The 56,299-nt window shown below is 67.0% G+C and carries 51 protein-coding genes and 1 pseudogene (1 of these 52 running past the window's edge); 25 read left to right on the plus strand and 27 right to left on the minus strand.

Annotation, left to right across the window (positions count from 1 at the left end; genetic code table 11):
- Positions 1-233 precede the first annotated feature (233 nt).
- Complete coding sequence (locus tag MasN3_RS19745; RefSeq protein ID WP_281909526.1) at positions 234-506, plus strand: hypothetical protein; 273 nt, start codon at positions 234-236, stop codon at positions 504-506.
- 131 nt (positions 507-637) lie between these two features.
- Here the strand turns inward: MasN3_RS19745 and bamC are convergent, their stop codons facing one another.
- From bamC to MasN3_RS19795, 10 genes are all read right to left on the minus strand, one after another.
- A complete protein-coding gene (gene bamC, locus MasN3_RS19750; protein ID WP_281909527.1) occupies positions 638-1,768 on the minus strand; it encodes an outer membrane protein assembly factor BamC in 1,131 nt (376 codons plus the stop codon).
- 42 nt (positions 1,769-1,810) lie between these two features.
- Entirely contained in the window at positions 1,811-2,692 is an 882-nt protein-coding gene (gene dapA, locus MasN3_RS19755; RefSeq protein WP_281909529.1) for a 4-hydroxy-tetrahydrodipicolinate synthase, read from the minus strand.
- Between the two features lie 57 nt (positions 2,693-2,749).
- Complete coding sequence (locus MasN3_RS19760; RefSeq protein WP_370662307.1) at positions 2,750-3,325, minus strand: class I SAM-dependent methyltransferase; 576 nt, start codon at positions 3,323-3,325, stop codon at positions 2,750-2,752.
- Positions 3,322-3,978: a site-2 protease family protein gene (locus MasN3_RS19765; protein ID WP_281909530.1), complete on the minus strand. Its 657-nt coding sequence runs from the start codon at positions 3,976-3,978 to the stop codon at positions 3,322-3,324. The genes MasN3_RS19760 and MasN3_RS19765 overlap by 4 nt, the downstream gene beginning before the upstream one ends.
- Positions 3,979-4,032: 54 nt before the next feature.
- The gene (locus tag MasN3_RS19770; protein WP_281909532.1) at positions 4,033-4,656 is read right to left on the minus strand and encodes an L-threonylcarbamoyladenylate synthase; all 624 of its coding nucleotides are present in this window, start codon (positions 4,654-4,656) and stop codon (positions 4,033-4,035) included.
- Between the two features lie 24 nt (positions 4,657-4,680).
- Entirely contained in the window at positions 4,681-5,556 is an 876-nt protein-coding gene (gene htpX, locus MasN3_RS19775; RefSeq protein ID WP_281909535.1) for a protease HtpX, read from the minus strand.
- Between the two features lie 189 nt (positions 5,557-5,745).
- Complete coding sequence (locus tag MasN3_RS19780; protein ID WP_281909536.1) at positions 5,746-6,576, minus strand: 3',5'-nucleoside bisphosphate phosphatase; 831 nt, start codon at positions 6,574-6,576, stop codon at positions 5,746-5,748.
- A 77-nt stretch (positions 6,577-6,653) separates the two neighbouring features.
- Positions 6,654-7,202: a FlgO family outer membrane protein gene (locus MasN3_RS19785; RefSeq protein WP_281909538.1), complete on the minus strand. Its 549-nt coding sequence runs from the start codon at positions 7,200-7,202 to the stop codon at positions 6,654-6,656.
- Positions 7,203-7,206: 4 nt separating this feature from the next.
- Positions 7,207-7,890 carry a hypothetical protein gene (locus MasN3_RS19790; RefSeq protein ID WP_281909541.1) on the minus strand — a complete coding sequence of 228 codons (684 nt, stop codon included), beginning with the start codon at positions 7,888-7,890 and terminating at the stop codon, positions 7,207-7,209.
- A gap of 114 nt (positions 7,891-8,004) precedes the next feature.
- Positions 8,005-8,898, minus strand: a complete 894-nt coding sequence (locus MasN3_RS19795; protein ID WP_281909544.1) for an alpha/beta fold hydrolase — start codon at positions 8,896-8,898, stop codon at positions 8,005-8,007.
- A 165-nt stretch (positions 8,899-9,063) separates the two neighbouring features.
- Between MasN3_RS19795 and MasN3_RS19800 the strand changes: the two genes are divergently transcribed.
- Both MasN3_RS19800 and hslO read left to right on the plus strand, forming a co-directional pair.
- On the plus strand, positions 9,064-9,588 hold the full coding sequence (locus MasN3_RS19800) for a gamma carbonic anhydrase family protein (RefSeq protein ID WP_281909545.1): 525 nt from the start codon (positions 9,064-9,066) through the stop codon (positions 9,586-9,588).
- Positions 9,589-9,591: 3 nt separating this feature from the next.
- Positions 9,592-10,545, plus strand: coding sequence for an Hsp33 family molecular chaperone HslO (gene hslO / locus MasN3_RS19805; RefSeq protein ID WP_281909547.1), 954 nt, complete (start codon positions 9,592-9,594; stop codon positions 10,543-10,545).
- Positions 10,546-10,596: 51 nt separating this feature from the next.
- Here hslO and MasN3_RS19810 read toward each other — a convergent pair whose 3' ends face one another.
- The gene (locus MasN3_RS19810) at positions 10,597-11,343 is read right to left on the minus strand and encodes a hypothetical protein (protein WP_281909549.1); all 747 of its coding nucleotides are present in this window, start codon (positions 11,341-11,343) and stop codon (positions 10,597-10,599) included.
- 193 nt (positions 11,344-11,536) lie between these two features.
- Here MasN3_RS19810 and MasN3_RS19815 point away from each other — a divergent pair, with 193 nt between their 5' ends.
- On the plus strand, positions 11,537-12,043 hold the full coding sequence (locus MasN3_RS19815; RefSeq protein WP_036214244.1) for a Dps family protein: 507 nt from the start codon (positions 11,537-11,539) through the stop codon (positions 12,041-12,043).
- Between the two features lie 49 nt (positions 12,044-12,092).
- Here MasN3_RS19815 and MasN3_RS19820 read toward each other — a convergent pair whose 3' ends face one another.
- Entirely contained in the window at positions 12,093-12,368 is a 276-nt protein-coding gene (locus MasN3_RS19820; RefSeq protein WP_281909551.1) for a hypothetical protein, read from the minus strand.
- 253 nt (positions 12,369-12,621) lie between these two features.
- Here MasN3_RS19820 and MasN3_RS19825 point away from each other — a divergent pair, with 253 nt between their 5' ends.
- Positions 12,622-13,032: a PAAR domain-containing protein gene (locus MasN3_RS19825; RefSeq protein WP_281909554.1), complete on the plus strand. Its 411-nt coding sequence runs from the start codon at positions 12,622-12,624 to the stop codon at positions 13,030-13,032.
- A gap of 37 nt (positions 13,033-13,069) precedes the next feature.
- Here the strand turns inward: MasN3_RS19825 and ftsB are convergent, their stop codons facing one another.
- From ftsB to MasN3_RS19845, 4 genes are all read right to left on the minus strand, one after another.
- On the minus strand, positions 13,070-13,414 hold the full coding sequence (gene ftsB, locus MasN3_RS19830) for a cell division protein FtsB (RefSeq protein WP_281909555.1): 345 nt from the start codon (positions 13,412-13,414) through the stop codon (positions 13,070-13,072).
- A 67-nt stretch (positions 13,415-13,481) separates the two neighbouring features.
- Positions 13,482-14,768, minus strand: a complete 1,287-nt coding sequence (eno, locus tag MasN3_RS19835) for a phosphopyruvate hydratase (RefSeq protein ID WP_281909557.1) — start codon at positions 14,766-14,768, stop codon at positions 13,482-13,484.
- Between the two features lie 127 nt (positions 14,769-14,895).
- Positions 14,896-15,750 carry a 3-deoxy-8-phosphooctulonate synthase gene (gene kdsA, locus MasN3_RS19840; RefSeq protein ID WP_281909559.1) on the minus strand — a complete coding sequence of 285 codons (855 nt, stop codon included), beginning with the start codon at positions 15,748-15,750 and terminating at the stop codon, positions 14,896-14,898.
- Positions 15,747-17,435, minus strand: coding sequence for a CTP synthase (locus tag MasN3_RS19845; protein WP_281909562.1), 1,689 nt, complete (start codon positions 17,433-17,435; stop codon positions 15,747-15,749). Before MasN3_RS19845 ends, kdsA begins: the two co-directional genes overlap by 4 nt.
- Positions 17,436-17,664: 229 nt before the next feature.
- Here MasN3_RS19845 and MasN3_RS19850 point away from each other — a divergent pair, with 229 nt between their 5' ends.
- The 7 genes from MasN3_RS19850 to MasN3_RS19880 all read left to right on the plus strand — a co-directional run bounded on the left by MasN3_RS19850 (position 17,665) and on the right by MasN3_RS19880 (position 28,746).
- Positions 17,665-18,816: a YjgN family protein gene (locus MasN3_RS19850; RefSeq protein ID WP_281909564.1), complete on the plus strand. Its 1,152-nt coding sequence runs from the start codon at positions 17,665-17,667 to the stop codon at positions 18,814-18,816.
- 10 nt (positions 18,817-18,826) lie between these two features.
- Positions 18,827-19,873, plus strand: coding sequence for a M48 family metallopeptidase (locus MasN3_RS19855; protein WP_281909566.1), 1,047 nt, complete (start codon positions 18,827-18,829; stop codon positions 19,871-19,873).
- Between the two features lie 131 nt (positions 19,874-20,004).
- Entirely contained in the window at positions 20,005-21,702 is a 1,698-nt protein-coding gene (locus MasN3_RS19860; protein WP_281909567.1) for a methyl-accepting chemotaxis protein, read from the plus strand.
- A 217-nt stretch (positions 21,703-21,919) separates the two neighbouring features.
- On the plus strand, positions 21,920-23,080 hold the full coding sequence (locus MasN3_RS19865) for a YaiO family outer membrane beta-barrel protein (protein WP_281909569.1): 1,161 nt from the start codon (positions 21,920-21,922) through the stop codon (positions 23,078-23,080).
- A 3-nt stretch (positions 23,081-23,083) separates the two neighbouring features.
- Entirely contained in the window at positions 23,084-25,435 is a 2,352-nt protein-coding gene (locus MasN3_RS19870) for an LTA synthase family protein (RefSeq protein ID WP_281909570.1), read from the plus strand.
- Positions 25,432-26,364 carry a hypothetical protein gene (locus tag MasN3_RS19875; protein ID WP_281909571.1) on the plus strand — a complete coding sequence of 311 codons (933 nt, stop codon included), beginning with the start codon at positions 25,432-25,434 and terminating at the stop codon, positions 26,362-26,364. The genes MasN3_RS19870 and MasN3_RS19875 overlap by 4 nt, the downstream gene beginning before the upstream one ends.
- Before the next feature lie 117 nt (positions 26,365-26,481).
- Positions 26,482-28,746 (plus strand): penicillin-binding protein 1A, encoded by a 2,265-nt coding sequence (locus MasN3_RS19880; protein WP_281909573.1) that lies wholly within the window; start codon positions 26,482-26,484, stop codon positions 28,744-28,746.
- A 66-nt stretch (positions 28,747-28,812) separates the two neighbouring features.
- On the opposite strand, the gene MasN3_RS19885 is transcribed toward MasN3_RS19880, so the two are convergent.
- Both MasN3_RS19885 and MasN3_RS19890 read right to left on the minus strand, forming a co-directional pair.
- Positions 28,813-30,417: a mucoidy inhibitor MuiA family protein gene (locus tag MasN3_RS19885; protein WP_281909574.1), complete on the minus strand. Its 1,605-nt coding sequence runs from the start codon at positions 30,415-30,417 to the stop codon at positions 28,813-28,815.
- An 89-nt stretch (positions 30,418-30,506) separates the two neighbouring features.
- A complete protein-coding gene (locus MasN3_RS19890) occupies positions 30,507-32,159 on the minus strand; it encodes a methyl-accepting chemotaxis protein (RefSeq protein ID WP_281909576.1) in 1,653 nt (550 codons plus the stop codon).
- Between the two features lie 139 nt (positions 32,160-32,298).
- Between MasN3_RS19890 and MasN3_RS19895 the strand changes: the two genes are divergently transcribed.
- On the plus strand, positions 32,299-33,120 hold the full coding sequence (locus MasN3_RS19895) for an AraC family transcriptional regulator (RefSeq protein ID WP_281909577.1): 822 nt from the start codon (positions 32,299-32,301) through the stop codon (positions 33,118-33,120).
- 4 nt (positions 33,121-33,124) lie between these two features.
- Here MasN3_RS19895 and MasN3_RS19900 read toward each other — a convergent pair whose 3' ends face one another.
- From MasN3_RS19900 to MasN3_RS19910, 3 genes are all read right to left on the minus strand, one after another.
- Positions 33,125-33,640, minus strand: a complete 516-nt coding sequence (locus MasN3_RS19900; protein WP_281909579.1) for a gluconokinase — start codon at positions 33,638-33,640, stop codon at positions 33,125-33,127.
- Positions 33,641-33,659: 19 nt separating this feature from the next.
- Positions 33,660-34,052, minus strand: a complete 393-nt coding sequence (locus tag MasN3_RS19905) for a DUF3592 domain-containing protein (RefSeq protein ID WP_441904921.1) — start codon at positions 34,050-34,052, stop codon at positions 33,660-33,662.
- A gap of 213 nt (positions 34,053-34,265) precedes the next feature.
- Positions 34,266-37,448 carry an error-prone DNA polymerase gene (locus MasN3_RS19910; RefSeq protein ID WP_281909583.1) on the minus strand — a complete coding sequence of 1,061 codons (3,183 nt, stop codon included), beginning with the start codon at positions 37,446-37,448 and terminating at the stop codon, positions 34,266-34,268.
- A 100-nt stretch (positions 37,449-37,548) separates the two neighbouring features.
- Between MasN3_RS19910 and MasN3_RS19915 the strand changes: the two genes are divergently transcribed.
- Together MasN3_RS19915 and MasN3_RS19920 are read left to right on the plus strand one after the other, a co-directional pair.
- The gene (locus tag MasN3_RS19915; protein ID WP_281909585.1) at positions 37,549-38,340 is read left to right on the plus strand and encodes a PhzF family phenazine biosynthesis protein; all 792 of its coding nucleotides are present in this window, start codon (positions 37,549-37,551) and stop codon (positions 38,338-38,340) included.
- 102 nt (positions 38,341-38,442) lie between these two features.
- Complete coding sequence (locus tag MasN3_RS19920; protein WP_281909586.1) at positions 38,443-40,290, plus strand: M61 family metallopeptidase; 1,848 nt, start codon at positions 38,443-38,445, stop codon at positions 40,288-40,290.
- Positions 40,291-40,365: 75 nt separating this feature from the next.
- Here the strand turns inward: MasN3_RS19920 and MasN3_RS19925 are convergent, their stop codons facing one another.
- On the minus strand, positions 40,366-41,160 hold the full coding sequence (locus MasN3_RS19925) for a hypothetical protein (RefSeq protein WP_281909587.1): 795 nt from the start codon (positions 41,158-41,160) through the stop codon (positions 40,366-40,368).
- Between the two features lie 543 nt (positions 41,161-41,703).
- Positions 41,704-42,597: a LysR substrate-binding domain-containing protein gene (locus MasN3_RS19930; RefSeq protein ID WP_281909590.1), complete on the minus strand. Its 894-nt coding sequence runs from the start codon at positions 42,595-42,597 to the stop codon at positions 41,704-41,706.
- Between the two features lie 122 nt (positions 42,598-42,719).
- On the opposite strand from MasN3_RS19930, the gene MasN3_RS19935 reads away from it, so the two are divergent.
- The 5 genes from MasN3_RS19935 to MasN3_RS19955 all read left to right on the plus strand — a co-directional run bounded on the left by MasN3_RS19935 (position 42,720) and on the right by MasN3_RS19955 (position 49,123).
- Entirely contained in the window at positions 42,720-42,920 is a 201-nt protein-coding gene (locus MasN3_RS19935; protein ID WP_281909591.1) for a hypothetical protein, read from the plus strand.
- A 97-nt stretch (positions 42,921-43,017) separates the two neighbouring features.
- Positions 43,018-45,459 (plus strand): TonB-dependent receptor plug domain-containing protein, encoded by a 2,442-nt coding sequence (locus tag MasN3_RS19940; RefSeq protein ID WP_281909592.1) that lies wholly within the window; start codon positions 43,018-43,020, stop codon positions 45,457-45,459.
- A 139-nt stretch (positions 45,460-45,598) separates the two neighbouring features.
- A complete protein-coding gene (locus MasN3_RS19945) occupies positions 45,599-47,101 on the plus strand; it encodes an ATPase domain-containing protein (RefSeq protein WP_370662308.1) in 1,503 nt (500 codons plus the stop codon).
- Positions 47,088-48,812 carry a response regulator gene (locus MasN3_RS19950; RefSeq protein ID WP_281909593.1) on the plus strand — a complete coding sequence of 575 codons (1,725 nt, stop codon included), beginning with the start codon at positions 47,088-47,090 and terminating at the stop codon, positions 48,810-48,812. Before MasN3_RS19945 ends, MasN3_RS19950 begins: the two co-directional genes overlap by 14 nt.
- Before the next feature lie 86 nt (positions 48,813-48,898).
- The gene (locus MasN3_RS19955) at positions 48,899-49,123 is read left to right on the plus strand and encodes a hypothetical protein (RefSeq protein WP_281909595.1); all 225 of its coding nucleotides are present in this window, start codon (positions 48,899-48,901) and stop codon (positions 49,121-49,123) included.
- 107 nt (positions 49,124-49,230) lie between these two features.
- On the opposite strand, the gene MasN3_RS19960 is transcribed toward MasN3_RS19955, so the two are convergent.
- Both MasN3_RS19960 and MasN3_RS19965 read right to left on the minus strand, forming a co-directional pair.
- Positions 49,231-49,482, minus strand: coding sequence for an MbcA/ParS/Xre antitoxin family protein (locus MasN3_RS19960; RefSeq protein ID WP_281909597.1), 252 nt, complete (start codon positions 49,480-49,482; stop codon positions 49,231-49,233).
- 11 nt (positions 49,483-49,493) lie between these two features.
- Positions 49,494-50,621: a branched-chain amino acid ABC transporter substrate-binding protein gene (locus MasN3_RS19965; protein WP_281909599.1), complete on the minus strand. Its 1,128-nt coding sequence runs from the start codon at positions 50,619-50,621 to the stop codon at positions 49,494-49,496.
- Between the two features lie 209 nt (positions 50,622-50,830).
- On the opposite strand from MasN3_RS19965, the gene MasN3_RS19970 reads away from it, so the two are divergent.
- Positions 50,831-51,145 carry a hypothetical protein gene (locus MasN3_RS19970; RefSeq protein ID WP_281909600.1) on the plus strand — a complete coding sequence of 105 codons (315 nt, stop codon included), beginning with the start codon at positions 50,831-50,833 and terminating at the stop codon, positions 51,143-51,145.
- Here MasN3_RS19970 and MasN3_RS19975 read toward each other — a convergent pair.
- On the minus strand, positions 51,142-52,713 hold the full coding sequence (locus MasN3_RS19975; protein ID WP_281909602.1) for a TonB-dependent receptor plug domain-containing protein: 1,572 nt from the start codon (positions 52,711-52,713) through the stop codon (positions 51,142-51,144). The genes MasN3_RS19970 and MasN3_RS19975 overlap by 4 nt on opposite strands.
- A 30-nt stretch (positions 52,714-52,743) precedes the next feature.
- On the opposite strand from MasN3_RS19975, the gene MasN3_RS19980 reads away from it, so the two are divergent.
- From MasN3_RS19980 to MasN3_RS19990, 4 genes and pseudogenes are all read left to right on the plus strand, one after another.
- Positions 52,744-52,866: a hypothetical protein gene (locus tag MasN3_RS19980; protein WP_281909603.1), complete on the plus strand. Its 123-nt coding sequence runs from the start codon at positions 52,744-52,746 to the stop codon at positions 52,864-52,866.
- A 67-nt stretch (positions 52,867-52,933) separates the two neighbouring features.
- Positions 52,934-53,029, plus strand: a pseudogene (locus tag MasN3_RS25330) (DNA-binding response regulator); the annotation flags it as partial.
- 125 nt (positions 53,030-53,154) lie between these two features.
- Entirely contained in the window at positions 53,155-53,556 is a 402-nt protein-coding gene (locus MasN3_RS19985; protein WP_281909605.1) for a LytTR family DNA-binding domain-containing protein, read from the plus strand.
- Positions 53,557-53,638: 82 nt separating this feature from the next.
- A complete protein-coding gene (locus MasN3_RS19990; RefSeq protein WP_281909606.1) occupies positions 53,639-55,999 on the plus strand; it encodes a PAS domain-containing protein in 2,361 nt (786 codons plus the stop codon).
- Positions 56,000-56,015: 16 nt separating this feature from the next.
- On the opposite strand, the gene MasN3_RS19995 is transcribed toward MasN3_RS19990, so the two are convergent.
- Positions 56,016-56,299: the 3' end of an ATP-binding protein gene (locus MasN3_RS19995; protein ID WP_281909609.1), read on the minus strand. 1,105 nt of this gene lie beyond the right edge of the window; 284 of the gene's 1,389 nt are visible here — the last part of the coding sequence; its start codon lies off the right edge, out of view; its stop codon occupies positions 56,016-56,018.

Genomic DNA, 56,299 nt, shown 5'->3' on the forward strand with positions numbered 1-56,299 from the left:
ATCGTTTCATCTTGTAACAATATGAAGCTTATTAAACCGCAAAATACTTTCGCCAAGGAATGAGTTCGCTATTGCGATTCAGTAAATTTGGCTATAATATCGGGTCAGGAAGGTTCCGTTGCCTATTTGGCAGGTTTGCCTTTAACGAAAGCACGAAAATTCCTCTGAGCAATAATTACCGGTAATTATTATTCAAACAAGCAGTACTTACTTTTGAAATATTAAGGAAAATCATGAAAAAATCCCTGCTGATCGTTTCCCTGATGGCTGTTGCTCTGGCTGCTTGCAGCAAGAAAGAAGAAGCTGCTCCGGTCGCTCCGGCCGCTGTCGAAGCTCCTGCTGCTACCGATGCTGCTGCTACCCCGGCCGCTACCGACGCAACCACCGCTGCTCCGGCCGCTGACGCTGCTGCTGCCGCTTCGGAAGCCGCTTCGACCGCCGCTGACGCAGCTGCTGCTGCTTCGACCGCTGCTTCGCAAGCTGCTGACGCTGCTGCAACCAAGTAATCAGCGCGATCTGATTCAAGACCGGCCTGCGGGCCGGTTTTTTTTCGCCCCACGCTTTTCCTCGTCCAGGCGGCAGGCGTAAAAAAACCGGCCATCAAGGCCGGTTTCCGCACGGGGCTTGCACCCCTGAATTATTTCAGCTCATCCGCCAGCAGCTTCAGGATCTTGGCGCCGGTCTCGCCGGCATCCGGCTTGCCGTCGTTGGTCTGCACGCTCACCTGGCTGGTCGAGGCGCCCTGCTCCGCCTTGACGATTACGCGGTAACGCTGGGCTTCCTTGGCCTTGTCGTCCGCGCCGAAAGTGAACAGCTTCTTGAAGAAGCCATCCTTGTTGGCCGCATCCGGATCGACGTAGCGCACGAAGTACACGCCCTGCACGCGGTCGCGGTCTTCGACGGTGAAGCCGACGCGGTCGAGCGCCAGGCCGACGCGGCGCCATGCGCGGTCGAAGCCTTCGTTGACTTCCACGGCATTGCCGACCAGCGTGGCCTGCTGCGGCGCCACCGGCGCGTTCGCGACCATGGTCTCGGCCGGCTTGGTCTCCTTGACGCCGGTGAGCTGGGCCACCAGGCGGCCCAGGAACTGCGCTTCCAGGCCGGGATCGTTCGGGCGCACGGTCCAGATCGTGGTTTCCTTCTGGGCGCCCTGCAGCACTTCCTCGGCGCCGCGGTGGCTGATCCAGATCTCGGTCGAGCCGTCCGGCAGGCGCTCCAGGCGGGTGCGGAACTTGTCGCGCTCGCCGGTCGAGTAGGCTTTGTCGAACACCCGGCCGAGAGCGTTCCGGATGAAATCCTGTGGGATCTTGGAACGGTTCTCGACCCAGTTGGTTTCCATGGTGCCGGTCGTGGCCGACTCGGTCTCGATGGCGAAGCCCTGGTTTTCCCAGAACTCGCGCAGCTGCGGCCACAGTTGTTCCGGGGTCTGCTTGACCACCAGCCAGCGCTGGTCGCCGTTACGCTGCACGCTCACGGCATCGGTCGAGACCGGGCCGATCGGCTGCAGCGAAGCGCCTGCCATCGCACCCGGCACATTCTGTGCGCCCATCTGCTGCTGGAAACTGGATGCGGTCGCCACGCCCTTGCCGTCCGGGACGGCATAGCGGTTGTCGCGCTGCAGCGCGGTCAGGTCCGGCGGAACTTCCAGGTTGGCAGCCTTCTTGGCGCCACGGTAGTCGACCTTGTCCGATTCGAAGATGGTGGTGCAGCCGGCGAGGCTCAGCGCGATCGTGGTCAGCGCGAGGGTCTTCATAGTGCGATTTGTCATGTCGTTCGATATCAGTTACCAGGAACCGGAACCCTTGCGGGTTCAGGAAGAAAGAAGGCCCGCCTGGGCCAGTGCGCCACGGACGGTATCGTGGAAGGACGAGCCCAGCGGCGCCAGCGGCAGGCGCAGGCCCGACGGGATCCTGCCCATCTCGGCCAGGGCCCACTTGACCGGCACCGGGTTCGGCTCGACGAACAGCTTGGCGTGCAGGTCGAGCACGCGGTTGTTGATCTCGACCGCGCGCGCCACGTCACCGGCCATGGCGGCGACGCACAGTTCGTGCATCGCGCGCGGCGCCACGTTGGCGGTCACCGAGATGTTGCCGGCAGCGCCGCAGAACATCAGGGCCATCGCGGTCGGGTCGTCGCCCGAGTACACGCCAAAGGACTTGTCGACCATGCGCAGCAGCTCGATGCCGCGGCCGATGTTGCCGGTGGCGTCCTTGATGCCGACGATGTTGTCGATCGGCGCCAGGCGCGCCACGGTCTCGTTGCTCATGTCGGCAACGGTGCGGCCCGGGACGTTGTACAGGATGACCGGCAGGTCGACCGCTTCGGCGATGGCCTTGAAGTGGCGGTACATGCCTTCCTGGGTCGGACGGTTGTAGTACGGGACCACCTGCAGCGAGGCGTCGGCGCCGACGTCCTTCGCGTGCCGGGTCAGCGCGATGGCCTCCACGGTGGAGTTGCCGCCCGCGCCGGCGATCACCGGGATGCGGCCGGCGGTGTGGTCCACCGCGATCTTGATCAGTTCGGCATGCTCCTCGGGGGAGACGGTGGCCGATTCGCCCGTGGTGCCGACGATGACGATGCCGTCGGTACCTTCCGCGATGTGCCAGTCGATCAGCTTGCGCAGAGAGTCGCGGTCAAGACTGCCGTCCTCGAACATCGGGGTGACGATTGCTACGATGCTGCCCTTAATCATATGCGTTGGCCGTGCCGTAAAGTAAATAAAAGTTGGATTGTAGCGGATCGCCCGCCTCTATGGTTCATTCGAACCCACATTATGGTCGAGCTTTGCCTCGGTTTTGGCAAAGCCGTGGCCGGCCGCGCACAGGCGCTGCACCTGCGCTGGGTGGGGCCGGTCGAGGTGGCCGTCTTCGAAGGCCAGCACCTGCAGCCCGCCAGCGCGCGCCAGGCCCAGCAGTTCTTCCGGCGCCAGCAGGAAATCCGGATTCGACGGCTTGCCGTAGATCTGGTTACCCTGCGCAAACGTCTCGTAGATCAGGATGCCGTCCGGGCGCAGGCTGGCGGCCAACTGTGGGAACAGCGGGCGGTGCAGGTAGTTGGTGACGACGATCAGCGCGAAACGGCCCGGCTCGAAGGGCCAGACGGCATCCTCGGCCTCGAGGTCGTGCTGCAGCGTGGTCACGTTCGGGCCGGCAAGCGGGCCCAGCAGTTCCGGATTGCGGTCCAGCGCGGTCACCCGCATGCCGCGCGCCGCCAGCAGGCGCGTGTGGCGGCCGCTGCCGCAGGCCAGGTCGAGCGCTTCGCCGGCCTTTGCCAGCGGCGCGAAGCGTTCGACCCAGGGCGAGGCCGGCAGGTTCATCATGTTCATGTGAGCAGCAGGGTCAAGGGCGACGCGATCAGCTGCAGCAGGATGCGGCCCAGGTTCATCACCGGCATCACCCAGAAGGCCAGCAGGTTCATGAAGATCAGGCCCAGCACGATGAAGAAGCCGTAGGGCTCGATGCGCGCGAACTTGTAGGCCAGGGCGTTCGGCAGCAGGCTGGTGAGCACGCGGCCGCCGTCCAGGGGCGGAATCGGCAACAGGTTGAAGGCGAACATCAGGAGATTGGCGAACAGGCCGGCCTGCGCCACCTTGTGCGGGAACTCCTCGCTCACGCCGAAGGCGACCAGCAGCACCGCCAGCACCAGCCACAGGAAGGCCATGATGAAGTTGGCGCCGGGGCCGGCGAGGGCCACCCAGGCCATGTCGCGCTTCGGGTTGCGCAGGCGGTTGAAGTCGACCGGCACCGGCTTGGCATAGCCGAACACGAATCCGGTGGTGAGGTACAGGGCAATGGGAATCACGATGGTGCCGAAGATGTCGACGTGCACCAGCGGGTTGAGTGTCATGCGCCCGGCGGCATAGGCGGTGTTGTCGCCGAAATAGCGGGCGACGTAGGCGTGGGCGGCTTCATGCAGGGTAATCGCAAAGAGGACGGGCAGCGCGTAGACGGCAATGTTACGTATCAGTTCAGGATCCATGTGCGCGATTTTATCAGGTCCGCCGGACCCGCCTGTTAGGAGAAGCTGAAGACCTTACAGGCCGAATGCCGCCGGATCGCCCCTGCCCGCGCGCACCAGTTCCGGCACCGGCCCGGTCAGATCGATGACCGTGGTCGCCTCCAGCGTGCCGGCGCCGCCGTCGATCACCAGCTCGATCTGCTTGCCGAGGCGCGCCAAGACCTCGTCGGGATCGGACAGCATGTGGTCGTCGCCCGGCAGTTGCAGCGTGGTGCCGATCAGGGGCTCGCCCAGTTCCTCGATGAGGGCCAGCATGATCTGGTTTTCCGGCACGCGCACGCCGATGGTCTTGCGCGACGGATGCGACAGGCGGCGCGGCACTTCGCGCGTGGCCTCCAGGATCACGGTGTAGGGGCCCGGCATGGTCGCCTTGAGCAGCCGGTACTGGGTGTTGTCGACGCGCGCGAAGTGCGCGATCGCGGACAGGTCGCGCACCAGCAGGGTCAGGTGGTGCTTGTCGTCGACGCCGCGGATGCGGCGCAGCTTCTCGACCGCGGCCTTGTCGTCGAGGCGGCACACCAGCGCATAGGCCGAATCGGTCGGCGCGGCCACGATGCCGCCGGCGCTGATGATCTGGGCGGCCTGCTTCACCAGGCGCGGCTGCGGGTTGTCGGGATGGATCTGGAAGTGCTGGGCCATGGGTACCGCCTTTCTTCTTGATTGTTAGCGAAGCGCCTGCAGCGCCGCGATGCGTTGCTCCATCGGCGGGTGGGTCGAGAACAGCGCGCCCCAGCCGCCGCCGCTGCCCGAGATGCCGGAAGCGGCCATCGACGAGGGCAGCGCGCCCGGCGCCAGGCCGCCGAGACGGGCCAGCGCATGCTGCATCGGCACCGGACTGCCGAGCAGCTTGGCCGAGCCGGCGTCGGCGCGGAATTCGCGCTTGCGCGAGAACCAGGCGACGATGATCGAGGCCAGGATACCGAACACGATCTCGCACACGAACACGGTGACCATGTAGCCGATGCCGGGACCGCGGTCCTCGCTGCGCAGCAGCACCTTGTCGACGAAGTAGCCGACCACCCGCGCGAGGAACACGACGAAGGTGTTGACCACGCCCTGGATCAGGGTGAGCGTGACCATGTCGCCATTGGCGATGTGGGCCACCTCGTGGCCGATCACGGCCTCGACCTCGTCCTGGTTCATGCTGGCCAGCAGGCCGGTGGACACCGCCACCAGCGCGGAATTCTTGAACGCGCCGGTGGCGAAGGCGTTCGGCTCGCCATCGTAGACGGCCACTTCCGGCATGCCGATGCCGGCGCGCTCGGATAGCCGACGGACGGTGTCGACCAGCCAGCGTTCGGTGCCGTTGGCGGGGGTCTCGATGACGCGCGCGCCGGTCGACCATTTGGCCATCGGTTTGCTCATCAGGAGCGAAATGAAGGAGCCGGTGAAACCGATCACCAGCGAGAACACGGCCAGGTTGCCGATGTCGATCCCCTGCCCCGTGACGGCGCGCCCCACCCCAAGCAGGTTGAGCACGAGCGACACCACCAGCACGACGGCAAGGTTGGTGGCAAGGAACAGGACGATGCGTTTCATGAACAAGCCTCCTGGCAACGGGATGATGTCAGGCTGCCAAGATTGGGCTGTCCAGTCGAAAATTCAAGTAGGGGTGATCTGGTCCAGTGGACCAGATCACGCTCTGTCGTCAGCGCGTTCAAACTTCGGATGAGTTGCCACAGTGCTTGCACTAGCTGAACGCGCGGACGGCGAAGCCGTCCACCCTACCTAGAACCAGTCGTGCCAGACCGGCTTGAGGCCCGCCGGCAGCGGCGGCAGCTCGGCGAACTCCACCCTGGCCTCGCCCGGTGCATGGAAATCCGTCCCGCGCGAGGCCAGGAAGCCATAGCGCCGTGCCAGCTCGGCGTAGATCTGGTACTGGTCCGGCGTATGGCTGCCGGTCACCACCTCGATGGCATTGCCGCCCAGCTGGCGGAATTCGTCGAACAACGCCCCTTCGGCGGTGTCGCTGAACGGGTAGCGGCCCGGATGCGCGATTACCGGGATGCCGCCGGCGCCGCGGATCCAGCCGACCGCATCCGACAGCGTGGCCCAGCGGTGCGGCACGTAGCCGGGCCTGCCCTCGGTGAGATACTTGCGGAACACTTCGGAGGTCGAACCGCAGGCGCCGATCTCGACCAGGTAGCGGGCGAAATGGGTGCGCGAGATCAGGTCCGGGTTGCCGACGTAGCGCAGCGCGCCCTCGTAGGCACCCGGAATGCCGGCATTGTCCAGCTGGGCCCCGATTTCCCTGGCGCGTGCCTGGCGGCCGTTGCGGGTCGCGGCCAGGCCGTCGATCAGGGCCAGGTTGTCCTCGTCGATTTGCAGGCCGACGATGTGGACGGTCTCGCCCGCCCAGGTCACCGAGATCTCGACCCCGGCCACGAAACGCATGCCGAGCTCCCCGGCGGCCTTGCGCGCGGCCTTGATTCCGCCGATCTCGTCGTGGTCGGTCAGCGCCCACAGGTCGACGCCGCCCTGGCGCGCATAGGCGGCGACGGCGGCGGGTGCGAGCACGCCGTCGGAGACGTTGGAATGGCAGTGGAGATCGGCTTTCATGGCACGGCAATGTCATTGGCGATTGGAGCGAAACATTGTACGCGCCAATGCGCCTGCCGTGCTGCTACAACAACCGATCAGTTGGCTTGCAGCATCGAACGGACGGTGCCCTCTTTCGCCAGCACGTAGTCGTGGCCGGCCAGCACCAGGTTGGTGCTCGGCTGGATCACCTTGACGTTGATAAAGACCGCCTCGCGGGTCTCGGCGTACGAGCCCACCACCACCGCCTGGGCGTTGTGGGTGCTGGCCACCTCGCCGATCTCGCGCGTCAGCATCAGCTCGCCCTGTCCGCGCTTGAGGTAGACGCTGTTGCGCAGCTTCATCTCCAGCATCTTCATGCCGCCCTGCGCGAGGCGGGTCGAGAGCTGTTCCGACACCAGCCGGCCCAGCATCGAGGTCTGCTCGAGCGCGTCGATGTTGACGATGGTGGCCATGATCAGGGGCTTTTCGTCGCCCAGCTTGCCGCGCAGCTGCAGCGCCAGCGCATCGGCGGCGCGGTAGTTAGCGGCAACGAAGGCATTCGCCGACACCGAGGTGTAATTGGTGTCGTCCCTGGTCGTCGAGCAGGCGCCCAGCAACAGGGGCAGCGCGAGGACCGCGGCGCACAGGGTCGGGATTCGCTTCATGGCCTCAGTGCTCCGTGCTTAATGGTTGCGGACCGCGAAGGTCCTGGTAGGTTGCGCCGCCGCGTCGTACAGCGCGCGGTCGCTGTCGGTGGTGTAGTACACCGAGGTGGTACGCGCGTAGTAGCGCGCGTCGTCGGCCAGCGACAGGCTGACGACGATCTCGGTCTTCGGCGTGTCGCCGGTGGCACTGGGAACGGAACCAGGAATAGGCGTCCTCGGCGAAGATGGCGGCGGTCGCCAGCCACTCGACGGTGTGGTCGATGTCGGTCAGCACCCAGGCGCCCGCCACCAGCAGGCTGCGCTCGCCGGCGAACTCGTACTGCGGACGCTTGGCAGAAAATGCGACGACTTGCGTGTCGGGTTCGATGCGCAGGGTATTCGCATCCGGCACCTTGACCACGATGTAGCCCTCGTTGACCAGGGCCGTGACCAGGTGGCTGCTCACGCCCTGGGCAAAGGCGCTCGACTGCTGCGCACTGACGTACAGCGGGCGCTTGGCGTTCACTTTCAGCGAAGGCGCCAGCTGGCCGGCCATGTGGCGTGCGATGACGCCCCAGTGCGCGGCCGCCTGCAGCTTGGCCTGCTGGGTGCTGGGGAAATTGGTGGCAACCGGGGCCGGGCTGTAGGGAATGGCGCAGCCCGCCATCAGGAGGGCGCCGCAGAGCGCGAGGCCGGCTCGAAATCGCACGTGTGTCCTGTCAGTCTGAATCGACGGCGCAGGGGCGTCGGGTCGGTTGCGACTGTAGCGCAGGCGTTTCCGTGCGGCAATTATTGCCGCATTGCCTGAGGGCTGCTTACAACGCTAGGCCGGCACCTCGGCGCCGCTCAGGAAGGCCTCGATCATCCGCGCCAGCAGTTCCGGCTGGTCGTGGTGCAGCATGTGCCCGGCCTCCGGCATCATGCGCGCCGTGACCTGGGCCAGGTGCTCGCGGCGGCGGTCGATCTCCGCCCTGGCCTGCTCCTTCGGCCCCATCCAGCGCCACATCTCGGTGTCTTCCGCCTCGACCCACAGCACCGGCGCCGTGATCTGGGTCCAGCAGGCCAGCACCTCGTCGGCATGGTACAGCAGCGGTCCGGTCATCTTGTGCGCCGGGTCGCCCAGGATGCGCCACTGGCCGTCCGCGTCCCTGGCAGCCCAGTGCCCCGCCAGGAAGGCGGCCCGCTCTCCGGACAGGCGCGGATTGGTCTTCTGCAGCCGCGCCGCCACCTCGTCCAGGCTGGCGTAGCCGCGCATTTCCGGCTTGGCCTTCAACTCGTCGAGCCATTTGGCAAAACGGCCGGGCGCCTGCGCGGGGCGGGTCGCCGGCAGGCCGAAACCTTCCAGGTTGATGAGTTTAGCGATGCGCGCGGGGCGCACGCCCGCGTACAGGCTGGCGATGTTGCCGCCCATGCTGTGACCCAGCAGATTGACCGGCTCGCCCGGCGCATAGTGGTCGAGCACCGCTTCCAGGTCGGCCAGGTAGTCGGGGAACCAGTAGGTGTCCGAGTGCGAGCGCTCGCTCAGCCCGAAACCGCGCCAGTCGAAGGCGATCACGTGCCAGTCGCCCTCGAGTGCGTCGACCACGAACTGGAACGAGGCGGCGACGTCCATCCAGCCGTGCTGCATGAAAATCTTCGGAGCGCCCTCGCGGCCCCAGTGGCGCACGTGGGTGCGCAGGCCGCGGATGTTGAGGAATTCGGAACGGGAAGCTGGCATAGGTAAGTAAAAACGCGAGCGAAAAGGAGGTCAAAAAAGTACGACCGTTCGCATTATACCGCGACGACCTTGATTTCGTCTTGCCCGGCCCCATTTGGCATCGACCGGACGATCGCGGACAGGGCGTTTACAATAGCGGCATTTCCATCTTCCGCGAGCACATCCATGGCGATTTACCAGCTGGGCGAGCATGCGCCCGAGATCGATCCCTCGAGCTTTGTGGCCGATTCGGCAACCCTGATCGGCAAGGTCACGCTCGAGGCGAATGCTTCGGTGTGGTATGGCGCCACACTGCGCGGCGACAACGAGCGCATCACCATCGGCGAAAACAGCAACGTGCAGGAAGGCACGGTGATGCACACCGACATGGGATTCCCGCTCACGCTGGGCAAGAACGTGACGGTCGGCCACCAGGCCATGCTGCATGGCTGCACGGTCGGCGACGGTTCGCTGATCGGCATCCAGGCCGTCATCCTGAACGGCGCCCGGATCGGCAAGGGCTGCCTGGTGGGTGCCGGCGCGCTGGTCACCGAAGGCAAGGAGTTCCCGGACGGTTCGCTGATCCTCGGTTCGCCGGCCAAGGTGGTGCGCACCCTGACGGAAGAAGACATGCTGCGCCTTCAGGCCAGCGCCGCGAGCTACGTGGCGCGCGGCCAGCTGTTCGAGGCGCAGCTCAAGAAAATCGGATAAAGAATGACTACAGATACCCGTGACACCCTCCAGAAATTCATCTTCGATAACGCTGCCGTGCGCGGCGAGCTGATCGAGATTTCCGACACCTGGCGCGAGATCCAGGCCCGCCACGCCTATCCCAAGGCGGTGCGCGGCGCCCTCGGCGAAATGGTGGCCGCAAGCGCCTTGCTGTCGGCCAACCTGAAGTTCAACGGCGCCATCGTGATGCAGATCTTCGGCGACGGCCCGGTGCGCCTGCTGGTGGTCGAGTGCGACGCCCAGCTGCGCATCCGCGCCACCGCCAAGCTGGCGCCGGACGCCGAGCTGCCCGACGACGCGACCCTGGCCCAGATGTTCAACGTACACGGCAAGGGCCGCTTCGTGATCACGCTCGACCCGGTCGACAAGGTGCCGGGCCAGCAGCCCTACCAGGGCGTGGTTCCCCTGACGGGCGATGACATGGCGACCGTCATCGAGAACTACATGCTGCGTTCGGAACAGATGGATACCCGCCTGTGGCTGGCGGCCGACGACCAGGTCTCGCGCGGCCTGCTGCTGCAGAAGCTGCCGCGCCACAGCGGCAAGGACGACCAGCAGAAGCAGGCCTCGGAGGCGGAAGACCTGGAAACCTGGAACCGCGCGGTCATGCTGGGCCAGACCCTCAAGCGCGAGGAGCTCCTGAGCACGAACATCGAGACCCTGCTCAAGCGCCTGTTCTGGGAAGAGACCATCCGCGTATTCGATCCGCAGCATCCGCAGTTCCACTGCAGCTGTACGCGTGAGAAGGTCGGCAACATGCTCAAGATGCTGGGCCAGCCGGAAGTGGACTCGGCCCTGGCCGAACTGGGCGAACTGGGCATCAACTGCGACTTCTGCGGCAAGCACTACGCCTTCGACAAGGTCGATTGCGCCCAGCTGTTCGCCAGCGATACGCCGGTAGAGACCATGATGCCGGCGAGCGGCAGCATCAACTAAGCCGGCGCATTCGTTTCCCGCAGATGGGCGGCCTTGCCGCCCATCTGCCGTTTACGGCCCGGGCGCGACGGACGCCTCGGCGAACTCGTACACCACCAGCGCCTCGTCGTCCCAGCTCTTGTCGCGCAGCGGCGCATGATAGCCTTTTCCTTCGTCAACCAAGGGCAGCCTGGCCTTGCGCTCGCCCGACACCACGGTGGCCGACACCAGGCGCTTCGGCGCACGATAGATGTAGCCAGTCATCGGCAACCTGCACAGGCCGCCTGCCGCGACGGCCCCGGCGCGGTACAGCAGCGGTATTTCTTCCCTGCGTACGGCAACGCCGACTTCACATTCCAGCCGCAGGTCGCCCAGGCGCCGCGCATTCGACGGCACACCCGGGGTGCGTACGTGCGGGCGCCAGCGGATCTCGGCCTTCTTGCGGTTCGAGACGAGATCTGCCTGGTCGTCGAAGGCTTCCTGGCTGCGCGGCAGCACGAAGGTGCCGTTCGCATCAAGCGGCAGTGCGATATTGACCGTATCGCCGGCGATGCGCAGTTGCAGGCCTTCGGCTTGCGCCGGCTTGCCGTCCTTCGTCCACAGCTCAAAGCGCAGGTCGGCCTTGGGCGCCAGCGCACGTTTTTCTTCCCATGCATCGAGGCCGCGGACCATGCGGCGGTAGGGCATCAGTTCCGGATCCTTGATACTGCTGACTTCGACCCTTTCGGCGGTAGGCGGCGCTTGCGGCGGCGTACTGTCCTGGGCAAATGCGGGTGCGGCCATCGCCAGCAGCGTGGCGATGATGGCAAGTCGCTGCATGCACGATCCTCGTCGGTAATAATGCCATGCATTGTAAAGACAGTAGCGTTGCCAATACGCACACATTCTCACTGCCCCGCATTTGAACCGGGACACTCAAAATGCGCATTTTTTGCAGCGGTGCTAAGCTGACGCATCTTTGACAGTGTTGTCATTTCCTCACAAACACTGCACTAACCTCAGGAGAAAAACGATGCACATGGATACCGGAATCAGCACCGAAGACCGCGCCAAGATCGTCGACTCGCTCTCGACCGTCCTGGGCGACGCCTTCATGCTTTACCTGAAGACCCACAACTTCCACTGGAACGTCACCGGGCCGATGTTCTCGACCCTGCACGTGATGTTCGAAGAGCAGTACACCGAGCAATGGAATGCGCTGGACGAGATCGCCGAGCGCATCCGCGCCCTGGGCCATTTTGCCCCTGCCACCTCCAAGCGTTACGTCGAACTGTCGAGCATCAAGGAAGAGCCGGAAGTGCTGTCGGCCAAGGAGATGATCCGCCAACTGGTCGAAGGCAATGAAATCCTGGTGCGCACCATGCGCCAAGGCGTCAAGGTTGCCGACGACCTGGACGATTTCCCGACCGCCGACATGCTCACCACCCGCATGGAAGTGCACGAAAAGAATGCCTGGATGCTGCGCTCCTTCCTGGAGCAGGGCGCCGGCGCGAGCCAGGGTGACGCCTCGTCGGATTGATTCACATCGCCGCGGTCGCCGACCGCGGTTTGCAGGGAGTCCGGGGCGTTCAGCCCCGGCCTGACATGTGCAGGTCGACCACCTTCATGATCTCGAGCGTCAGGTCGAGGTTGAATTCCTCCGCCACCAGGGCGGCCTGCAGTTCGTCGCACGGCATGCTCACGGCGGCGGCCAGCGCCCCGAGGCCGGGCGCCTCGGCCACGGCCCGCATGGCCACGGTGATGACGGCGCCGTCGCCGTCCTCGAAGGCATCGGCCAGGCAGTCGGCGATGGCGTCGAGCGAATCGAGCGCCGCGGGATTCGGGGGAGTGTGTTCTTGGGTCATGCCTGCTTCCATATCGTTTTGCTGATCATACACTGCGGCGCTGCTGGCCATAGGCATTTCGCCGCCCTACTTCCGGTAAATTCATTGTAGTCCCATTCCTACATAATTATTGTTTTAAGGAAAGTCAAACATGGGCTGGCCTTGAGGGATTCCAATACGCTTCGCCATATCGAGAGTAAGACCACCGAGCACGCCTGACAAGCGTGGAAGGATCACTCGACGGTCCCACCCCATAGGAGCGTCAATGAAGTGTATGTCCGCAGCGGCAGCAGCCTCAGTCGATCAGGAATGCAATTCCGTACCGGCTCGCCGAAAAATCACGGCCCGTTATCCCATCGCGACGATCGGCTCGCGTACCGTCCAGGGCGGGGAAGTCGTCGTGGCCGATCACGTGGTGCACATGGATGGTTTCCGCATCGCCTGCGTCGGCGACCGGGTCCGCTATCCCGACGGCAGCGAAAGCCGCATCGTTTCCGGCGCGGGCAATGCGTCGACCTTCGGCGACCGGCCGGTTGCGCTGGTCGGCAGCCACGTCGAGAACGGCGACCGGATCGCCCTGAGCCGGCAGAACATGGGAGAGATCGTGCTGTTCGAAGGCGATGCGCCGATCACGGGCCTGCTGCAGCCCGGCTACCTGCTGCCGCGCGGAAGCAGCGAAGCCTGAACCTGTGCGGCGCTGCCGCTGACAGGAAGGGCGGACCTCAGCGGCCGCCCTTTTTTTCCTTCGGGGGCGGCGGGGGCGGCGGCACCGTCATCGAGACCGCGGGCTGTTCGTCCTTGCGCAGCACCTGCACGAAGATCTCGTTCTGCTTGATCATGCCCAGTTCGTAGCGGGCACGCTCCTCTACCGCGCCGGTGCCGTCGCGCAGGTCGCGCACCTCCGATTCGAGCTTGGCATTGCGCGCCTCCAGCAGTTCGGTCTTGTCGCGGGTCTTCTCGACCTGGTCGCGCATGTCGGCGACGTTCAGCCAGCCGCCCTTCCCCAGCCACAGCGGGTATTGGATCAGCAGCAGCAGAACGGCAAGGGCGATGGTGATGAGTCGCATGGGGAGCTAGCGAAATACGAAGCCGGACCACCCGCAAGGGCAGTCCGGCCGTGGACTTACTTCGAGATTACTTCAGATTATAGAACGCGTCGCGGCCCGGGTAGGAAGCGACATCGCCCAGGTCTTCCTCGATGCGCAGCAGCTGGTTGTACTTGGCCATGCGGTCCGAACGCGACATCGAGCCGGTCTTGATCTGCAGGGCGTTCAGGCCAACCGCGATGTCCGCGATGGTCGAGTCCTCGGTTTCGCCCGAACGGTGCGAGATCACGGCGGTGTAGCCGGCGCGCTTGGCCATCTCGATGGCGGCGAAGGTCTCGGTCAGGGTGCCGATCTGGTTGATCTTGATGAGGATCGAGTTGGCGATGCCCTTCTGGATGCCCTCTTTCAGGATCTTGGTGTTGGTGACGAACAGGTCGTCGCCCACCAGCTGCACCTTCTTGCCCAGCGCGGCGGTCAGGGTCGCCCAGCCTTCCCAGTCGCCTTCGGCCATGGCGTCCTCGATCGAGATGATCGGGTACTTGTCGCACCAGGTCGCCAGCATGTTGGTGAAGTCCTGGGCCGACAGGGCCAGGCCGCCCTCGCCTTCGAGCACGTACTTGCCGTCCTTGTGGAACTCGCTCGCGGCGCAGTCCAGGCCGAGGGCGATGTCCTGACCGGCCACGTAGCCCGCCTGCTCGATCGCCAGCATGATCAGCTTGATCGCTTCTTCATGGTTCGCCACCGACGGGGCGAAGCCGCCTTCGTCGCCGACCGCGGTGTTCAGGCCCTTGGAATGCAGGATCTTCTTGAGGGTGTGGAACACTTCGGCGCCCCAGCGGATCGCTTCCTTGAAGGATGGCGCGCCGACCGGGATGATCATGAATTCCTGGATGTCCAGGTTGTTGTCGGCGTGGGCGCCGCCGTTGATGACGTTCATCATCGGGACCGGCAGCTGCATCGCGCCCGAACCGCCGAAGTAGCGGTACAGCGGCAGGCCGGCTTCCTCGGCGGCTGCCTTGGCCACGGCCATCGACACCGCCAGCATGGCGTTCGCGCCCAGGCGGCTCTTGTTCTCGGTACCGTCGAGATCGATCAGGGTACGGTCCAGGAAAGCCTGCTCGTTGGCATCCAGGCCCATGATCGCTTCGGAGATCTCGGTGTTGATATTCTCGCAAGCCTGCAGCACGCCCTTGCCGAAATAACGCTTGGGGTCGCCGTCGCGCAGCTCGATCGCTTCGCGCGAACCGGTCGAGGCGCCCGAAGGAACGGCGGCGCGGCCCATCACGCCCGATTCCAGCAGGACGTCGCACTCGACGGTCGGATTGCCGCGCGAATCAATGATTTCGCGGCCGATGATATCAACGATAGCACTCATGTTTTACAGTCTCCGGAAGGTAAAAAAGCGGTGGCAGCTACTTCGTAGCCAAGGCGCTCAGCATTCTAGCAAATGCGCGCGTGCGCCCGGCCGCCGGACGCACGCAGATTGGCGCTGTCTTGATGGTTTACTTGAAGCTGGCTTCGAGGAAGCCGGCCTGCTTGACGATGCGGTCGATCTCGACCAGCGTGGTCAGCAGTTCCTTCATGCGGCCGAGCGGCACCGCGTTCGGGCCGTCCGACATGGCGTTGGCCGGGTCCGGATGGGTTTCCATGAACAGGCCCGCCACGCCCGCGGCCACGGCCGCGCGCGACAGCACCGGCACGTGCTCGCGCTGGCCGCCGGACGAGGTGCCCTGGCCGCCCGGCAGCTGCACCGAGTGGGTCGCGTCGAACACCACCGGGCAGTTCGATTCGCGCATGATGGCCAGCGAACGCATGTCCGAGACCAGGTTGTTGTAGCCGAAGGAGGCGCCGCGTTCGCAGGCCATGAAGTTATCTTCCGGCAGGCCCGCTTCGCGCGCGGCGGCGCGGGCCTTGTCGATCACGTTCTTCATGTCGCCCGGCGCCAGGAACTGGCCCTTCTTGATGTTGACCGGCTTGCCCGAACGCGCGCAGGCGTTGATGAAGTCGGTCTGGCGGCACAGGAAGGCCGGGGTCTGCAGCACGTCGACCACGCTGGCCACCTGCGGGATCATCTCTTCGTCGTGCACGTCGGTCAGGACCGGCACGCCGATCTCCTTGCGCACGTCGGCCAGGATCTCCAGGCCCTTGTCCATGCCCGGGCCGCGGAAGGACTTGCCGGACGAGCGGTTGGCCTTATCAAAAGAAGACTTGTAGATGAAGGGAATGCCCAGCGCGCTGGTGATTTCCTTCAAGGTACCGGCGGTGTCGAGCGCCATCTGGCGCGATTCGATCACGCAGGTACCGGCGATCAGGAAGATCGGATGGTCGAGGCCGACGTCGAATCCGGCGAGTTTCATGCTGTCTCTCCTTGCAGTGCCGGCGCGCTGTTCGCCGCCGCGTTGGTATTGCCCGCCTGGTGCTTCAGGGCAGCCTGGATGAACGCGGTAAACAGCGGGTGGCCGTTACGCGGGGTCGACTTGAACTCCGGGTGGAACTGCACGCCGATGTAGAACGGGTGCGCGTTGTCGCCGCTGCGCGGCAGTTCCATGATCTCGAGCAGGTCTTCGTTCGGGGTGCGCGCCGACACCACCAGGCCGGCCGCTTCGATCTTCGGCAGGTAGTAGTTGTTGCCTTCGTAGCGGTGGCGGTGGCGCTCGGTCACGACATTGCCGTAGATGTCGGCCGCCAGCGTGCCGGGTTTCACGGCGCAGGTCTGGGCGCCCAGGCGCATGGTGCCGCCCAGGTCGGAATTCACGTCGCGCTTCTCGACCTTGCCGTCATGGTTCTGCCATTCGGTGATCAGGGCGACCACCGGCTGGTCGGTTTCCGGATCGAACTCGGTCGAGTTGGCGTTCGGCAGGCCGGCGATGTTGCGCGCGTATTCGATCAGCGCGACCTGCATGCCCAGGCAGATGCCGAGGTAAGGGATCTTGTTTTCGCGGGCGTAGCGGGCCGCCAGGATCTTGCCTTCCACGCCGCGCTTGCCGAAGCCGCCCGGCACCAGGATGGCGTCGTACTTGGCCAGGTGCTCGCAGCCCTTGCTTTCGATCTCTTCCGAATCCAGGTATTCGATGTTGACGCGGCTCTCGGTATGGATGCCGGCGTGGCGCAGCGCCTCGGTCAGCGACTTGTACGATTCGATCAGGTCGACGTACTTGCCCACCATGCCGATGGTGATCTCGTGCTTCGGGTTTTCCATGGCGTGGATCAGGCGCGTCCACATCGACAGGTCGGCCTTCGGCGCTTCCAGTCCCAGGGCTTCGAGGATGATGTCGTCCAGGCCCTGGTCGTACAGCACCTGGGGCACCTTGTAGATGGTATCCACGTCCCACACCGAAATCACGGCCTGCTCTTCGACGTTGGCGAACAGCGAGATCTTGGCGCGCTCGTCGTCCGGGATGCGGCGGTCGGCGCGGCACAGCAGCGCGTTCGGCGAGATGCCGATCTCGCGCAGCTTCTGCACCGAATGCTGGGTTGGCTTGGTCTTGAGCTCGCCGGCCGAAGCGATGTAGGGCACCAGGGTCAGGTGGACGAAGGCGGCGCCCTTGCGGCCCGAACGCAGCGACAGCTGGCGCGCGGCTTCCAGGAAGGGCAGCGACTCGATGTCGCCGACGGTGCCACCGATCTCGACCAGCGCCACGTCCACGCCTTCGGCGCCGCGGCGGATGAAGTCCTGGATCTCGTTGGTGATATGCGGGATCACCTGCACGGTCTTGCCGAGGTACTCGCCGCGGCGTTCCTTGCGAATCACCGATTCGTAGATCTGGCCGGTGGTGAAGTTGTTCACCTTCTTCATGCGGGTGCTGATGAAGCGCTCGTAGTGGCCCAGGTCCAGGTCGGTCTCGGCGCCGTCATCGGTGACGAACACTTCGCCGTGCTGGGTGGGGCTCATGGTGCCCGGGTCCACGTTGATGTACGGGTCGAGCTTGAGCAGGGTGACTTTGAGACCGCGCGATTCGAGGATCGCGGCGAGGGAAGCGGCCGCGATCCCCTTGCCCAGGGAAGACACGACGCCGCCAGTGACGAATACGAATTTGGTCATTTGTACTGAAGGTGCCGAATGGCACGCGCGGGAAATAGAAATTATACCTTAAACCGCGCAAATACTTCTGGTCACCGTGCCAACTGCCCCCAGAAAGCGCGCATTCGGGCCCATTACCCCGGAAAACGACGGCATCTGCATGACCCGCGGCAAACGCCCAAGAATATGCCCTATCAATTGACCGAGCAACGGGGGTGCCACCTATACTGCGATTTTGCCCGGCCGATCCATGCATACCTTGACTGAGCTGCCCACCGACGTCCCCGCCGCCCCCGAGCTCGAGACGCCATTCGCGGCCCCGCAGCCACGCACGCTGGCGCTCGGCTTTACCGGCGACGGCCGCGAATACTTCCGCATCTGGGTGGTCAACCTGCTGCTCACCCTGGCGACGCTCGGCATCTATTCGGCCTGGGCCAAGGTGCGCCGGCTACAGTATTTCAACCGCAACACGGTCCTGGCCGGGGCGAGCTTCGATTTCCACGGCAATCCACGCGCCGTGCTGGCGGGCCGGCTGCTGTCGGTCGTGCTGCTGGCGGCCTACCACTACGCCTTCGGCTTCTCGACCGCCTTCGGGGCGGCGGTGGTTGCCATCCTGCTGCTCGCCTTCCCCTACCTGATGCGCGGCGCCCTGCGCTTTCGCCTCGGGAACACCAGCTACCGCGGCCTGCGCCTGGGCTTCGACGGCTCGGTGGGCCAGGCCTACCTGGCCTGGCTGCCGCCCGCGCTTGCGGTGGTTCTGCCTGGCACCATGCTGGCCCTGTATCCGGAACAACCCCAGCTGGGAGCGCTCATGCTGCCGCTTTACCTGGCATGGCCGCTGATGCATGCCCGTATCCGGCACTTCCAGCACGCCCACCTGCTGTTCGGCGACCAGCATTCCCGCTACGACGTCCAGGCGCGCCGCTTCTACCGTTTCTACCTGGTCTCCTGCGGACTCGTCGTGGTGGCCACCATCGCCGCATTCGCGGCGGCCTATGTCGCCGGCAAGGCCGCCGGGAGCGACGACCGCACGTCCGCGCTTGCCGGATACCTCATCGGCATCGGCATGCTGTACCTGTTCTACCTGGTGACCGTTCCCTACATGCAGGTGCGGGTGTCGAACCTGGCCTGGTCGAACACCCGCTTCCCCGGCATCCGCTTCCGCTCAACCCTGCCGGCGCGCGCCTCCATGGTGCTGCAGACCAGGAATGCCCTGTTCACTGTCCTGAGCCTGGGCTTGTACCGCCCGTTTGCCGTCGTCAACGTGTACCGTTTCCGGCTGGCCCACCTGCACCTCGAGGTCGACGGCGACATCGACGCCGCTTGCGCACGGGTGGCGACCCGCGGCGGCGCGGCCGGCGACAGCGTCGCCGACGGCTTCGGCATCGACCTCAGCTGGTAAGGGAGACTTCATGAACGCAGCCCACTACTTCGATGGCCGCAGCGCACGCCTGCACCTGGTCGACCTGAGCGCCGGCGATGGCAGCATCCACCTGCGCGGCGAGGCCACGCGCAGCTACCCGGCGTCCAGCACGCGCCTGGCCGAACCCTTCCGGAACGCCCCGACCATGCTCTATTTCGAGGACGGCAGCCAGGCCGAGGTCCATGACCCGGCAATGCGCGCGGCGATGGCCGAGGCGCTCGGCTACCGCAAGTCCTGGGTGCTGCGCTGGCAGGAGCACAGCGCCGCCGCACTGCTGGCCCTGGTCCTGCTGGTGGGTCTGATCCTGTCTGGATGGCAGTGGGGCATCCCGGCGCTGGCCGATCGCCTGGCGAGCCGGGTTCCGCCATCGGCCGACCAGGCGCTCGGACGCAATGCCCTGGACCTGCTCGAGCGCCAGGGCATCCTCAAGCCTTCGCGCCTGAGCGAGGACCGCATCGCGGCACTGGCCGCCATCCTGCAGCGGATCCAGCCGGAAGCGCCGCGCATTGCGCTGCGCCTGCGGGTGTACGCCGCCCCCCAGCTGGGTCCGAACGCACTGGCCTTCCCCGACGGAACCATTGTCCTCACCGATGAGATCGTGCGCGCGGTGATGGGCAGCTCCAACGACTTCGATGCCGAGGCAGCGGCGGCGCTGGCCGGCGTGCTGGCCCACGAGGTCGGCCACATCGAGCAGCGCCATAGTGTCCACACGCTCACCCGCTCGTCGCTCACGGCGGCGCTGTCGGCCACGCTGTTCGGCGATTTCAGCGCGGTCGCCGCCGGCCTGCCGGCGGTCGTGAGCAACATGGCGTACTCGCGCGCGATGGAACTGGCCGCGGACGACTACGCGGCCGAGGCGCTGCGCGCGCGCGGCATCCCATTGAGACCGCTGGCGGACCTGTTCGACCTGCTCGAGGCGCGGGCCGACAAGACACCGGCATTCCTGCGCCGGGCGATGTCCTACACGTCCTCGCATCCCGATGCCTACGCGCGCGGCGAGCGCCTGCGCAAGTCGGCGACCGGCCAGCGACAGTAAATGTTGTAAATCGACGATACGGCTGAGACCATGTAAAGATAAAGCATGCGTTTACATTTCAGTTGGGCAATAATTCTTGCTTTCCATTTGCATGTTTGGTAGGTCGCAGGGCTTGCCGAGCCCATCGACCTATGCGCACGTTTAACAATCTCGGCATCGGCATCCGCCTGGCCGTCGGCTTTACCCTCACCCTCGTCATGGCGGTCCTGATCGCCGGCTCCGGCATGTGGCGTCTCGAACAGGTCTCCAGCGCCGCCCGCGACACCCTGGCGGCGCCGCTCACCAAGGAACGCCTGATCGCCGAGTGGTACACCCAGATTTTCGCGGCCGTGCGCCGCACCGCCGCCATCGTCAAGAGCAGCGATCCCTCGCTGACCGCCTATTTCAAGGAGGACGCCGCCGCCACCGCCAAGACCTCCGCCGACCTGGTCAAGCAGATCGAAACGCTGATCGCGGGCGAGCAGGAAAGCGCCCTGTTCAAGCGCATCACCGAGCAGCGCAAGCTGTACGGCGCAGCGCGCGACAACGCCGTCAAGGCCAAGGCCGAGGGCAACCAGGAACTGGCCGACCAGATCCTGGAGCAGTCCTTTACTCCGGCTGCCAGGGCCTACCAGGAATCGATCCGTGAACTGGTGGCGATGCAGCGCGCCCACATCGCCGCCACCGCCGCCGGCATCGATGCGACCGCCAGCCGCGGCCAGGCGATCATCGCCGGCCTGACGGCGGGCGCCGTACTGCTCGGCGCGCTGTTCTCGTGGATGCTCACGCGCGGCATCACCGGCCCGATCCAGGCTGCCGTCCGGGCTGCGGAAACCGTGGCCGCCGGCGACCTCACGGCCCGCATCGACGCCGACACGAAGGATGAGACCGGCGCCCTGCTGCGCGCCCTCGGCCACATGAACGACAGCCTGGTCAGGATCGTCAGCGAAGTGCGGAGCGGCACCGACACCATCGCCACTGGCTCGGCGGAAATCTCGGCCGGCAACTTCGACCTGTCCGCACGCACCGAGCAGCAGGCCGGCGCGCTGGAGGAAACCGCGGCCTCGATGGAAGAACTCACCACCACGGTGCGCCAGAACGCCGACAATGCGCGCCAGGCCAACCAGCTGGCGATCACCGCGTCCAGCGTGGCCCTCGATGCCGGCAAGGTGGTCGACCAGGTCATCACCACCATGGGCTCGATCAACGATTCGTCGAAGAAGATCGTCGACATCATCGGCGTCATCGACGGCATCGCCTTCCAGACCAATATCCTGGCGCTGAACGCGGCCGTGGAAGCGGCCCGTGCCGGCGAGCAGGGGCGCGGCTTCGCGGTGGTCGCCTCCGAGGTGCGCACCCTGGCCCAGCGCTCGGCCGCAGCGGCCAAGGAAATCAAGCTGCTCATCGGCGACTCGGTCGAGAAGGTCGACGCCGGCACCCGACTGGTGGACCACACCGGCGACACCATGGAGCAAGTGGTCACCTCGATCCGCCGCGTCACCGACATCATGGCCGAGATCGCGTCGGCCAGCCAGGAACAGACCGGCGGCATCGAACAGGTCAACCAGGCGATCGGCCAGATGGACCAGGTGACCCAGCAGAACGCAGCCCTGGTCGAAGAGTCGGCCGCGGCGGCGGCGTCGATGCAGGACCAGGCGGCCCGCCTGGCCCAGCTGGTCGGCGTGTTCAAGCTGGACGCCCATGCTCCGGTCGCCACGACCGCAGTCGCCACTGCCGCGTCGCGCAGCCTGGCGCTTCCGGCCAAGCCGGCGGCGTGGGTTGCGAAACCGGCGCCGGCAAGTGCACGTGCCGCCGCGCGTACCGAGGCCGAGGAATGGGAAACCTTCTGAGTCTGCCGTAAAAAAATGATGAAACGCCCGGCCAAGCGCCGGGCGTTTCGTTTATATCCTTTCCAATTCGCAAATCCAAGTGTCAAATCGGCCATGATTTGACGATTTTGCGCGACACTCGGGCGCAGCCCCCTGTTGTTTCCTTGACGCACTATCCATGCTCGGGCAAAGTTTTGCCTTCCGCGGCCCCGTCCGTTTCCGTTTCCCTCACCGCCCCATGCCCGTCGATTACCAGCAGCCTCCCGCCGAAGTCGCCCAGGTCCAGCCTGCCGCCGCCCCGTTCGAACAACAGTACGAGGAAGCGCGCAGGCTCGCCAACTCGGGCCAGCCCGAACTGGCGTTGGCCGCTTATAACGCCCTGCTAGCGCGCTCGCCGGGCAACGTGGACGTACTGCTCGGGCGCGGTATCCTGCTCAGCCGCCTGGAGCGCTGGAGCGAGGCCGAGGCCGACCTGACGGCCGCTGCCAAGGCCTCGCCGGAATATGCCGACGTCTGGTTCGCGCTCGGCAGGCTGTACCAATGGCAGGACCGGCCGGCGCAGGCCGCCGAGGCCTATGGCCGCGCCGCCGCGCTGCGACCCGGCGATGCCGCCACCCTGGCGGCGCATGCCCAGGCGCTGCGCGCCTTGCAGCCGCATCCGCAACCGTCGCCCCAGCCGTTCACCGGCAATCCTGAAGCCGCGATCGCCGCGGGCTACACCTGGGCCGCCGGCCTTTCCGGCAGCTGGCAGGACGTGGGCGACGGCCCGCGCTGGAACGACCAGACCCTGAGCGTGCGCCACTACATGAAGCGCGGCTCGATCGGCTTCGAGGCGCTGCGCGCCCACCGCTTCGACCAGACCGGGCGTGCCTGGGCCTTCGACGCCTATGCCAGCCTGTGGCAAGGCGCCTATGCCAACCTGCGCTACCAGCGGGCGCCGAGCGAACGCCTGTTCCCGGCCCATTCCGGCCGCATCGAGCTGTATCAGTCGCTCGGCAACGGGTGGGAAGCCTCGGTGAGTGACGACCTGCTCGGCTTCGATTCGCGCGTGAACATCTATGGCCTCAGCCTGGCCAAGTACAGCGGCAACTTCTACCTGCAGCTGCGCCACCAGAACATCGTGTCGGAAGGATCGCGCAGCTCGGGCGACCGCCTGCTGGCGCGCTGGTACTACGCGGGCGACGCCGACAGTTACCTCGAAGCGACGGCCAATCGGGGCCGCAGCGACGACCCGCTCTCGCTCACTGGCGGCCGCGCGCGTTCGGGCGGCGGCAGCCTGACCTGGGTCCACTACCTGTCGCGCGACTGGAGTACGCGAGTTGGCGCCAGCTTTGCCCGGAGCGGAAGCGGCGAGGCGCGCGAGCGCGGCCTGAGCCTCGGCCTCTATCGCCGCTGGTAAGCCATGGAAGGCCTGCCTGTCCGCCAGCGGCTACAAGCCGCACTGAAAGCAGCCCTCGACACCGCCGCGTTCACCTTGTCGTCGCTGCCGGCACTGATGCTCGCCTGGCTGTGCCTGCGCATCGCCGAGGCCATCCATGCCGCAGCCGCCGGCGTGCCGCACTCGACCCTGTTCGGCGTCGGCATCGGCAACGACACCTTGTCGCTGCTGCGCTACGGCTTCGTGTTCCTGCTCGGCTCCCTACCGCTGGCCTTCATCGCCTCGCAGCGCCTGCGCATCGCCTGCCTAGGTACACTGTGGAGTGCGCTGCTGTGCGCCGATGCGGCGCTGCTGCAGTACCACTGGGTGGCGGGCGTGCCGCTCGGCGCCGACCTGTTCGCCTACAGCGGCGACGAAGTCGCGACCGTCATGGCCAGCGGCTGGCAGGCCAGCCCGCTGCTGCTGGCCGCCCTGGTGCTCGGCCTGGGTGTACTGTGGGGCGTGCTCCTGCTGTCACGGCATGAACTGTGGCCGCGCGCCAGCGGGCGCATGGCGGGTATCGCGCTGGCGACCAGCCTCGCGGCCTTCGCCTTCTTGCCGGCGCGCATGGTGCCGGCCGTGGTGCACACCGACGCCGACCTGGGCTTCGTCATCAACAAGGCCGCCTTTTTCGCCGACAGCAACCTGGCTGGCCTGCGCGGCCAAGCGGCGCAGGCCAGCGACCACGGGACGTTGCAGGGCCAGGCGCCGTGGGACGGCAAGGACCCGCACTACCCCTTCCTGCGTGCCGAGCGAACACCCGATACCCTCGGACCACTGCTGCGCCGCGCCGACGCGCCGCCGAACCTGGTGTTCGTGATCGTCGAAGGCCTGGGCCGCAGCTTTTCCGGTCCCGGGGCACGCCTCGGCAGCTTCACGCCCTTCCTCGACGAGCTGGCAGGACGCAGCCTCTACTTCGAAAATTTCCTTTCCGGCCAGGGCCGCACTTTCGGCGTGCTGACCACGATCTTCGGTTCGCTGCCCTTCGGCGAACACGGTCTGGCCGCGCTGGGCGAGCGCATGCCACGGCACGATTCGCTCCTGTCGATCCTGAAGGGACAGGGCTACGACCTGCGCTTCTACTCGGGCTCGAACATGGAGTTCGACAACGAAGGTTTGTTCCTGCGCCGCCAGGGTGTGGACAGCATCGTCAGCGAGAAGGACTACGGCCCGGATACGCAACGCGCCAACGATTGGGGCTATGCCGACCGCGACCTGATGGACATGGCGCTGCGCCGCGAAGCGGCAGCCAGGGCGGCGCCCTACGCCACCATCATCCAGACCACCAGCATGCACACGCCCTTCACCTTTCCCGGCAAGGACGCCTACCTGCAGCGGGTCGATGCGCACGTGGCGCGCCTGGGGCTGCGCGACCGGCCGGAATACCGCGCCCAGCGCGAGGTGTTCGCCAGCATCCTGTACACCGATGACGCGCTGCGCCTGTTCTTCGAGAAGGCCTCGACCCTGCCCGGCTACGCCAACACCGTGTTCGTCATCACCGGTGACCACCGCCTGCCCGAGCTGCCGATGGACACCCGCATCGAGCGCTACCACGTACCGCTGATCATCCATTCCCCCCTGCTCAAGGCCCCAGGGTCGGTCAAGTCGGTGTCCTCGCAGTTCGACATCGCTCCCTCGCTGCTGGCCTGGCTGTCGAAGGACTATGGCCTGAAGGCCCCGCGCCAGGTCACCTGGCTGGGCACCGGACTCGACACCGAGAAGAGCTTCCGCAACCTGCACGCGATCCCGCTCAAGCAGACCAGGACCGAGATGAGCGACTTCGTCTCCGGCACGGCCTATCTCGCGCAAGGCAATCTGTACATGCTCGGCGACGGCATGGAAACCGAGCGCGCCGACAATCCGGCGGCGCTGTCGCTGGCGCAGGCCCAGTTCCACGCCTTCCTGAAGGCGAATCGCCAGGCCGGTACCAGCACGGCGCTGGCGCCCGAAGGCGGAGCGCTCGCCGGCTGGGGCGGCGAGCGCAGCCTGCACAGCACGCCGCTGGTACAGCAGGCGGGTGACGTCGCCGTGCGCGGCCTGCGCCCGCGTCCCGACGCCAAGCGCCTGGCGATCGAAGCCACCTTCAGCAACAGCGCCACCACCGAGTCGCGCGCCTTTGCACCGCTGCTCGTCATCGCCGACGCGCATGGTGTCGAGATCGGCGAAACCACCGGCGAGGCGCGCCGGCTGGGCGCAGGCGAGTCGGCCTCGATCACGCTGCGCGCGAACCTGCCGCGCCTCCCGTCCGGCACCTACTACATTTCCGTGATCCCCTCCCATCCCGACACCGGCCGCGCGATCGGCGTCGGTCAATACCACGTGGAACTGAAACTGTGAAGCATACCCTCGCCTGCCTGGCGCTGATGCTGGCCTGCGCCTGCGGTGCCGCCCATGCCTCCGATGCAGCCGCTCCGCGCGCGATCTGGACCTGGGAAGAAGACAGCAGCGCCATGCTGCAGCAGCCGGCCGCGACGGAACGCGCCATCGCCTTCCTGAAAACGAAGTCGGTGCAGACCGTGTTCCTGTATGCCGACGCCTTCGGTGGCGGCAACCCGATCGTGTCGAACCCGGCCCAGTACCGACGCCTGGTCCGGCGCCTGCATGCCTCGGACCTGCGGGTCTACGCCCTGCTCGGCTCCGCCTACCTGCACACCGAACGCTACGTGCTGCCCAGGCACCACGCGGATGCGGTGGCAATGCTGCAGCGCGTCCTCGACTACAACCGCACGGCGGCGCCGGAAGAGCGCTTCGACGGCGTCAATGTCGACATCGAACCGCACATCCTGCCGGAATGGTCGGCGCGCAAGATGGAATTGCTGGCCGGTTTCCTCGACATGTCGGACGCCTTGATGCGCACCGTACGTGCCTCCGGCCAGTCGCTGCCGGTCGGGCCGGCGATTCCATTCTGGCTGGACGGCATCCAGCTGGAGTGGAAAGGCAGGCGCAAGCCGGTGAGCCAGCACGTGCAGGACACCTACGACTACGTGGCGCTGATGGACTACCGCGACCGCGCCGAAGGCGGCGACGGCATCGTCAGCCATGCGATGGACGAGCTGCAGTACGGCGAAGCCATCGGGCGCCGCGTGCTGATCGGCGTCGAGACCATGCCCAACGCAATCAAGAAAGTGTCCTTTCACCACCTGCGCGAGCCGGACCTCGAGCGCGAACTGGACGAGACCCGCGCTGCCGTCGGCAGCATGCCCTCGTTCGGAGGCTTCGTGGTGCACCACTACGGCTCCTACCACAAGTGGCTGGGGCTGGACTGAGGTAGCGCCAGCCGAGCCCTGCCAAGGCAGGCGGCGCTACCTTGCCGGTTGCGGATGCGCCCGCCAAGCAAGGGCGCTATGATCGGCGCCGCCTTCAACCCAACCCAGACGAACCCCATGTACCAGCCATTCCCGCTCCACCCGACGACGCGTGCCGCCGTATTTGCCGCCCTGCTGCTGCCGGCCGTCCTGCCCGCGCGCGCCGGCGTCCTGGACGAAGTGCCGCTGCCCGACATCAGCGCCGTCACCGACTACCGGCCGAAGATCCCGCTGCGGGTGTACTCGGCCGACAAGGTCCTGATCGGCGAGTTCGGCCTTGAACGGCGCGACTTCGTGCCGATCGCAAAGATCCCTCCCCTGATGAAGGCCGCCGTGCTGGCGATCGAGGATTCTCGCTTCTATGAGCACAGCGGCATCGACTGGATCCGCGCGCTGGGCGCCGCCAAGGCCAACCTGGCGTCGCTCGGCAGTTTCCGCCAGGGCGGCTCCACCATCACTATGCAGGTGGCGCGCAACTTCTTCCTGTCGCGCGACAAGACCCTGCCGCGCAAACTGACCGAGGTCGCCCTGGCCTACAAGATCGAGCAGGCCCTGTCCAAGGACCAGATCCTCGAGGTCTACATGAACCAGATCTACCTGGGCCAGCGTTCCTACGGCTTCGCCAGCGCGGCGCGCACCTATTTCGGCAAGCCCTTGTCGAGCCTGAGCCTGGCCGAGGCCGCGATGCTGGCCGGCCTGCCGCAGAACCCGTCGCGCCACAACCCGGTGGCCAACCCGGAGCGCGCGCAGCAGCGCCAGCAGGTGGTCCTCAAGCGCATGCTGGCGCTGGGGAGAATCACCGAGGCGCAATACCGCCAGGCGCTGGCCGAACCGCTACGCGTACGGCGCGACGGCGGCGGCCCCGGCGCGGGCGCCGAATACGTCGCCGAGCTGGCGCGCCAGGCTGCCCATGCGCGCTTCGGGCAGGCGGCCTACGAGCACGGCTACACGGTCACCACCAGCATCAACGCGGCCGAGCAGCTCGCGGCGTACGAGGCGGTGCGCCGCAACGCCATTGCCTACGACCGCCGCCACGGCTACCGCGGACCGGAGGCCCGCATCGTGCTGCCGAAAGCGGAACAAAAGCGCGAAGAGGCGGTCAACGAGGCCCTGCAGAAGCGGCCCGCGGTGAGCGGCTTCACGCCCGCCGTAGTGCTGGCGGCCTCGCCCAAGCGGGTGCGCGTCCTCACCCGCGACGGCGACACCATCGAGATCAAGGCCGGGGGGCTCGCCTTCGCCGCCCCTGCCCTCCTGCCTTCCGCCAAGGCCGGCCTCAAGCTGGCGCCGGGCGCCGTGGTGCGCATCGCCGCCTCGGGCAAGGACGGCTGGGCCATCACCCAGCTGCCGGAAGTGGCCTCGGCCTTCGTCGCGATCGACGCCCAGACCGGCCTGGTGCGCGCGATGGTGGGCGGCGTCGACTACCAGTTGCAGAAACTCAACCACGTGACCCAAGCCTGGCGCCAGCCGGGGTCGAGCATCAAGCCCTTCGTGTATTCGGCGGCGCTGGAGCGCGGCTTCTTCCCCGGCACCACCATCCTCGACGAAGCGCTCGATTTTTCAGGCGAGAAGGCCTATGCCAACTGGTCGCCGCGCAACGACGACGGCCTGTTCGAAGGACCGGTCACGATCCGCCACGCGCTCACGCACTCGCGCAACGTGCCGACGGTGCGCATGCTGCGCACGCTCGACGTCGACTACGCGCGCGAACACCTGGGACGCTTCGGCTTCGACATGGCGCGCCACCCCAGCAACCTGACCCTGGCCCTCGGCACCGGCGCGGTCACGCCGCTGCAGATGGCCGGCGCCTACGCGGTGCTGGCCAACGGCGGCTACCGGGTCGAACCCAGCCTGGGCATGCGCTTCCACGACCGCGACGGCAAGCTGCTGTTCGACAGCGGCAAGCCGCGCCCGCTGCAGGAGCGCGCGCGCGTGCTGGACGCCCGCAATGCCTTCATCCTCGACTCCATGCTGCGCGACGTGGCGCGCATCGGCACCGGCGCCCGGGCCTCGCGCCTCCTGAACCGGACCGACCTGGCGGGCAAGACCGGCACCACCAGCAATGCCATCGACGGCTGGTTCGCCGGCTATGGCGCCAATGTGGTGGCGGTGGCCTGGATGGGCTACGACGAGCCGCGCTCGCTCGGCGGCAACGAATTCGGCGCCACGCTGGCCTTGCCGGTGTGGGTCGACTACATGCGGGTGGCGCTGGCCGGGACGCCCCAGCGCGAGCGCACGCCGCCCGAGGGTGTGGTGCGCGCCGGCGGAGACTGGGTGTATGCGGAGTTTGCCGAACCGGCGTCCGGCCTTGAGGAAAGCGCTGCCGCGCCCGTAGCGCAGCAGTGAGCGCGAGTTGCGCCTGCATCCGGCACGGCGGCGATGGCAAGGCCGCGGCCGGGGGCATGCATCCCCTTACGGCAGGCCCTGCACGCTTCCCTCTTTCGGATAGTCGATCACGTAATCGACGTCGAAGCGGGCGGTCTCGTTCGGCTTCAGGCTCCGCTCCCAGCCGACCACGCCGCGCCGCTGCTGCCAGTCCCTGACGGTCGGTTCGGGGCTCAGGGAGATCTTCGCGCCGATCTTGTCCGACTGGCTGACCGGGGTCGGCTCGAGCACCAGGATATCGATCGGCTGGCGGTGCAGGTTCGTCACCACATAGGTGTCGGCGATGCGCTTCTGGTTCTCGCGCTTGAACAAGCCGGCCTCGCCCGATTTCTCGTTGCGGCGCTCGGTCGTGACGCGCATCAAGGGGTCGCGCCCGAAGGCCATCGTGAAGCGTTCGCTGGCCTGGGGATCCCAGTGCAGGGCGCCCACGTAGGAACCGTCGCGGCGCAGCTGCACCTGGCCCGGCAGCCAGACGCCGTCGGGCCGCGCCGCGTCGATGGTCAGCACCGCGGCATCCTTGTTCTCGCGCGGCGCAATCCGCACCAGCTGCCTGACTCCCAGGGTCTGCCTGACCAGGCCGACCGAGATCTCGCGGCCGTCCGAGGCCAGGTCGACCCGGGCCGGCACCTCGAATTCGGTGGTGAAGCTGCCCTGCGTCTCGATGACCGGCGCGATGTAGTCGTCGGCGGCGATGCGCGAACCGGTGACCGTCACGGCCCTGGGCGCCGGCGGCGGGGCTGGCGCGAACGAGCGGGCACGAAATTGCAGCGCTCCCTGCACTTCCTGCGCTTGCGGCGGCAGGTGGGTCAGCAGCCAGGGCTGCGGATCGGGCGCTTGGGCAGTCAGGTTCGGCTGGCCGGTCGACAGGCGCAGCCTGACCCGGCTCCAGTCCTCGCCGGTCTTCTGCGAGATCGCCGCCATCCGCTCCAGTTCCACCGTGGACGTGTTCGAGTCCAGCGTGGCCCGGTAGGCCGGCTTCCAGCCGGCGCGGTTGACCTGGTAGGACAGCAGGATCTTGCCGGGCTGGCGTACCGCAACCGCCACCGTCATGCTGCGGCTGTCGCGCGTGCTGGCCTGGGCCTTGGCGAGTTCGCCCTTGAGGGCTTCCAGCTGCCTGGTCAGCGCACGCTTCTTCACCTCGGCCTCGTGCATGCGTGCCAGGGCTTCGCTGCCGCCCTTGCGGATCGCGTCCAGGGTCCTCAGCAAGGCCTTGGGGTCGCCCGGTCCGGCGCGCCCGCTGGCGTTCTCGCCGCCCAGGCGTTCCAGGTAGCCCTGCACCAGCTGCGACGATTTGATCTCGGCATCGACCAGCGCGACCTGGTCCTGCAGCGCCTGGATCTTCGCTTCGAGTTCCGCCTGGCGCGGACTCGGGCTGTCGGCGGCGCGCTGGTCGCGCGTGAGGACCTGCCCGACCTGGATGCCCGGATCGGCCTGCAGGCGCACGGTGTCGGTATTGAAGTTGGCCAGCAGGCCGGTGATCTCGACCTGGGTCATGCCCGGTGTCACCTGGACCAGGCGCTCCACTGTGGCGCTGCCCGGATACAGGGTGACGCTCTGGATCGGCGCCTCGACGGCGCAGGCGCCGGATGCCGCCAGCGCCAGGAGGAGGGTCCACTGCTGCTTGATTGCCATGTTTGCCTTCGGAATCGATGTGATTCCGGCAGCGTAGCAGATGGCGGGCGCCGAAAAGCCTCGGAAACTCACAGCGCCGCCCCCCCGCTTCAGCTTCCGGCCCAGGCCAGCTGCGCCGGGCCGGCCACTTTCCTGATGGCCGGAGCCTGGACGGCGGCCGCGTTCGGGCGCGCGTCCTCGTCCACGCGGAACACGCTCACCTGCCGCGCCAGGCCGGCAGCGCTTTCCTGCAGCGACTGGGCGGCGCCGGCCGCTTCCTCGACCAGGGCTGCGTTCTGCTGGGTGACCTGGTCCATCTGGCTGATGGCCTGGTGGATCTGTTCGATGCCGGCGCTCTGCTCGCTGGTGGCGGCGGTGATTTCCGCCATGATGTCGGCCACGCGGCGCACGCTCTGCACGATGTCGTCCATCGTGGCGCCGGCCTGGCCGACCAGGCGGCTGCCGCTGTCCACCTTGTCCACCGAGTCGGTGATCAAGGCCTTGATTTCCTTGGCGGCGCTGGCCGAGCGCTGCGCCAGGTTGCGCACCTCGGAGGCGACGACCGCGAAGCCGCGGCCTTGTTCACCGGCCCGCGCGGCTTCCACGGCCGCGTTCAGGGCCAGGATATTGGTCTGGAAAGCGATGCCGTCGATGACCGCGATGATGTCGACGATCTTGCGCGCGGAATCGTTGATCGCGCCCATCGTGTCCACCACTTCGGCGACGACCGCGCCGCCGCGGGTGGCCACATTGGAGGCCGCGGCGGCCAGGTCGTTGGCCTGGCGCGCGTTGTCGGCGTTCTGGCGCACGGTCGTTGTCAATTCCTCTACCGAGGCCGCGGTTTCCTCGATGGCGCTGGCCTGCTGCTCGGTACGCGAGGACAGGTCCATGTTGCCGGCGGCGATCTGGCTGGATGCGGTCGCGATGACGTCGCTGCCGCTGCGCACTTCACCGACGATGCCGGCCAGGCTGGCGGTCATGTCGCGCAGTGCCGCAAGCAGCTGGCCGAATTCGTTGCGGCTGTCGACCTCGATGCGGGCGCCCAGGTCGCCATCGGCGACGCGTCGCGCCAGGCCGACGGCGGTCCCAAGCGGACCGGTGATGGCACGTACCAGGTAGACCGTGGCAGCCGCTGCGAGCAGAACCGCGAGCACGATGGCGCCGATCGTCAGCAGATTCAGCTGGCGCAGTTCGGCGTGCAGCGCTTCGCTCTGCTGCAGGTTGCGCGCACTCATGTCGTCCTGCAGTGTCTTGTATGCGTTCTGGCCCTTCAGGTAAGTCGGGTTGATCTGCTTGATCAGGATGGATTGCGCGAGGTCCCAGTCCCCGGCTTCGAGGGCGCGTACCGCATCGCGGGTCATCTGCACGCCGAAACCCTGGCTGGCGTCCTGCCAGCGCGCCACTTCTTGCTTGATTTCAGGACGGCGCAGCGATGCCAGCAAGGCGTCGCGTTCCTGTTCCAGTTCGGCCGTGTTGCTGGCGATGTTGTTGAAATGATTTGCCAATGGATGGTCGTGCATCGCCGCATATTTGCTCTCCGGATTGTGCTGGAGCGCCTGCAATACCTGGCTGCGGTTGCTTTCCATGCGATGGACCATGTTCGCGAGGGTCAATTGCTGCTTCGCGGCGTACAGGGCCGTGTTCTCGAGCAGGTCGACCGCACGCTGGGTCGCGTTGTAACCCAGGCTGCCAACCGCCATGGTCACGACAATGAGGGCGCCCGTGACGGACGTGATGACGTGCTTGATGCGAAAGTTCTTCATGAGAGCAAGGATTCTGGAAATACGGCGGGATGCCAAGGCGTTGTATTTTCGGCGAAATCCTTAAATTTTTCCATGCGGAAACTTTGCATATCGTCCAGAATACCCGGCTTTGCGTCTGAAACTGCCGGAAACACGAAACATGGACAAACTCTCCTTGCTGCTCGGGCGGCAGGCCTTCAATGCCCGGATTTTTTTCAATGGAAGCTTTTGCGACGCCAACCAGTTTCTTGAAAACGGCGTCTCCGGCCACCTACACCTGGTGCGGCAAGGCCCCGTCGAATTCGTTCACGACGACGGTTCGGTGCTGCGTGCCGACCAGCCCTCGCTGGTGTTCTACCCGCGCGGCGGCAGCCACCGCCTGCAGGTGCCGCACGGGCATGCGGCCACGCTGCTGTGTGCCGACATCGTGTTCGAGGGCGGCGTTGCCAATCCGCTGGCGCGGGTGCTGCCCCACTGCCTCCACATGCCGCTGTCCGAGATCGCGGGACTGGGCGCCACGCTCGACCTGCTGTTCGGGGAAGCGGCGGGCGCGGCGCCGGGGCGCGAACTGATCCTGGACCGCATGTGCGACGTCCTGCTCATTCAGGTGATCCGGCGCGAATTCGAGACCGGCAGGCTGTCGCCCGGCCTGCTCGCCGGCCTGGCCGACCGCCAGCTGTCACCGGTGCTGGCGGCGATCCACGAACGCCCCCAGCAAGCGTGGACCCTGCATTCCCTGGCCGGCGTCGCCTGCATGTCGCGCGCGGCATTCGCCGAGCATTTCCGCAAGGTGCTGGGCATGCCGCCGGGCGAATACCTGAGCCGCTGGCGCCTGAGCCTGGCCGGCCGGCTGCTGCGCCAGGGCATGCCGGTCAAGCTCGTCAGCAGCCAGACGGGCTACACCAGCCCCTCCACCTTCACCCGCGCCTTCGCCGCACGGATGGGCGCGGCGCCGCGCGACTGGCTCAAGCAGGCGGCCTGAGCGCTCAGGCGAACGGGAAAGCCAGCGCCTGCTCCACCAGCCGCCCGGGCGGCTCGCCCAGGTCGAGCGTGACACCGCGTTCGTCCGGCTGCAGGGGCTCGAGGGTGCGCAGCTGGCTGTCGAGGAGCGACAGCGGCATGAAGTGGCCGCTGCGCGCAGCCATGCGCCGGGCGATGAGGTCGCGCTCGCCGTGCAGGTGGACGAAGCGCACATCGTTTCCCTTGCCGCCGGCGCCGCGCAGCACCTCGCGGTAAGCGCGCTTGAGCGCGGAGCACGACAGCACGACCACCGCATCGGTCGTCCATGCGCGCTCGATCTCGGCGCGCAATGCCTGCAGCCAGCCGCGCCGGTCTTCGTCATCGAGCGCGATCCCGGCCGACATCTTCGCCACGTTTTCGGGCGGGTGGAAGCGGTCGCCCTCGATGAAGGGCGCACCGAGCGCCTGCGCCAGCCGCATGCCGATCTCGCTCTTGCCGCAGGCGCTGACGCCCATCACCACCCATGCCGTCCGTTCGTCCATGCGCTCTCCTGGTCCTGGTTCATTGGGGAATGGCCGTACGTAGTTTCACGCCCTTGAGCAAGGATATCCCGGCTGCCAGAAAAACAGTCGCCAGTATCAGGAAAATAAAGTCCGACACATCCACATCATCAAGATACACGACCGATTTTTGCGGGTCAGACGGATCGTAGCGGATCTCGATGCCGGTGCCCGGCTGGAATCGTCCGGACAGGTCGTCGGCGACCTGCTTGTCGCGATAACAGGCCACCCCGGTCGCCAGCGTCCATCGACTGGACGAGAAGCCTTCGTCACCGATGCGGTAGTGGTAGCGCAACTCGACACACCATGCGCCGGACTTGAGCTGCTTGCGTACATCGATCGTCGCGACCTCGGCATGCGCTGCCGGCCACGACGCCGAGGCCAGCTTGTCCATGCACCTCGTGAAGGTATGCGACGCGAGGGGCAAGGCAAGCAGGACGAAAAGCCAGCCGATGAATTTTTCCTTCCAGGGAAACGGTGAGCGCTTGCTACTACCCAAATCAAACCTTTCTTCAATTGACGCGACAGCAGGCTGCGCACGATAGCACGGCGAGGCTTTTCCCGAAACGCTCCGGTGGCGGCGCGGCAAGCGCGCATCCATCGGGCTTCAGCAAAAATCCCGGCTCGGCGCGCGCAGCTTCCCCAGCAGATGCGACATGTCCACCAGCCGCTTGGCCACCAGGTGACGCACCTCGCCCTGCTTCTGCCAGACCCCGTACACCCCGAGCAGCGGCGCATGCAGCACCTCGCGCCGCTGCTGCTCCACCAGCGTCGGCCAGACGATCACGTTGATGTTCCCGGTTTCGTCCTCGAGCGTCATGAACAGCACGCCCTTGGCCGTGCCGGGGCGCTGGCGCACCGTCACCAGGCCGCAGGCGCGCGCCAGCTGGCCGTCGGCATAGTCGTTCAAGGTGGAAGCCGGCATGAAGCGCCTGGCCAGCAGCCCTGCGCGCAGCAGCGCCAGCGGATGGCGGCCCAGCGTGAGGCCCTGGGCGCGGTAGTCGCCCACGATCTCGTCGGCCTCGGTCGGCGCCGCCAGCTGCGGCAGTTCCTCCTGCGGCGTGGTCGGGCGCAGCAGGTCGCGGTCGGGCACCGCCCCCACCGCCTGCCACAGGGCCTCGCGCCGGTTTCCGGCCAGCGATTGCAGCGCATTGGCGCCGGCCAGCACCTGCAGGTCGCCGCGCTCGAGCTGGGCGCGGCGCGCCAGGTCGGCCACGCTCTCGAAGGGACGCACCGCGCGCGCCATTTCGATACGCAGGGCCGCTTCCTGCTTCAGCCTGCGCAGCAAGCCCAGGCCCAGGCGCACCGCCGGCTGGCGCGCGCGCTCGCTCGGGTGCAGCTCTTCCAGCGTCGAATCCCAGCCGCTGATGGTGACGTCCGCCGGGCGCACTTCGATGCCGTGGCGGCGCGCGTCCTGCACCAGCTGCGAGGGACTGTAGAAACCCATGGGCTGGCTGTTAAGCAGCGCGCACAGGAACGCCGCCGGCTCGTGGCACTTGAGCCAGGAACTGGCATAGGCCAGCAGCGCGAAGCTGGCCGCGTGCGACTCGGGAAAGCCGTACTCGCCGAAGCCCTGGATCTGGCTGAAGATCGCTTCCGCGAACTCCAGCGTGTAGCCGCGCTCCAGCATGCCGCGCACGATGCGGTCGTAGTATTTTTCGAGCCCGCCCTTGCGCTTCCAGGCCGCCATCGCGCGCCGCAGCTGGTCGGCCTCGCCCGGCGTGAAGCCGGCGCCGAGGATCGCCACCTGCATCACCTGCTCCTGGAAGATCGGCACGCCCAGCGTGCGCTCGAGCGCCACCTTCATCTCTTCGCTGGGGTAATGGATCGGTTCGAGGCCCTGCCTGCGCCGCAGGTAGGGATGGACCATGCCGCCCTGGATCGGGCCGGGACGCACCACGGCCACTTCGATGACCAGGTCGTAGAAGCGGCGCGGGCGCATGCGCGGCAGCATGCTCATCTGGGCGCGCGACTCGATCTGGAACACGCCCACCGTATCGGCCGCGCAGATCATGTCGTAGGTGGCGGTGTCGTCGGGCGGGATGTCCTGCATCTCGAACAGGTTGCCGTAGCGCTGGCCCACCAGTTCCAGGCCGCGGCGCATCATCGACAGCATGCCCAGCGCCAGCACGTCGACCTTCATCAGGCCGAGTTCTTCGAGGTCGTTCTTGTCCCACTGGATGACGCTGCGCTCCGCCATGGTGGCATTCTCGATCGGCACCAGGCGCGACAGCTTGCCGCGCGCGATGACGAAGCCGCCCGGGTGCTGCGACAGGTGGCGCGGAAAGTTCAGCAGCTTGTCGGCCAAGGTGGCCCACTGCTGCGCCAGGCGCGATTCCGGGTCCAGTCCCGCCTCCGCCAGGCGGCCCAGCAGATCGGCGCGGCTGTCGAACCAGTGATGGGTCTTGGCCACCTTCTCGACGATGGCCAGGTCGATACCGAGCGCACGCCCGCTGTCGCGCAGCGCGCTCTTGGGCCGGTAGCTGATCACCACCGCCGCCAGCGCGGCCCGCTCGCGTCCGTATTTCCGGTAGATGTACTGGATCACTTCTTCGCGGCGCTGGTGCTCGAAATCGACGTCGATGTCGGGCGGCTCGTTGCGCTCCCGCGAGATGAAACGCTCGAACAGCAGGCTGGCGCGCGCCGGGTCGACTTCGGTGATACCGAGGCAGTAGCACACCGCGGAATTGGCGGCCGAGCCGCGCCCCTGGCACAGGATGTGTTGCGAGCGCGCGAAGCGCACGATGTCGTAGACGGTGAGGAAGTAATGCTCGTACTTCATCTCGGCGATGAGCGCCAGTTCGTGTTCGATCTGGGCCTGCACCTTGGCCGGGATGCCGTCGCGGAAGCGCCGGTGCGCGCCGACATAGGTTTCCTGGCGCAGGAAGCTGCTGACGTCGATGCCGGGCGGGACCACTTCCTCGGGATATTCGTAGCGCAGCTCGTCGAGCGAGAAGGTGCACAGGCGCGCGATGCGCAGCGTCTCGGCCAGCGCCTCGCGGCCGTAGATGTTGGCCAGGCGCAGGCGCGAACGCAGGTGCTGCTCGGCGTTCTGGGCCAGGCCGTAGCCGCATTCGGCCACCGGTTTCTTCAATCGCGTGGCGGTGAGCGTGTCCTGCAGCGGCTTGCGGGAGCGCACGTGCATCACCACGTGGCCGAGCGCCGTGATCGGCAGGCCGTGCTGCCAGCCCACCTCTTCGATCGTCGCGCGGTGCGGCTCGTCAAAAGCGCGGTGCAGCAGGACCAGGCCGAGCCAGGCGCGGCCCGGGAAGGTGTGCGCCATCCAGGCGGCCTGCTGGTGCAGGCGGTCGACGTCCGCCGCTTCGTGCGCGGGATAAGCGGGTAGCAGGATCGCCAGGCAGTCGGGCATGTGCTGCAGGTGCGCGTATGCGGGCGCGGGGCGGGCCAGGTCGTCCGGGGTGAGGAAATAGGTCCCCTTCTCGCTGCGGGTGCGGCCCAGGGTGATCAATTCGGAGAGGTTGCCGTAGCCGTTGCGGTTCTTGGCCAGCAGCACCAGCGACAGCGCCGGGCTGCCGTCCGCATTCTTCAGGTGGAAGTGGGCGCCGATCACCAGGTGCAGGCCGGCCTTTTTCGCTTCGGCATGCGCGCGCACCACGCCGGCCAGCGAACATTCGTCGGTCAGCGCCAGCGCAAAATAATCGAGCTGGACCGCCCGCGCCACCAGTTCCTCCGCATGCGAGGCTCCTTCGAGGAAGGAGAAGTTCGACAGGCAGAACAGCTCCGCATAGGGAGGCAAAACCTGTGGCGGCGGCGGGGACGGATCGGTCATCGGCAAGGGGTGAAGGAAGGAGCTACAATGCTGGACAAACCGGCAATACTGTATAAAAACACAGTATAACCGAGACGAGCCGCTCGACAAGGAGAAACGCATGCGGATTCATGCACTGAGCTGTTTTGGCGAACACGCCGGCGACGGCAACCCGGCCCTGGTCATCGAAGGCGACCGGTCAGACGAGAAAGCGCGCCGCGCGCTGGCGCAAGCGCGCCACACCACCTGCGTTTTCCTGGACGGCGAGGTTGTCGATTTCTATTATCCGCACATGCGCAGCCCGCTGTGCCTGCATGCGACGCTGGCCGTGGCGCACATGCTGTTCGCACGTCATCCCGATGCCGCCACCTTGGCGGTGACGACGGCGATGCGCGGCCAGCGGCTCGCGCTCCAGCGCGATGGCAACGCCTGCTTCGTGCGCCTGCAGGCGCAGAAAGTGGCGCAGCCGGCGCTGGCAGCCGGCCTGCTGGAACGGCTGCTTGCGGCGCCCGGCTTCGTGCCGGTTTCAGCGCCGCGGGTCGCTTCGGTCGGCAGCCCGAAGCTGCTGGTCGAAGTGCCGGACGCCGCCACGCTGCACGGCCTGCGGCCGGACCTGGAAGCGATCACGGCATGGAGCAAGGAAGCCGGCATCAACGGCGTCTATGCCTGGTGCCGCCTTCCCGACGGCCGCTTCGAAGGCCGCAACTTCAACCATCTCGACCCCGCACTGGAAGACAGCGCCACCGGTGTGGCGGCGGGCGCGCTCACCGCGCTGCTCGGGCACGGCATCGCGCTGCGGCAGGGGCAGGCCACCGGCCGCTCCTGCCTGATTCACACCAGGGTGGAAGACGGTGCGATCCTGGTCGGCGGCCGCGCCGAGCCAGGCGCCGTCGTCACGAGCTTCACGCGCTAAGGCCCGTACATACTGGAGAATGCACTGTCCGTCCGGCGCAAGCTAAGCTACACTCCCGCGGATATCCACCAGAGCTCAAGCAGAGCCAGACCAACCGCGGACATGAAACCTACCTTCCTTGCCTACGCCCTCCCAGTGATCCTGCTTGGCGCCAGTGCCACCGCACGCGCCGACGTCGATTACCAGCTGCGCATTACCGATGCGGCACAGCACTTGGCCGAAGTGCGCGCCACCTTCCCGGCCACCACCGCGACCACGCTCGACGTGCAGATGCCGAACTGGCGCACCGGCCGCTACAACATGCTCAACCTCGCCAACGGCGTGCGCCTGTTCAAGGCCTTCGACGCCAAGGGCCAGCCGCTGGCGGTCGCCAAGACCGACAAGGGCACCTGGCAGGTCCGCACCAAACCCGGCGACGCGGTAACGGTGCAGTACGAGCTGTACGCCAACCTGCTGGGCGAGCGCACCCGCCACATCGACGACACCCACGCCTATCTCGACGCCAGCGGCGTGTTCGTCTACGCGGCGCCCTTCCGCCAGGAGAAGGTGACGGTCAAGCTGGACGTGCCGCAGGGCTGGAAGTCGCGTTCGGGCATGGACAGCGGGGCATGCGACCACTGCTTCGTGGCGCCGAACTACGACGTGCTGATCGACGCGCCGATCGAGACCGGCATCCACGAGTTCTACACCGACAAGGTGGACGGCCGCAGCATCGAACTGGCGATCTGGGGCCGCGGCAACCACGACGGCAAGCAGATGATGACCGACCTGAAGAAGATCGTCGTCGAGACCGCGAAGATGTACGGCAACCAGTATCCGTTCCAGCGCTACCTGTTCATCGTCCACGCCACCGATGGCGTCGGCGGCGCCACCGAGCACGCCAACTCCACCGTCATCCAGAAACCGCGCTGGACCTTTGCCCCGCGCAAGGACTACCTGAACTTCCTGCGCGTGGCCGCGCACGAGTTCTATCACACCTGGAACGTCAAGGCCTACCGTCCGAAGGAGATGGTGCCCTACGACTACCAGAACGAGAACTACAACCGTCTGCTGTGGGTCGCCGAAGGCCACACCTCCTACTACGACGAGCTGATCGTTCTGCGCGCCGGCCTGCAGAAGCGCGACGAGTTCCTCGAGGGTTACGCCAAGCTGATCGACGACTACCTGCACCAGCCGGGCCGCTTCCAGCAAAGCGCGGCCGACGCCAGCTTCGACGAGTGGATCGCCGTCGGCGGCGAGCGCGCGCGCAACGCCTCGGTCAACATCTACTCCAAGGGCCAGGTGCTGGCGCTGATGATGGACATCGAGCTGCGCCGCCAGACCGGCGGCAAGCGCGGTCTCGAGCACATGCACCGCATCCTGTTCGAGAAGCACTCGACCGCCAAGGGCGGCTACGACGTGCCGGCGGTGCTGGCGGCCCTGCGCAGCGTGAGCGGCCAGGACTGGAGCGGCTGGTGGGCCCAGTACGTGGACGGCACCACCGAGATCCCGTTCGACACCTTGCTGGCCCAGGTCGGCCTGCAGAAGCTGGTCGACGTGCCGAAGGACCAGGAACAGAAGACCGAATGGTGGGCCGGCTGGACCCTGCGCGAAGGCAGCGACCCGGCGCTGGTCACGGTCGTCGAGCGCGACAGCCCGGCATGGAAGGCCGGCGTGGTTTCGGGCGATACGCTGGTGGCCGTGAACGGCCTGCGCGTGTCCGCCAAGGACATCGGCGACAAGATGTCGCTGGTGAAGACCGGCCCGTTCACGGTTCACCTGTTCCGCCGCGACGAGCTGGTGGAAAAGCAGATCACCCCGCTGCAGCAGCCGAAAGGCAAGGCCAAGCTGAAGGCCGCGGACAAGGCGAGCGACGCGCAGAAGGCGCTGGGCGCCGCCTGGCTCGGCGTGGCGTGGCCGAAGGACGATTCTGCGAGGGCGGAATCGGCAGCGGCAGCGAAGAAGCCGTAATCCAGGCTTGACCGGTGCTGCTGCGCCAGCCTTCGAACCGCGGCGCCGGTCCTGTACCGGCGCCGCGGTTTTTCATTATCGCCCCTCGTATTGCAAGGTCGCCGCGTTCGTTTTCCCGAAGCTCAGCCACCAGGGTTCGGCCACTCCGCCGCCGGGCGGCACGAAGCTCGTGTAGGCCTTGGTGTCGACGTCGTAGCGGCGCACCTCGCCGGTATTCAAGATCGCCACGTAGAGCTTGCCGCGCGGGCCGAACAGGAGGGTCTGCGCGAACACCACCGGCTCATCGGGCCGATGCAGGTCGATGCGCTTGATCGGAAGGCGGATCTTGCCGCTGCGGAGCTCCTTCTTCGGGATGATCAGGATCTTGTTGTTGTCGAGGCAATCGCACAGCTCCGGAAACCGCCAGAGACTGGTGACGTACAGGTCGCCGCCAGGGGAAAACACCAGCCCTTCGGGCCGCTGCAGGTCGTTGACGTTGGCTTTGCAGTCGACCGGATTGCTCAGCACGGTATCGACGTAGCGCAGCGTTTTCGGATCGAAGCGCAGGATGCCGCCGCCGCAGGGTTCGGGGATGTTCCGGATCAATACGTACAGGTAGCCGTCCGGCCCCAGCACCACGCCGCGCGGGTGGAAGGGCGGCGTGGTTCCGGGCTTGTCGATGTTGGGATCGAGATTGGCGATGAAGCGCGCGCGCGTGCCCACCACGCGGTAGGCCAGCAGCTTGCCGGTCAGGCCGATGTCCCCGAGGTCGGCCACGATCAGGATGCGTTCGCGGCCTTTGCCCAGCAAGACCATGCCGCGCGGAGCCCACGGTGCGTTGGGGTCGCTGCTCGGCACCAGCGCGCCCAAGGGGGTTCCCGTCTGCGTCATAGCGCAGGATCTCTCCCGGAAAGGGCTGCCCGACGTTCTGGTTCACCACCAGCCACTCACGCCGAGGCCGGTCGTGCAGGATGCCCATCGGCCCGATCAGGCCCCCGCTGCCTGGCTCGACCAGGGGCCGCGGCAACAAGTTACCGGTGTGCGCATCGAAGAAGCGCACGCTGTTGTCGCTGCCGTCGCCGATGGCCAGCACATCGTTCCTGCCGTCGTGCGGATGCGTTGTGCAGCCAAGACCCAATAACAGCAGGGCCGCGCCACCAGGTTCTTCAGGGATGCCGACCTGGTCCGAAGAAGCGGTTTCATGATGTCACCTCATCGCTTGGCGTTTCACTATCGAAAGCGGCCGCCATCGCTTCATCCGGCATGGGGACGCGTCCGCCACCTGCTCCCAGCGTCGGCTTTTTCGCCGGCGTCGACAAGGCTTGCATGGCCCCGCATATGGGAACGATCAAAGGCGAAATGGCTCAGGTGAAATGTCTTTAAAGCTGAGAAAGACTGGGCGTTTTTTGCAGGAAACCGCAGCAGGCTGCCGATTCATGCGTGCTGGCCAGCGACCTGCTCCAGCAGCTGCCGCGCCAGCAGGCCGGCATGTGGAGTCAGCGTGGAGAAGTCGCGCGCACACAGGTAGAGCTGCCTGGCCGCCCAGGCTTCGGACAGGGTCAGGACGGCCACGCCGCGCCCGATCGTCCCCGCCAGGGCGCCGGAGAGGATCGAAATGCCGATGCCCGCCTCGACGTAGCTGGCCACCTGCGCGGTATTGCGCAGCTGGATGCGGTAGTCGAGCTGGCGCCCCAGGCGCGCCGCCCGTTCCGCCAGGTGGGTTTCGAGCGCGCTGTCGGCCATGCCCACGATCGGCTCGGCGAGGATGTCGGCAAAGCGCACCTGCGCCTGCCCGGCCAGGCGGTGCGAGCGGCCCACCAGCACGACCAGCTGGTCGCTGGCCACGAGGTGCGTCTGCAGCATGCGCAGGTCGGTGACGCCGGCGGCGACGCCCAGGTCGGCACGCCTGTCCACCAGCGCCTGGACGATCTCCGTGCTGGGCCGCTCTTCCAGGTCGATCGACAGGTCGGGGTGCGCCGCCAGGAAGCGACACAGCTGCGGCGGCAGGAAAGCGGCCATCGCCGCCGTGTTCGACAGCAGCCGGATCCGGCCCTTGAGGCCGGTCGCATAGCTGCGCAGCTCGCCGCGCATCTGTTCGACCTGGCCCAGGATCGAGCGGGCATGCCGCACCAGCGCTTCGCCGGCGGCGGTAGGACGTACGCCGCGGCGGTTCCGTTCCAGCAGGGGCGCGCCCAGCGCCTCTTCCATGCCGGCGATGCGTTCGCTGACCGATGCCAGCGCCAGGTGCATCGCGCGCGCGCCATGCGTCAGGCTGCCGCATTCGACGACGCTCAGGAACAAGCGCATGTCGGTCAGGTCGAAACGCATCTTGCAATCCTCTACTTTCGGAATTTCCGAAGTCTAGCACCGGAATTGCCAGATTGCGTGGGCGTGAAGATTCGCCTACCATCGTTCGCATCGGTTCAGGCGAATGCTTACAGGAGAACACCATGTTGGATGCCTTGCTGGCGACAATCGGCATACTGGGCCTGCTGGCCACCATCGCAGTCAAGTTCGGCACGTCGTGCCAGGAAGCGATGGCGCGTCATGCCGAGCGCCAGGAAGATGCATCGCAGACCGGTCCGGCACCGGCTGCCAGGCGCGCCTGTCCGCATCGCCGGCCGCGAAGGAAGGCGCCGGCGGGACGATAGACCAGGGTTATATATTGACAACGTTGTGTTAATGATACAGCGCGTTGGTACTGCCCCGTGGGATTGTTTAGTATTCAATTTTCCTTCGGAGTAACCAGTGCTCACACTCAAACGCCTCCCCCAGTCGGTCCTGCGCGCCCTGTACGGCGGCGCCGCGTTCGCCAGCATGATCCCAGCCGCGTTCGCCCAGAGCACTGCGCAAGCGCCCTCCACCACCCCGGTCGCGGCCGGCACGCCGGCGGCGGCGGCAACAGGCCAGAATGACGGCATCCAGAGCGTCAACATCGTCGGCTCGCGCCGGGTCGGCAACGTCTCCGATCTCGACACCCCGGTGCCGGTGGACTTCATCCCGATGGCCAAGGCGACCGAACAGGGCGGCCAGTTCGACCTGGCGCAGGTCCTGAACAACGTCTCGCCCTCGTTCAACTCGACGCGCCAGACCGGCGCCGACGGCGCCGACCTGGTCGACTCCGCCGCCCTGCGCGGCCTCGGTTCGGACCAGACCCTGGTGCTGGTCAACGGCAAGCGCCGCCACACCACCGCGCTGGTCAACCTGTTCGGCGCGCGCAACCGCGGCAACACCGGCACCGACATGAACGCGATTCCGCTGATGGCCATCCGCAACGTGCAGGTGCTGCGCGACGGCGCCGCGGCGCAGTACGGCTCGGATGCGATCGCCGGCGTGCTCAACATCGAACTGAAGAAGAACCTCGGCTGCGAGATGGTGGCCGGCTTCGGCCAGTACACCGAGGGCGACGGCGACAACTACCTGGCCTCGGCCTACTGCGGCGTGGCCGTGGGCGGCGGGGTGCTGGGCATCACCGGCGAGTACTACGACCGCGGCCGCTCCAACCGCGCCGAGGAAGGCAACCCGCGCATCATCGGCGACACCAAGTCGCAGAACAGCACCGTCTACCTGAACGGCGAATTCCCGCTCAGTGACGGCAAGCTGTACCTCACCGCCGGCGCCCAGAACCGCGACGCCTCGTCGGCCGCCTGGGCGCGCGAAGGCTTGGGTTCCGAGGACATCCCCTCGCGCAACGCGGCCGCCATGTACCCGAACGGCTTCGTCCCCTTCATCAACGGCGACATCAACGATCACTACGGCACCGTCGGCTACCGTTTCCGCCTGGGCGAATGGAATACCGACCTGTCGCAGACCTTCGGCCAGAACCGCATGCGCTACACCATCGCGAACACGCTCAACGCCTCGATCGCCAATCTCGACCTGCTGCGCGGCGGGCCGGGCAGGAGCGCCAGCATGTTCGACGCCGGCGGCTTCTCGTTCCGCCAGGCCACCACCAACCTGGACTTCTCGCGCTTTTTCGAGGGCATCGGCCAAGGCATGAACGTGGCCTTCGGCTTCGAGCACCGGCGCGAGAACTACCAGATCAAGGCGGGCGAGCCGGGCTCGTATGTCGACGCCGACGGCGTGGGCGTGGGCGGCAATGCCGGCAGCCAGGGATTCCCCGGCTTCCAGCCAGGCGACCAGACCGACAGCGACCGCCACTCGAACGCCGCCTACCTCGACCTCGAGACCGACCTCGCCGACGGCGTCAAGCTGCAGGCGGCGCTGCGCCACGAACGCTATTCCGACTTCGGCGCCACCACCACCGGCAAGCTGGCGGCGGCGTACCGGATCAACCCGGCCCTGCTGCTGCGCGGCTCGGCCAGCACGGGCTTCCGTGCGCCCTCGCTGCAGCAGGTTTACTTCTCGTCGACCTTCACCGACTTCGTCAACGGTCAGCCGCTCGACGTGGTGCTGGCGCCGAACGGCGGTCGCGTGGCGAATGCCGCCGGCATTCCGCGGCTCAAGGAAGAGGAATCGAAGAGCTATACCCTCGGCCTGACCTGGTCGCCCGGCCAGGCCACCTCGCTGACGGCCGACCTGTACCGCATCAGCATCGACGACCGCATCGTGCTGTCGGGGCGCTTCGACGCCGACAACTACCCTGCGCTGGGCGCGACCCTGCAGCAGCTGGGCGTGGGCCAGGCCCAGTTCTTCGTCAACTCGGTGGACACCAGGACCCAGGGCCTGGACCTGACCCTGTCGCACCGCCGTGATCTGGGCGCCGGCAAGCTCAACACCTTCCTGGCCCTGAACTTCAGCAAGACCGAAGTGACCGGCGTCCATGCGCCGAGCGCCCTGGTGGGTTTCGAGGACGTGCTGCTGTCCGAGCGCGAGCGCCTGTTCATCGAGCAGGGCGCGCCGCGCCGCAAGGCCACGCTGGGCTTCGACCACGCCGTGGGCAAGCTGGAAACCGCGCTGCGCATCGTGCACTTCGGTCCCCAGACCCTGGGCACCTTCTCGGGCCCGCCGGTGCCGAACCAGTACTACAAGCCGAAAACCTCCGCCGACCTGTCCTTCACCTGGGCCTTCACCGACAAGACCAAATTCACGGTCGGCGGCACCAATATCTTCGACGTCAAGCCGAGCGTGCAGGATCCGAACGAGACCGACAACGGCTTCAAGTACGAGAGCGTGCAGTTCGGCCTGAACGGCGCGGCCTGGTTCGCGCGGCTGTCGCACCGTTTCTGATCCGCGGCGCAGGGCCGTGCCTTGGAGGGTCCCCGCCGGGACCCTTATTTATTACACGTGATGTTCGCATGTGTAACAATGCGAATTTGGCGAATTTGCTTGTGTATATAATGCCCAGCATCTCCGTCTACCACCCACCATGCACGTCATGACCAGCGCCGCCGATACCCGTATTTCCACCGGCATCGCCGGCCTCGACGACATCCTGGGCGGCGGTCTCACGCCGCAGCGCATCTACCTGGTCGAGGGCTCGCCCGGCGCCGGCAAGACCACGCTCGGCCTGCAGTTCCTGCTCGACGGCGCGGCCATGAACGAGCGCGGCATGTATATTACCCTGTCCGAGACCGCCGACGAGCTGGCGGCGGTGGCGGCCAGCCATGGCTGGGACATCGGCGCGCTGTCGGTGTACGAGCTGGCGGGCGACACCGACCTCGATCCGAACGCGCAGCAGTCGGTGTTCCATCCGTCCGAAATCGAGCTGGGCGAGACCACCCGCAACGTGATGGACCGCGTCGACGCGCTGCGCCCGGTGCGGGTGGTGTTCGACAGCCTGTCCGAGATGCGCCTGCTGGCGCAGAACCCGCTGCGCTACCGGCGTCAGATCCTGGCCCTGAAGCAGTTCTTCGCGGCGCGCGCCTGCACCGTCCTGCTGCTGGACGACAAGACCAGCCAGTCCGACCAGCACCTGCACAGCATCGCGCACGGCGTCATCAGCCTGGAACAGATCGCCAAGGAATTCGGCAAGGAGCGCCGGCGCGTGAACGTCATCAAGATGCGCGGCATCCGTTTCCGTGGCGGCTATCACGACTACACGCTCGACACCGGCGGCATCACGATGTTCCCGCGCCTGGTGGCGGCCGAGCACCTCCGCGACTTCGTGCCGGCGGTGCGTTCCACCGGGTCGAGCGGTATCGACGCCCTGCTGGGCGGCGGCCTGGTACGTGGCACCAATACCCTGATCGTCGGTCCTTCCGGCATCGGCAAGACCACGCTGTCGACCCGGTGCCTGTTGACGGCCCTGGAGCGCGGCGAGCAGGCCGCGTTCTACCTGTTCGACGAGGGGCTCGGCACCTTCTTCGCGCGCAGCCGCGCGCTGGGCATGGAACTGCTGCCCTTCGTGGACAGCGGCCAGCTGCGCATCCACCACATCGACCCGGCCGAACTGTCGCCGGGCGAATTCGCCCAGATGCTGCGCGACGCGGTCGAGCTCTCCAAGGTCGGCTTCATCGTCATCGACAGCCTGAACGCCTACCTGCAGGCCATGCCGGGCGAGCAGTACCTGATCCTGCAGATGCACGAACTGCTGTCCTACCTGAACCAGCAGGGCGTCACCACCGTGCTGGTGCTGGGCCAGCACGGCATGATCGGCGAAGTGAAATCCGACGTCGACCTGAGCTACCTGAGCGACAGCACGGTCCTGATGCGCTTCTTCGAATCGAACGGCCGCCTGCGGCGCGCGGTCACGGTCATCAAGAGCCGCGCCGCCGAGCATGCGCTGACCATCCACGAGCTGCAGCTGGGCGCCGACGGCATCCGCGTCGGCGAGGCGCTGGAAGGCTTCGACGGCGTCCTCACCGGCTTGCCCAGCTACCGCGGCCTGACGCCCATGATGTCGGACATTCCCCCCGATGCCGACTTCTGACCGGCACGACGAACGCATCCTGATTCTCGCGCCGCGCGGGCGCGACGCCGAACTCATGTGCTCGGTACTGGCGCAGAATGGCGCGGCCTGCGCCGTGGTCCCCGATTTCGCCGCGCTTGCCGGCGCCATCGGCAAAGGCGCCGGCATGGCCATCGTGGCCGAGGAAGCGCTGCACGGCGCCGACCTGGCTCCCCTGCACGCCTGGCTGGCGGCGCAGGAACCCTGGTCCGACTTCCCGTTCGTGATCCTGCTCGGCAAGGCGGTCGGGCCGGCGGCGGCCGCCGCCCGCTCCCGGCTGGAAGAACTGGGCAACATCATCCTGCTCGAGCGCCCGCTCAACGCCCAGACCCTGCGCAGCGCCGCCAGCTCGGCCCTGCGCGCACGGCGCCGCCAGTACCAGGCACGCGACCTGCTGGCCGAGCGCGAGCGCGACGCCGCCAGCCTGCAGCAGAGCCGGCAGGCCCTGCTCACCCTCAACGAGACGCTCGAATCGCGCATCGAGGAACGCACCCGCGCGCTGGCCGGGGCCAACGACCGCCTGATGAACGAAGTCATCGAACGCGAGCGGGTGCAGCAGGCGATGGTGCAGTTCCAGAAGATGGAAGCGGTCGGCCGCCTCACCGGCGGCATCGCCCACGACTTCAACAACCTGCTCAACGTGGTCCAGGGCAGCATGGACCTGATCCTGCTGCTGTCGAAGGACGAGGTGGCCAGGCAGCGCGCCGAAATCGCGCGCCGCGCCTGCCAGCGCGGCGGCAAGCTGACCAGCCAGCTGCTGGCCTTCGCCCGCAACCAGAACCTCGACCTGCGCCCCGCCGAAGTCAGCGACCTGTTCGATGGGGTACGCGAACTGGTGGCGACTTCGCTCGGTTCGCGCATCCATCTGCGCTTCGAGGTCGAGGAAGGCTGCGCGCGCGTGTTCGCCGACGCCAACCAGATGGAGATGGCGCTGCTGAACCTGGCCATCAATGCGCGCGACGCCATGGGCGACAGCGGCGCGCTGGCTTTCCATGCGGGCAATGCCCGGCCGCCGGCCAGACTGCTGCCGACCGGCGAGTACGTGCGCATCGCCGTCACCGACAACGGACCGGGCATGCCGCCGGAGCTGGTGGCCAAGGTCTTCGAGCCCTTCTTCACCACCAAGGCGGTCGGCAAGGGCACCGGCCTGGGCCTGAGCCAGGTGTACGGCATGGCGCAGCAGTCCGGGGGCGCGGCGCGCATCCTGAGCCAGCCGGGGCTTGGCACCACGGTCGAGATCTGGCTGCGCGCCTGGGACGGCAGCGAGCTCCCCGCTGCGGCGCCCCTGCCGCACGCTGCCCCGTCCGCCGGACAGGGGGTGCATATCCTGGTGGTCGAGGACGACAACTTCGTGCGCGAATCGATGGTGCAGTCGCTCGAAGCCTTCGGGCACGCCGTGACCCAGGCGGCGGACGGCGCGGCCGCCCTGCGCGAACTGGGACGCGGGCGGCCGGACCTGATCATCACCGATTACCTGATGCCGGGGATTACCGGGGCCGAACTGATGCGGCGCGCGCGCGAGGTGTTCCCCGGCATACCGATGATCATCGCCACCGGCTATGCGGACATGCATGCGATCGACCAGGTCCTGGGCGACGACATCCTGCTGCGCAAGCCCTTCCAGCTGGCCGAACTGGCGCTCAGCGTCGAGCGCGCGCTCGGGCGCGGCGGCGCATCCGCGCCGCCGCACTAGTCCGATCGAGCTGGACGCCGCCGAAAACGACTCTGTGCCACACTTTGTCCATCCGCCAATGGGCAATGCCATTCAGGGAGCACATCATGAGTAACGAACAGAAGTCGCAGGAACAGCAGCAAGCCGCGGGCGGCCAGGCGCAGCCGCAAGGCCGGCAGCAGGAACAGCAGTCAGGTCAACAGCAGGCGGTTCCGGGCGGGGCGCAGCAGAGCGACGTCGACGGCCTCGCCGACAAGAAGCCCGAAGAGCTGACGCCGGAAGAGCTGCGGCTGATGGCCGACACCATGCCGGGCGAAGGCCCGGGCGATTGAGATGTTCCTGTTCTTCTCGAACAAACTCGGCTGCCTCGGCTCCATCGCCGTCTCGATCGTGCTGACGCTGATCGTGCTGCTCCTGATCGGCGTATTCTAAAGTAGCCCTACTTCTTCAGCGAGCGCACGTAGGCCAGCACCTCTTCCTCGCGCCCCTCGCCCACCGCCTCGGCGGCAGTCTTGCCGCCGAGCGCGGGCTGCGGCTCGCTCATCCACGCGCTGGCGGCATCATCGTTGCCGACGATGCCGCGCACTTCGTGCATGACCGTGTAATAAGCCTGCGCCTTGCGCGACTGCTGGCCAAAGCGGGCCTGCAGCGCCGCGAAGGCATCAGCTTGGATCGAGTCGCTTCCTGCCATGGCCGTGCTCCTTATTTGGTGACGGTGAGCAGCGAACGCTTGCCGCCCTTGAACGAATACAGGGTGATGGTGCCGTCCTTGATGTCGCCGCGCGCGTCGAAGGCGATCGGGCCGGTCACGCCCCGGTGCTGGATCGTCGACAGAACCGGCAGGTATTTCGCCGGCTGGCTGGAGCCGGCCTTTACCATCGCCTCGGCCATGGTCATGACGGCGTCGTAGGCATACGGGGCGTTGATCTGGACGTCGATGCCGAAGCGCTTTTTATAGTCGGCGCGGAACTTGTCCATGGCGGTTCTAGCTTCGCCCTGCACGCCGCCAGCTTCCGCGCACACCACCTGGCCGTCCGCCATGGTGCCGCCGGAGAGCTTGTGGATCTCGTCCGAACACAGGCCGTCGCCGCCCATCATGCGCACGTTCATGCCGAGCTGTTTCATCTGGCGCAGCATCGGGCCGGCGGTCGCGCTCATGCCGCCGAAGAAGACCAGGTCCGGCTTGGTGGCGCGGATGCGGGTGATGATGGCGGAAAAATCGGTCGCCTTGTCGTTCGTGAATTCCTTGGCGACCACGCTGCCGCCGTGGCTTTGCAGGCTGCGCGCGAATTCGGTGACCAGTCCCTGGCCGTAGGCGGTGCGGTCGTCGACCACGGCAACGCGCCTGGCTTTCATGCTGCCGGTCGCGTAGCGGCCCAGCGCCTGGCCCAGCTGCACGTCGTTGGCCACCACCCGGAAGGTGGTGTTGAAGCCCTGCCGGGTGTACGCCGGCGAGGTCGACGAGGGCGAGATCTGCAGGATGCCGGCCGCATGGTAGATCTTGGAGGCCGGGATGGTCGTGCCCGAGGTCTCGTGGCCGACCATGCCGTTGATCTTCGCGTCCACCAGCTTCTGCGCCACCGCGGTGGCCTGTTTCGGCTCGCCGGCGTCGTCCTCGGCGGCCAGCTCGAAGCGGACCTTCTTGCCGCCGATGCTGACGCCCTTCGCGTTGAGCGCCTCGATCGCCATGCGTGCGCCGTTCTCGGTGTCCTTGCCGAAGTAGGCCACCGGGCCGGTCACGGCGGCCGCATGGCCAATGCGTACGACTTCCTGGGCCGAGGCCAGGCCGGCTGCCGCCAGGCCGGCGAACAGGACTGCTTGCTTCTTCATCGATTCCTCTACAATCCGCTCAGGGCCGCTGCCCTGTGAGCCAAAGGGACCATTCTACCGTTACCCTGCCGCGCCTGCCGGACGCCGGCATGGCGAATGTGACAATCGGAGAGAATTGAGAGAGCAAAACGCGGGTATCCTGCGCGCCTTGCACAAGAACGAGAGGGGCCGGCAGCGCCGAGCCACCCTCCGGCATGACGGAGACCACCATGCTTACCCTCGCCACGCGACCTGTTGCCGCCCTTGCGGCGGGCATCCTGCTGTCCTGCGTGCTGGCGCCGGCCGCCGGCCGCCCCATGCCGCAGCATCCCGCCGCCGGCTGCGAGGCCGGCAAGGCCTGCGCTGCCGCGCGCCACCCTGGCCCGCAACAACAACCCGAGTGCGAGCGCCTGCGCGCGGCGATCCTGGAAGCCGAGCAATCGGAGCGGCGCGTGCGCGCCGCGATGATGGAGTCGGTGCAGCTGGACCTGCTCAGCCTGCGCAAGCGCTACCGCAAACTGGGCTGCCGCGCCGCCCGCACCTAAAGGGACTGTTCCCACACCAGGCGCCAGGTCGGGCGCAGCTGGTAGACGGTGGCGCGTTCGAGCGGCCTGTGCCCCTCGTACGCCAGGCGTTCCAGGTAGTCGCGCTGCGCCAGGCTGGCCACGGACAGGCGCAGTCTCGAGCGGGCATCGCGCTTCCATACCGCATACAGGTCGAGCTGGCGCCGGCTGCCGTCATCGCTGAACATCAGCGCGCTCAGGCGGCTGGCGACCCGCCCGCGGTAGCTGTACGTGCCGCCCAGGTCGAACCGGGCGGCAGCCAGCGCATAGTCCAGCCCCAGGTTGCCGCTGTATGCCGGCTGGCCTTCGATGCGGTTGTCCGGCCCGGGCACGCTGTCCAGGCGCGACCAGTTGCGCGCCAGGTTGAGGCGCGCCGACAGCGCGCCGCGCGTCAGCTTGCCCTCGAACTCGATGCCGCGCACCAATGCGCCGCCGGCGTTCTCGGGCATGGCGGTCCACACGCCCCGGTTCTCCGCGATGCGCACCAGCGTGATGTCGCGGATGCGCTTGTGGAACAGGCTCACGCTCACCATGTCCGCCGCGCCGAAGTAGCGCTCCCAGGCCAGGTCGACGGCCAGGGCGAGCTCGGGCCGCAGCCCGGGATTGCCTTGCTGGTCCGGGTTGGTGGCGCTGTTGTTGTCGACCGTGTAGCGGCGCGGCAGCAGCTGGACGATCTCCGGCGCCTTATAGGTGCGGCTGACCGCGAAGCGCAATCCGTCGCGCGCTCCGGTGTCGCCTTCCGCCCGCTGCGGCTTGAACAGGGTCTGGAACACGGGACTCCAGGCGCCCGCGCCGACGTCCACCGGCGCAGCGGCATTGCCTTCGCCCGTCGTGCGCAAGTCTTCGCGCCGCAGACCGGCATAGGCGGACCAGCCGGGGCCGATGTCCCACTCGTCCTGGATGAAGAAGGCGCTGCGCACCACGCTGGCGCGGTAATCCTCGTCGCTGGGGAACAGCAGCGTGCCGCGGGGATCGACATGCCGTTCGCGCCGGTATTCGCTGCGCCCCTTGCGTCCGAACTCCCATCCGGCCGCCAGGGAGTGGCTGCCCCACAGCGGGCGGCGCCAGCTGCCGCTGAACGTCCATTCGCGCTCGACCGGGCCGGAGGCCACCAGATGGGACTCGATCAGGCGATCCTGCGCATCCATGCCCCAGTAGACGAAGCCGGCTTCGCGCTTCATCCGCAAGCCCGACAGCTTGGCGTTCACACGCGCGCCGCCCTCCAGCCGGCGGGTCCAGGCCAGGTCGGCGTAGGCATGCAGGGGACGGGTTTCGACGTGTTGGTACGCGTGCGGGAAAGCCGTTCGCAGGCCGATGTCGGTGGCCTCCTGTTCGCGCTTGACGTTGTCGATGTGGCGCTTGCGCAGGTAGCCCTGCGCGCTGATGCTGTCGGCCGCGCCGGGCTGCCAGCTCAGGCGCGGGGCCAGTTCCAGGATGTCCTCGACCTGATGGTCGGTCCAGGCGGTGCGGCGCAGCAAGGCAGGATCCGATCCTGCCTCGGTGTTGAGGACCGCAATTGGATTGCGCTTGCGCTTGACGGTCGCGGCCACGGTGTAGGCGAGCGCTCCCCTGCGGCCGCTGTGCTGGGCGTGCAGCTGGGCGCCGCATGGCCGCGCTGGAAGGCGCCGCCCACCTTGATCTCGTTCGCTTCCTCGTTCTTTGCCGGGCCGGCGCGCCGCAACACGATGGCGCAGGCGGAGTGAGGCCATGCCGATCCGCTACCTGATCGTCGACGATGAGCTGCCGGGCAGACTGAATCTGCGCCTGGCCATGACCGCCCATCCCGGCTGGCTGCTGGCCGGAGAATGCGGCGGGGCCGCGTCGGCGCGCGCGGCGCTGGCGAGTGGGGAAGTCGACCTGGTGTTCCTGGACATCCAGATGCCGGGGCAGTCCGGGCTGGTGCTGGCGCGTGAGCTGAGCACGCCCTCGACTACCTGCTCAAGCCGCTCGACGATGCGCGCCTGGCGCAGGCCGTCGAGCGCGCAGGGAGCATGCTGCGCCAGCGCCAGCGCGAGGCCTATGGCGCCGCCCTGCGCGGCTTTGTCGATACCGGTGGCGCGCAATGCCTCGACACGATCAGCGTGCGCTCGGTGGGCCGCATCGAACAGGTCAAGGTGGGCGACATCCTGCGCATCGAAGCGGCGGGCAATTATGTGGAGCTGCGCCTGGCGGGCCGCACGGTCCTGCACCGGACCACGCTCGGCCGCCTCGAAAGCCTGCTGGACCCGGGCGCATTCGTGCGCGTGCACCGGGGAATGATCGTGCGGCGCAGCCAGATCGCCGGCATGGAAACCCGCGGCGACGGCAGCTACTGGCTGAGCCTGCGCAACGGCGAGGTGGTGGCCGTCAGCGAACGCCATGCGGGAGCACTGAAATCCATCCTCGGCGGGTAACAGTCGCGTCCTCGACTATGCTATCGTTTGGTTCTGTAAACCTTGAATGAACCATGCTTTTCGGCGGATGAAAGAGGGACGTATGCGTGCGGGACATCAAGCGTCGGAGGCGGCGCCCGCGATGAGCGAGCGCGAGCTGCACTTCGCGATCAAGGCCGGGCGTCTCGGCACCTGGAGCCTGGATATCGCGACCGGCGAACTGCGCACGTCGGAAGTCTGCCGTCTCAATTTCGGCCGCGACCCGGCCGCCCCGTTCAGCTATGCGGAACTGCGCGCCGCCATTCACCCCGACGACAAGGTGCGGATGACCGGTGCCGTCGAGCACAGCATCGCTTCCGGAGCGGATTACGACATCGAATACCGGATCGTGACGCCGGGCGGCGAGGTGCGCTGGATTGCCATTCGTGGACAACCCGACTACGACAGCGACGGCAGGCCAGTCAGGATGTCGGGTGTGTCGATCGACGTCACCGACAGGCGGCTAGCCGAGGAAAGACTGAGCGAAAGCGAGGCGCGCTATCGCACCCTGTTCGATTCCATCGACGAGGGTTTCTGCGTGGTCCAGTTCATCGATGGGCCGCAAGGCCCGATGTCCGACTACGTGCACGTGGAAGCGAACGCCGCCTACATGCGCCATGCCGGCATTCCCGACATCGTCGGCAAGACGGCCAGAAGCCTGCTCAGCCGGAGCGAGGCGGACGCCTGGGTGGCGATCGTCCGGGGCGTGCTGGAGACCGGGCAGCCCGTGCGCTTTGAGCGCGTGCTCGAAACCACCGACCGCTACCTCGAGGTGGCGTGCTCGCGCATCGAGCCGGCAAGCAAGCGCCAGATAGCGGTCATCTTCCAGGACGTGAGCGCGCGCAGGCTGGCCGAACGCAGGCTCCACGAGCTGAACGAAAGCCTGGCAAGCCAGGTCGCCGAGCGCACGGCCGAGCGCGACCAGCTCTGGAAGCTGTCCCAGGACATGCTGGCCCGTGCCAACTTCGAAGGGACCATGTCGGCCGTCAGCCCGGCCTGGACGCAAGTGCTGGGCTGGAGCGAAGCCGAACTGCTGGCGCGCCCCTATGCCAGCTTCATGCATCCGGAGGATATGCCGCCCACGCTGGAGGCGATCGGGCGGATGGCCGAGACGCACCAGCCGACCCGTTTCGAGAACCGCATCGCCACCCGCGAAGGCGGCTGGAAGCACATCGAGTGGACCGTCACGCCGGAGCTCGACGGCGAGAATTTCGTCGCCATCGGGCGTGACCTGAGCCTGAACAAGGCGCGCGAGGCCGAACTCGAACAGGCCCGCCAATCCTTGCGCCAGTCGCAAAAAATGGAGGTAGGCCAGCTCACCGGCGGCCTGGCGCACGACTTCAACAACCTGCTTGCCTCGATCAGCGGCGGCCTGCAGGTCCTCAAGCTCAAGCTGCATCGCGGCCAGGTCGCGGGGCTGGAGCGCTACATCGAGATCGGCGAATCCTCGGTACGCCGCGCCGCCGCGCTCACGCAGCGGCTGCTGGCGTTCTCGCGCCGGCAGACGCTCGATCCCAAGCCGGTCGACGTCAACCGCCTGATCGCCGGGATGGAGGAACTGGTGCGCCACTCGGTCGGCCCGATGATCGAACTGGAGGTGCTCAATGCGCACGATCTCTGGCTGACCAGGGTCGATCCATCCCAGCTCGAGAATGCCCTGCTCAACCTGTGCATCAATGCGCGCGACGCGATGATGCCCGACGGCGGGAAGCTGACCCTGGTGACGGCCAACCACCCGGTCGACGAACGCGACGCGCCACGGGACATGCCGCCCGGAGAGTACATTTCCCTGTGCGTGGCCGATACCGGCGCCGGCATGCCTCCCGAGGTGGTCGCGCGCATCTTCGACCCCTTCTACACTACCAAGCCATTGGGCGAAGGAACGGGCCTGGGCCTGTCGATGGTCTACGGTTTCGTGCGCCAGTCCGGCGGCCAGGTGCGGGTCTGCTCGGAGCCGGGGCGCGGAACGCGCATGTGCCTGTACATGCCGCGCCATGCCGGCGCCGCGCCGGCGGAGGCGGCGCCCGGCGTCCTGCCGGCCAGCGCGGGACAGGGCGAGACGATCGTGCTCATCGAAGACGAGCCTGCGCTGCGCGAGATCGTCGAAGAGGTGCTGCGCGAGGCCGGCTATCGCGTGCTCACCGCGCACGACGGCCCGACCGGCCTGCAGATACTGAACTCCGACACGCGGGTCGACTTGCTGGTCACGGACGTGGGCCTGCCCGGCGGCTTGAACGGCCGCCAGGTGGCCGATGCCGCGAGGCTGCAGCGCCCCGGCCTGAAGGTGCTGTTCGTGACCGGCTACGCGGATACGGCGGCGGTCGGCAACGGCAGGCTCGCGCCGGGCATGGAAGTGATCACGAAACCGTTCGAGATCGGCGCCCTGGCCTACAAGATCCGCGCCTTGATCCTGGAGAAGCACTGAATCATTCAATGCTTCCCTAGCGCCCTGAGGCGTCCTGGAAGCAGACCGTGGCCGACAGGCCGCCGAGGCGCTCCGACTGGCCCAGCGCCAGGGTGGCGCCGTGGCGTTCGGCGATCGCCTTGATGATCGCCAGTCCCAGCCCGCTGCCGGCCGCTTCGCTGCCGGCCACCCGGTAGAAGCGGTCGAATACGCGCTCGCGCTCCTCCGGCGGAATGCCGGGGCCGCTGTCCTCGACCGTGACGGTGACCGTGCAGCCGTCCTTGGCCCCGTCCTTGCCGACTTCGCTGCGCACCGAGATGT

This window comes from Massilia varians, from assembly GCF_027923905.1.
In the GTDB taxonomy this organism is placed as follows: Bacteria; Pseudomonadota; Gammaproteobacteria; order Burkholderiales; family Burkholderiaceae_D; genus Telluria; species Telluria varians_B.

What these genes read in the sequence shown, in the direction of transcription:
- MasN3_RS19745 (WP_281909526.1), top strand. Translation starts at nt 234, where the DNA reads ATGAAAAAATCCCTGCTGATCGTTTCCCTGATGGCTGTTGCTCTGGCT.
- bamC (WP_281909527.1), bottom strand. Translation starts at nt 1,768, where the DNA reads ATGACAAATCGCACTATGAAGACCCTCGCGCTGACCACGATCGCGCTG.
- dapA (WP_281909529.1), bottom strand. Translation starts at nt 2,692, where the DNA reads ATGATTAAGGGCAGCATCGTAGCAATCGTCACCCCGATGTTCGAGGAC.
- MasN3_RS19760 (WP_370662307.1), bottom strand. Translation starts at nt 3,325, where the DNA reads ATGAACATGATGAACCTGCCGGCCTCGCCCTGGGTCGAACGCTTCGCG.
- MasN3_RS19765 (WP_281909530.1), bottom strand. Translation starts at nt 3,978, where the DNA reads ATGGATCCTGAACTGATACGTAACATTGCCGTCTACGCGCTGCCCGTC.
- MasN3_RS19770 (WP_281909532.1), bottom strand. Translation starts at nt 4,656, where the DNA reads ATGGCCCAGCACTTCCAGATCCATCCCGACAACCCGCAGCCGCGCCTG.
- htpX (WP_281909535.1), bottom strand. Translation starts at nt 5,556, where the DNA reads ATGAAACGCATCGTCCTGTTCCTTGCCACCAACCTTGCCGTCGTGCTG.
- MasN3_RS19780 (WP_281909536.1), bottom strand. Translation starts at nt 6,576, where the DNA reads ATGAAAGCCGATCTCCACTGCCATTCCAACGTCTCCGACGGCGTGCTC.
- MasN3_RS19785 (WP_281909538.1), bottom strand. Translation starts at nt 7,202, where the DNA reads ATGAAGCGAATCCCGACCCTGTGCGCCGCGGTCCTCGCGCTGCCCCTG.
- MasN3_RS19795 (WP_281909544.1), bottom strand. Translation starts at nt 8,898, where the DNA reads ATGCCAGCTTCCCGTTCCGAATTCCTCAACATCCGCGGCCTGCGCACC.
- MasN3_RS19800 (WP_281909545.1), top strand. Translation starts at nt 9,064, where the DNA reads ATGGCGATTTACCAGCTGGGCGAGCATGCGCCCGAGATCGATCCCTCG.
- hslO (WP_281909547.1), top strand. Translation starts at nt 9,592, where the DNA reads ATGACTACAGATACCCGTGACACCCTCCAGAAATTCATCTTCGATAAC.
- MasN3_RS19810 (WP_281909549.1), bottom strand. Translation starts at nt 11,343, where the DNA reads ATGCAGCGACTTGCCATCATCGCCACGCTGCTGGCGATGGCCGCACCC.
- MasN3_RS19815 (WP_036214244.1), top strand. Translation starts at nt 11,537, where the DNA reads ATGCACATGGATACCGGAATCAGCACCGAAGACCGCGCCAAGATCGTC.
- MasN3_RS19820 (WP_281909551.1), bottom strand. Translation starts at nt 12,368, where the DNA reads ATGACCCAAGAACACACTCCCCCGAATCCCGCGGCGCTCGATTCGCTC.
- MasN3_RS19825 (WP_281909554.1), top strand. Translation starts at nt 12,622, where the DNA reads ATGTCCGCAGCGGCAGCAGCCTCAGTCGATCAGGAATGCAATTCCGTA.
- ftsB (WP_281909555.1), bottom strand. Translation starts at nt 13,414, where the DNA reads ATGCGACTCATCACCATCGCCCTTGCCGTTCTGCTGCTGCTGATCCAA.
- eno (WP_281909557.1), bottom strand. Translation starts at nt 14,768, where the DNA reads ATGAGTGCTATCGTTGATATCATCGGCCGCGAAATCATTGATTCGCGC.
- kdsA (WP_281909559.1), bottom strand. Translation starts at nt 15,750, where the DNA reads ATGAAACTCGCCGGATTCGACGTCGGCCTCGACCATCCGATCTTCCTG.
- MasN3_RS19845 (WP_281909562.1), bottom strand. Translation starts at nt 17,435, where the DNA reads ATGACCAAATTCGTATTCGTCACTGGCGGCGTCGTGTCTTCCCTGGGC.
- MasN3_RS19850 (WP_281909564.1), top strand. Translation starts at nt 17,665, where the DNA reads ATGCATACCTTGACTGAGCTGCCCACCGACGTCCCCGCCGCCCCCGAG.
- MasN3_RS19855 (WP_281909566.1), top strand. Translation starts at nt 18,827, where the DNA reads ATGAACGCAGCCCACTACTTCGATGGCCGCAGCGCACGCCTGCACCTG.
- MasN3_RS19860 (WP_281909567.1), top strand. Translation starts at nt 20,005, where the DNA reads ATGCGCACGTTTAACAATCTCGGCATCGGCATCCGCCTGGCCGTCGGC.
- MasN3_RS19865 (WP_281909569.1), top strand. Translation starts at nt 21,920, where the DNA reads ATGCCCGTCGATTACCAGCAGCCTCCCGCCGAAGTCGCCCAGGTCCAG.
- MasN3_RS19870 (WP_281909570.1), top strand. Translation starts at nt 23,084, where the DNA reads ATGGAAGGCCTGCCTGTCCGCCAGCGGCTACAAGCCGCACTGAAAGCA.
- MasN3_RS19880 (WP_281909573.1), top strand. Translation starts at nt 26,482, where the DNA reads ATGTACCAGCCATTCCCGCTCCACCCGACGACGCGTGCCGCCGTATTT.
- MasN3_RS19885 (WP_281909574.1), bottom strand. Translation starts at nt 30,417, where the DNA reads ATGGCAATCAAGCAGCAGTGGACCCTCCTCCTGGCGCTGGCGGCATCC.
- MasN3_RS19890 (WP_281909576.1), bottom strand. Translation starts at nt 32,159, where the DNA reads ATGAAGAACTTTCGCATCAAGCACGTCATCACGTCCGTCACGGGCGCC.
- MasN3_RS19895 (WP_281909577.1), top strand. Translation starts at nt 32,299, where the DNA reads ATGGACAAACTCTCCTTGCTGCTCGGGCGGCAGGCCTTCAATGCCCGG.
- MasN3_RS19900 (WP_281909579.1), bottom strand. Translation starts at nt 33,640, where the DNA reads ATGGACGAACGGACGGCATGGGTGGTGATGGGCGTCAGCGCCTGCGGC.
- MasN3_RS19905 (WP_441904921.1), bottom strand. Translation starts at nt 34,052, where the DNA reads ATGGACAAGCTGGCCTCGGCGTCGTGGCCGGCAGCGCATGCCGAGGTC.
- MasN3_RS19910 (WP_281909583.1), bottom strand. Translation starts at nt 37,448, where the DNA reads ATGACCGATCCGTCCCCGCCGCCGCCACAGGTTTTGCCTCCCTATGCG.
- MasN3_RS19915 (WP_281909585.1), top strand. Translation starts at nt 37,549, where the DNA reads ATGCGGATTCATGCACTGAGCTGTTTTGGCGAACACGCCGGCGACGGC.
- MasN3_RS19920 (WP_281909586.1), top strand. Translation starts at nt 38,443, where the DNA reads ATGAAACCTACCTTCCTTGCCTACGCCCTCCCAGTGATCCTGCTTGGC.
- MasN3_RS19925 (WP_281909587.1), bottom strand. Translation starts at nt 41,160, where the DNA reads ATGACGCAGACGGGAACCCCCTTGGGCGCGCTGGTGCCGAGCAGCGAC.
- MasN3_RS19930 (WP_281909590.1), bottom strand. Translation starts at nt 42,597, where the DNA reads ATGCGTTTCGACCTGACCGACATGCGCTTGTTCCTGAGCGTCGTCGAA.
- MasN3_RS19935 (WP_281909591.1), top strand. Translation starts at nt 42,720, where the DNA reads ATGTTGGATGCCTTGCTGGCGACAATCGGCATACTGGGCCTGCTGGCC.
- MasN3_RS19945 (WP_370662308.1), top strand. Translation starts at nt 45,599, where the DNA reads ATGCACGTCATGACCAGCGCCGCCGATACCCGTATTTCCACCGGCATC.
- MasN3_RS19950 (WP_281909593.1), top strand. Translation starts at nt 47,088, where the DNA reads ATGCCGACTTCTGACCGGCACGACGAACGCATCCTGATTCTCGCGCCG.
- MasN3_RS19955 (WP_281909595.1), top strand. Translation starts at nt 48,899, where the DNA reads ATGAGTAACGAACAGAAGTCGCAGGAACAGCAGCAAGCCGCGGGCGGC.
- MasN3_RS19960 (WP_281909597.1), bottom strand. Translation starts at nt 49,482, where the DNA reads ATGGCAGGAAGCGACTCGATCCAAGCTGATGCCTTCGCGGCGCTGCAG.
- MasN3_RS19965 (WP_281909599.1), bottom strand. Translation starts at nt 50,621, where the DNA reads ATGAAGAAGCAAGCAGTCCTGTTCGCCGGCCTGGCGGCAGCCGGCCTG.
- MasN3_RS19970 (WP_281909600.1), top strand. Translation starts at nt 50,831, where the DNA reads ATGCTTACCCTCGCCACGCGACCTGTTGCCGCCCTTGCGGCGGGCATC.
- MasN3_RS19985 (WP_281909605.1), top strand. Translation starts at nt 53,155, where the DNA reads ATGCTGCGCCAGCGCCAGCGCGAGGCCTATGGCGCCGCCCTGCGCGGC.
- MasN3_RS19990 (WP_281909606.1), top strand. Translation starts at nt 53,639, where the DNA reads ATGCGTGCGGGACATCAAGCGTCGGAGGCGGCGCCCGCGATGAGCGAG.